We start from the raw sequence: 52576 nt of genomic DNA, 5'->3' as shown, positions 1-52576 counted from the left end.
GTTCTGCCATTAAGCCTATTGGTGAAAGCGTTACCGGCGCGACTATCTCGCTAGAGCACGACAACTGGGTGACAAACACACTTGCTGCAGCGACGGAAGAAGAAGCCGAAAGCACACTCAAAGTCATGGGCGGCGAAGATTGGGAACAGTGGATAGATGAGCTCATCAACGCTGAATCCATTGCCCCAGGTTGTAAAACCATCGCATTTTCTTATGTTGGTCCAGAAGTCACGCACCCTATTTATTTAGACGGCACTTTGGGACGCGCTAAAATAGACCTTCATCAAACCAGCCATGCGCTGAATCTTGAACTAGCAAACTTCGGCGGTAATGCCTACGCGACTGTGTGTAAGGCACTTGTCACCAAAGCCAGTGTATTCATTCCGGGATTAAGTCCTTACCTACTCGCTTTATATAAAGTGATGAAAGAGAAAGAGACGCACGAAGGCTGTATCCAACAAATGCAGCGTCTGTTTAGTAGCAAACTCTATGGTCAATCAAAAGTCCCTCTGGACGGCGAACGCCTAATTCGGATGGATGAATGGGAACTCGATCCAGAAACCCAAGCTCATGTAACTGAGCTACTTGAAGCTATGGATGAAAACAACTTCCAAGCAATTGGCGACTATCAAGGATTCAAAGAAGAGTTTTTACAGTTGAACGGTTTTGCTCAACCGTCGGTAGACTATAAAGAGAAACTTAACACTGATGATTTTATAAAGTTAAAGCCTTAATCGAAACTTATCTCATTACTGAGACCCAGATTCACATTTGAAAACCTCTGCAAAATTGCAGAGGTTTTTTTGTGCAACATTTCTTATACTTAGTAAATGTAAGATTCACAGTTTATTTGGTTCATCTTAATTAACACAGGATGTGTTGATGCATTTAGCATAATTGACTCGGAGTCATATGAAGAAGATAAAAACGATAGACTTAGATATTCCTGACGATATGGCCTCCAGTTGGCAGAATATTGTTGACCTCTTGGCTCAAATCACTGAAGTTCCCGCCGCACTTATCATGCGCGTTCACACCAACTACATTGAAGTTTTCTCTACCAGTCGCAGTGAGGATAACCCTTACAACAAAGGCGATTCTGAAACCTTAGGAAATGGGCTTTACTGCGAAACGGTGATGGAATCTCAGCAACAGCTTGTGGTGCCCAATGCGCTTGCAGATCCTGATTGGGAAAACAACCCCGACACAAAGCTTGGCTTAATCTCTTACTGTGGTATTCCGCTATTTTGGCCTAACGGCGAATTGTTCGGCACCATTTGTATCTTGGACTCGAAAGAAAATCACTACACACCTACCTATATCAAGCTATTAGAAAGCTTTCGTACCTCGATAGAATCTCAGCTTAAAACTTTGTTTCAGCACGCTAAGCTCACCCAAATGAATCGTGACTTAAAGAACCGGGTTTACACTCGCACTAAAGATCTCGCGAGCCTCAATTATTCTTTAAACCAAGAGATCGATAAGCGAAGAGCGGCTGAACAAAAAATAAACTTCCAAAAGAATCATGACATCGGCACCGGTTTTTTGAACCGAACCGCATTCGAGTCTCGCCTAAATAACAAACTGTCGTCACAGCAAAGGCTGACGGACAGTTCATTTGCGGTTATTCATATAGGGTTTACGAATGGAAGGCGCATACAGGCTCGATATGGCTATGACGCGTTAGACCAAGTGCTGGTTGAATACCGAAAACGTATCGACAGTATCTCGGATATCGAGGTACTAACTGCACGCCCTACTTCTATCGATCTCGTACTGGCGTTCAGCGTAAAAGATTTGCACCAACGCCTAGAAGAACTTTGCCAGACGCTCGTTAAAGTCGGCCATTCAGAGTTCGATATCGACAGTGACAAAGTACATTTGCATGCGTTTATCGGGATTGCGATTACTGATAACGAAGACGATGCGGAAAGCATTCTCCAGAAATCATCAGAAGCCATGCTCGCCTGTAAAGATTCCGGGCAAAAATTCGCTTACTACTCTCAATCTCATACTGAACAACAAAGTCGCATCAATAAGATCGAAGGTTATTTGCTTCAAGCTGTCCGTAATGATGACCTCATGCTCTACTTTCAACCTAAGGTATGTCCATTAACGCATCGTTGGGTTGGTGCTGAAGCCCTACTACGTTGGCGCCACCCCGTCTTAGGTGATATCTCCAACGAAACCTTGATACATATGGCCGAGCAAAACGGTTTGATTTTCGAAGTCGGAAGCTTTGTTCTGCGTAATGCGATTGAAAAAGCGAAAGAGTGGTCCGAATACGTTGAAGATTTCAAGATGGCTGTGAATGTATCTGCAATTCAACTCAAGAACGTGCACTTTGCGGAGCAAGTGGTTCACCTACTTGAAACCTATCACCTAGAACCTCATTTTTTGGAACTCGAGGTGACAGAAAGTGGTCTGATTGCCGATGAGGTTATCGCTAAGAATACCTTAGAATCGCTGCATGATATTGGCGTTACATTGTCACTGGATGACTTTGGTACAGGCTACGCGTCTTTCAGTTATCTCAAGAAATTTCCGTTCGACACGATTAAAATTGATAAGAGCTTCATCGATCAGATGCTTAACTCACACGAAGACTCGGAAATCGTTCGTTCTATTGTCCAAATCGCGAAGAAGCTCGACCTAAAAGTCACAATTGAAGGGATAGAATCGGAAGTTCAGGAGCAATTTATTATCAACGAGGGCTGCGATGTGGGCCAAGGTTACCTTTATGGGCGGCCAATGCCGAGCCAAGAATTCGAACACAGTTTAATCAATCAAAACTATTTGGGGACAACCCGTTACGCTTAAAGCGAAAAAGAGCAGTTTGTTTTGGATTTAGGCCTACTTTCTCTTTACTCTAAAGGTGGTGATTTTTATAATCGCCGCCTTTCTGTTTTAATCTTCCCTTTATATAGGCATTCCTCGTTATGGATCAGTTGACTGCAAAGCTTAAAAAGCTCGAAAAACAAAACTTCCGCGCATATCAACAAATTAAAGGTCAATACGACTTTGCTGATTTCGAATTACACATCGACCACGTTCAAGGTGACCCGTATGCATCTTCTTCACGTTTTCGCGCAACACGCGCCTGGTCGTTAACAGGGTTAGGTTGGCTGAAAGAAAAGTCTTACGAATACCAAGTAGCAGCGCGTGATTTCATTGCACGTAGCTTCTCTGAATTTGCTAAGCAAGAAACGACTGTGTCTATCGCACTAACAGGCCAAACTGTTTTGGATAACACATCTGTGGTTTTCACCGAGCACGGTATCGAAATTCGTTTTCGTATCAACTTACCGGCTGATGGGCGTAGTATTCTTGCAAAGAAAGCAATCAACATCATTACATTCTATTTGCCTAAGTTTATTCGTCGCGCAACGCTTGAACGCGAACTCAACATTGAAGCGATGATTAAGCATTGTGAAGCCGTTGAAGACCAAGACGCGTTGCGTGCTCAATTGGAAGAAAACAACCTAGCGGCATTCGTCGCAAATGGCAGCGTATTACCTCGTATTGCTGGTAACTGTGACCTACCAATGAAAGGTGCGGTGCCTTTCGCTGCTCCAGAATCGTTGAGTGTTACTTTAAACACACCGAACCAAGGTGATGTGACTGGCCTAGGTATTCCGAAAGGTATCACGCTAATCGTTGGTGGTGGTTTCCATGGTAAATCTACACTGTTGAACGCCGTTGAACGTTCTATCTACAACCATATTCCTGGTGACGGTCGTGAAGGTATCGTGACGGCGACTGATACGATGAAGATCCGCGCTGAAGATGGCCGCTGTGTTCACAACTTGAACCTATCAAATTACATCAACCATTTGCCGATGCAAAAAGACACGTCTGATTTCAGTACACAAGATGCGTCTGGCTCGACATCGCAAGCGGCTTGGTTACAAGAATCAATTGAAGCAGGCGTTCAAACACTACTTATTGATGAAGATACGTCAGCGACTAACTTCATGATTCGTGACGAACGTATGCAAGCGCTAGTATCTAAAGGGGCTGAGCCAATCACGCCACTTGTTGACCGTATTGGCCAACTACGTGAAGAGATGGGTATCTCTACCATTGTTGTAATGGGTGGTTCTGGCGATTACTTAGATGTGGCTGACACTGTGATTCAAATGCACGATTACCAAGCGGTAGACGTCACTGCAAAAGCACAAGAAGTGATAGCTCAACACCCTACTCAACGTACTAACGAATGTGAGACGGCATTAGAAACGTTTGTTCCTCGTTCGTTAAACCGCGCAGCACTGATGAATATTCTTACTGACGGTAAGTTCCGTGTTAACGCGAAAGGCAAAGAGTCTCTGCGTTTTGGTAAAGAATTCGCTGATCTTTCTGCATTAGAGCAGTTAGAGTCAACATCAGAAGTTAACGCGATTGGTTGGGCATGGTTCCAGTTTGCACAAACTCCAGGTTGGTCAAAAAACCCTGCTAAAGAGTTTAGCGCGATCTTAAGCGATGAGTGGCACGTTAATATGCCAAACTACGGTGACTTAGCGAAACCAAGAGTATTGGATGTAATGGCTGCACTAAACCGTATGCGTAAGTCTCAGTTCAAACCTTCGAACTAAGATAGATTCAAGCATCATAAATTGTATTGACGGCTCTCATTGTGAGGGCCGTTTCTTTATTCGCTAGCTCTAACTCTATATCTATATCTAGATCTAAAGCAAAGCCTTAAGACCCTCTCCTGCCTCACTTTTCTTGTTTGAAGATAAAACCCACCAATATTGTGCTTATCCTAAAAATCATGACACAGCTTTTACAAAACTATGGCGATATTCATATAAAGTTCCAACTCGACAGGTGTAACTAAATGTAACAAACCCTTGAGGCTTCAATGAATCATAAACGCGTTAAGATGCGTGACCATAAAAAAGAAGTAAATCTGTTCAAAAACCGTGTAACCGTTGCGTTTTGTGGGATCTTGCTGTTCACTCTTGTCTTAGTCGGCAACCTTTACCGACTTCAAGTCGAAAATTTTAAAAGCTATCAAACCCGTGCCGATGGCAACAGAATCAAAGTATTACCTATTCCCCCGACTCGCGGGCTTATTTACGACCGCAATGGTGTGTTGCTCGCCGAGAATGAACTTGTCTTTAATCTGACGATGATTCCAGAGCAAACTGATGATGTCGATGCAATGCTTGCTAAGTTGGACAAATACATCCCGCGAGAGGCTGAGCAGATTGCTCGTTTCAAAAAGCGTTATCACAACACTCGCCGTTTCAAATCGGTCACGATATTAGAGAACCTAAGCGAAGAGGAAATTGCTAAGTTCTCAGTGCACCAGTACCAATTCCCCGGCTTATCGATTGATACCAGCTTGAAACGATTTTATCCAAATGGAGAAGTACTTACCCATGTCTTAGGATATGTCGCACACATCAATGATAGCGATCTTAAGAGACTAGAAGAAAAAGGCATCGAAGCGAATTATCAAGCGACGACCATTATCGGTAAGCTTGGTGTCGAACGCTATTACGAAGACATATTGCACGGTACCAAAGGTTATCAAGAAGTCGAAGTAAACAGCCGTGGGAGAGTCGTCCGCACCATTGAGTATGTAGCTCCGGTAGCAGGAAAAGATATCGTATTAAATATCGACCTCGAACTACAAAAATACGTATTCGACCAGCTTGATCACCGAACAGGCAGCGCGGTCGTTCTTGACCCGAAAGACAACAGTGTACTTGCAATGGCATCAAGCCCCAGCTACGACCCGAACCTCTTTGTCGACGGTATTTCTAGCAAGAACTATCAACGTTTATTGAATGATCCTGCTCACCCATTGGTAAACCGCACCACTCTCGGCGTTTATCCTCCGGCATCAACCGTGAAACCATTTATGGCTGTAGCGGGACTGCAAGAACATGTCATCTCCGAGGATACGATTCGTAATGACCACGGCTCATGGCAAATTCCCGGTTCCAAACGCAACTCTAAATCATGGCGAGACTGGAAACGCTGGGGTCACGGCCCTGTCGACGTAACCCAAGCCATTGAAGAGTCAGTGGATTCGTTCTTCTATCAAACCGCTTTTGACTTGGGCATTGACCGTATTTCAAGCTGGATGAATCGCTTTGGTTTTGGTGAACCTACAGGTATCGATATCTATGAAGAGAGTACCGCCAACATGCCAACCCGAGAATGGAAGATGATGCGTTATCGTACGCCTTGGTATCAAGGTGACACAGTTCCAATTGGCATTGGCCAGGGTTATTGGACATCGACACCAATGCAACTTGCCAAAGCGACTTCAGTGTTGGTCAATCATGGAAAGGTGATGCCACCTCATATCCTGAGAGCAATCTTGGATCATGGTGAGGACTTTGACACACAACAACTCGTGAAACCTGAACCTATGCCGTCTATCACTGAAGTCCCTGACAAAATATGGGATGTACCTATCAATGCAATGAGACTGGTAAACCACGGTAGTCGAGGTAGCGGCAGGCGCGCATTTAAGGGAACTAACTACACGAGCGGCGGAAAATCAGGTACGGCACAAGTATTTGATCTTGCGAAAGATCAAGTCTACAACTCGAAGAAGTTGGCTAAGCATTTACTCGACCATGCGCTTTACACGGCTTTCGCACCTTATGAGCACCCTGAGTATGTCGCGACGGTGGTCATTGAACACGGTAACGGTGGCTCAAAAGTCGGCGCGCCATATATCCGTAAAGTACTCGATTATGCATTTGAGCATAAAAGTGGTGAAAGCAAAGACCAGTCGTAGCAACAATAAATGAAGTAGTAACGACGCTTAATCTAGTTGCAACACATAACGTATTTACAAAACATAATATAGTTACAGAACATAGCGTAATGACGACAAAGCCCCACTTGTGTCACTCACAATGTGGGGCTTTTCAATTTTATATATTAGGGCCTAAATTTCACTTTATCTAAAGGGTCATAAACCGCGCAATAAGAGTTACTTTCGATTACGAGCTTCGTAATACATTCCATGCTTCACAGAGCGTCTGGAATTTCGCCGTATTTCCCTCGTCCCGATCTGGATGCCAGCGCAAAGCCAATTGTCGCCAGCGCTTTCTAATCTCATGGTGAGTCGCGTCCAAAGGTAACTCAAACAAATTTAACGCTCGGCTTCTATCCATATCGAGTTCATCACCACCGACAAACTTTCTGTACCGAGTCCAGAACTCGTTCAGCAGCCTTTTGACTTCGCCCTCGTCCGCTTCATAGTTAATCCAATTAATGTAGTATTCTCGCAGTGGGTCTTGATGATCAATACTGTGACTGCTTCCGTGATACCGACCATTCATCAATTCAATGTCCATCGCTTGGACTTGTAGCCAACCATCAGGGTGTAAGGTTTCTTGAAGCTGATAAAGCGCATTCATTATGAGGAAGTTCTTTTTAAACAACTCTTTCTCAGGTGCTGGGTCTAGCACCGGCACAAACCCAAGGTCGTTAAGGTGAGCCGCCAATGTGTGTACTTTCCAGCCGCTTGGCTTTTGCTTAAGCACTTCCATAATCGGCCAAAGCAATGGATTCTCCATATGGCAATGAAAGTTTGATCTCACCTCTTGATGATTCGACATAGTAGACTCAGTTAGCTTTTCTGTATTAATGGATGACTAGGGTATTGGATACAATGAGCAACCTACATCATAACCATTGCCGTATCTCTTTTAATTGAAAGCGATTTTCTGCGATTTGTCGAGCTAATGGACCAACAACTTTCAAACGCTTGGCTCAAAGGCACCCTTTCATCATGAAACTGAAAGTCGTTAAGTGAGTGCAACCGCCATCAATGCAGAAGTGATCCTGAAATACAGGTACAAAAAAGGTCAGCAATTTTGCTGACCTTTGATATCTTTACCAATTTTAGTACGAAATATTTCGCTAATTAGATAACGCCAAGTTCTCTTAGACGCTCCATTAGGTACTCGTTTGCTGTGTACTTTTCTGACAGCACAACTTCCGGTTTCGGGTGAAGGAATAGAGGCAAAGAGATACGAGATTTCTCTTGGCGTTCACCTGATGGATTGATTACACGGTGGGTTGTCGATGGAAAGTAACCACCCGATGCCTCTTGAAGCATGTCACCAATGTTGATGATCATGTTGCCGAAGTCACATGGAACATCTAACCACTCGTCGTTTTGAGCTTTAACTTGAAGGCCCGGCTCGTTTGCTGCAGGAAGAACAGTCAGTAAGTTGATGTCTTCGTGTGCTGCTGCACGGATAGCGCCAGGCTCTTCGTCACCTTGCATTGGTGGGTAGTGAAGAACACGAAGCAGAGTCTGCTCACTGCCGTTGATCATTTCAGACAACGCGATAGAGAACTTCTCTTGTACTTCTTTAGGAGCATGAGCTTCAACCCATCCTAGTAGCTCTTGAGCAAAAGCATTCGCACGTTGGTAGTAATCTAGAATCTGTTCTTTCAGCTGCTCAGGGATTTGGCCCCAAGGGTATACGTGAAAGTACTCTTTGATGTCTTTTACAGTGTGGCCCTTAGCAACTTCAGACACTGAAGGTGGAAAATATCCATCTTGTGTTTCAACATTAAAGTGGAAGTTTTCTTTCTCTTCAGAGATGAAGAATTTGTACCAGTTTTCGTAAATAGACTCAACAAGCTCTTTCGGGATTGGGTGATTCTTAAGAACACCAAAACCAGTTTCACGTAGAGAGCGAACAAATTGTTCTGCTGCGTCGTCAGCAAGGTAATCGACAGTTTCCAGTTTCATGACTTTTCTTTCTTGTTATGTAGTGATGAAGCGATTTTAAGGATCGCTTTGTTGTAAATCAAACTTTTGTGAAACTCTCGCAACCGTTTGTCTAGATACTGGGCGATAACGCCAGTTTTCAACAAATATGGTGATTACAGCTCAATTGAACACTGTTCATTATTGTGTAACACTATTAAAAACTTCGACGAGAGATCTCGATATGACAATTACACCTCTTGCTCAAAATCGACCATTACTTTCATTAACGACGCTTTATCTGATTGTGTTTCTATTTTCAGCATTTGCTCCCTCTTCAAGAGCAGTATGGATTGCCGAAATTGTCCCGGCTCTAGTGATATTGGTGGGTATCTGGTGGCTATCAACCAAGCTCACCTTCACTAAGACTGCCTATATTTTGATGTTTATCTGGCTGATGTTACATACGATTGGCGCGAAATATACCTTTGCAGAAGTGCCGTTTGAATGGTTTAACAACATGATTGGCTCTGAACGTAATAATTTTGACCGTGTCGCGCATTTCTCTATTGGCCTTTACGCTTACCCACTCGCTGAGTATTTGATTCGCAAGAAACTGGCTCAACCGGTACTGGCATGTTTCTTTGCCTTACTTGCGATCATGAGTGTTGCAGCAGGTTATGAGATTATTGAGTGGTGGTACGCGGAAATTGCAGGTGGTGATGAAGGTATCGCGTTCCTTGGCTCACAAGGTGATATTTGGGATGCCCAGAAAGACATGCTGTGTGATACAACGGGTGCTATTGTCTCGCTATTACTTCTGAAACTTCAAGGGCGAGTTAGAGCTTAGTAGTTCGTGGATAGCTCTCTCAACTTCTTGCTTATAAGTTAATTAGTCGATTTAAATGCCACGACACAGAAACTGTGTCGTGGCATTTGTTCTTTTCTACTTCATAGTCACCTTGCCACCCACAAACTTGTAGGCTGGCGTACCTCGAACCAAGGTATCTCGCGCGAATTCAATCCCACATTCAGGGCATACACATGGCTCTTTAGTGAAATCTTCAACAATACGTTCCTTAAAACACTTCACGAGTGCACCTTTGCCACCTTTCCGATACTTAAAAAGTTGCGTTTTGCATTTCGCACAGAAAATCTGAACCGTTTTGGTCGGTTGTTTCTTGTTTGGTTTAGCCATAGAAGTTAATGATTGAACTCTTTATTTCTTAAGTTTAGGTGCGACAAGAACCAAGCTTATCCCGAGTAAAATAACGGTCGATGAGATAATAAATTGCATGGTGACCGGCTCGGAGAGTAACAAGACGCCACCGAGTGTCGCGATAACCGGCACAGAAAGCTGTGCAATGGATGCGACCACTGTATACAGCTTTTTCACCACGTAATACCACAAACTATAACCCACACCAGAAGCCACCGAGCCCGATATAACCGCGTAAATCAAACCTTGCTCAGTGATAGAGACTTGAGGCATTGCATTAGGTATTACAACTAGAAGGCTTAAACCTGCAAGGATAACTAGCGAGCTAAATCCAAAGTTAGCGGTCGTCGATTGCAGTGCGTTTAAAGATTTCTTTCCTGCCAATGTGTAAATACCCCACCCAACTCCGGCCAGAGACATCAAGATGATAGAAACTAAGTCTGGTGCCTGTGTCGATTCAGTTGGCATTAACAAGTAAACAAGCCCTGCCACCGATAACAAACATCCGCCCCACTCAAGTAATGACATTCTGTTTCCAGAGAACAAGTGCGCGGCAATCATCGTAAATTGTACTGCGACAAACAACACCAGCGCACCAAGACCTGCGCCAAGCTTTAAGTAAGCGAATGAGAAGCCAAACATATACACAAGCAGTGACAATATTGATGTGAATTGAAACTGTGACTTTAGCTTTGTATATACCGATGTGCTGTTGTTTGCTAGCTCCTGTTTATGCTTAGATTGGGAAGATAAAGTGAATAAAATCAGAAGTGTAAGCGCACCAGACAAGATGCGCACGCTCGAAAAGCTCAAAGGATCAATCGTTTGATCCATTAAAGCCCAGCGACACAAAACTGAATTAGCAGCAAAGGCCACCAGCGTAATAAATGTAACCATCACAGTTTGCATCGTTTTGTCCTAATTGAGTTGTTTGGTCCTAATAAGTGTTCTTGGGTTTCAATCAACGTTGGATTTCAATCAACGTCAGGCTTCACCCAAACTTGACTAAAGTCGAACCAACCTAATGCATTACATTTTGCGTTCTGCAACGTACCACATTGATCTTTGTTAACGCCCAACCAACAGTGGAACATCGGAATTAACTGATTGCTTTGCACCAGTTGCTTACCGAGTTGCCTTGCTGGGAATTGGTCGAATTCGCCTGAACGCCAACGGTCAATCATGTGACACCATTGGTCGAAGTCATCAGCTGGGCTAGATTCATCAAGAAAACTGTAATCCATTAACCAACCGGCCAATGCATCGTCTCTGTTGTTAGCGATACCCATAGGATTAATCCAAATATCAACATTATCGGCGTGTGGAGGATCGGTTTCGTAACCGATAAGCTCAACATCGACATTATATTGCTTCAACACGGTGACAATCGCTTTGGCAAGTGTTGGAAACATCGGGTGTTGGCATTGGTACGCCAATCTAATGGTTGGTTTCGCATTTGCTGGTGGACAGACTGGCGTGTTTAACTTTATGTCATACCAACCAGGTTTTATCCCATAGGCGTGTAGAACGCCCAAATCGATGACGGTCTCTTTTGGAATATGAACAAACAGATCAGCTGCATTCAATGCGTTAGACAAAAACTCCGCCCATGCGGGATCTTGTGCGATGCCCTTCTTTCTATTCAACAGTAAATACGTACAGCCGGGATCAAGCTCTACTTCATCACTATCACCACGGTCGGCCATTACCGGTTTCGAAAGACTTGGGTAAACCATAGAAGAATACGCCTCATCAACCACCCAAACCTCAACGCGATCAATCAGCGGCCTGAAACCGAAGTATCCGTTGAAAGCCGTTAGTACGAGTTGCTTCTCATCGTTCTTCTCAATGCGATACGGCCCCGTACCAATTGGTCGAATATCGTAGTCTTCGCCACGTAAAATCATCGGTAAAGTGACCTTAGCGACCGACTCCGTGAGCGCGAGTGGGAAATACTTATCTGGACGCGTTAAGAATACATCGACCACGCAATTTGCGGGTGAAGAGACATCTTTAATATGCGAGAACAAATTGAGTGGTTCGAGCGCAAGAAGCGTGTCGACAACATGATTCGTTAGTAGAGGCTCCCCGTTATGAAAACGGACACCCGGCCTTAAGAAGAATCGCCATTGATAGTCACTGATTTTTTGCCATGAATGAGCAAGATCGGGTTGTAACTGATCATTTTCATCCAATCGCGTTAACCCACTGAAGACTTGACAGGCAATGTGCTGCTCTGAACGTCGCATCGATTTTGTCGGGTTAAGCATTGAGAGCGGTCGGTAATAAGGCAAACGAATGACCTGCTCACCTTCTTGATATTGCACACCCAAATAGTTTTGAATAACCTGAGTAAGCTTGGCAGCATTGTGGTCAAGCACTGACAGCGCCTGACCAATTTTACCTTCCTGTAAGTACCGCCTCGCTAAGTTTTCACTGACATCGCAACGATTCTGCTTAAAGATAATTTGAGATAACTTACCTCGGCCTGCCGCCGGTAACCATTCTACCCAGCCTTGTTCTTCAAGTTTGTTGAGTACCATTCTTGCATTACGACGCGTACAACAGAGTACATCTGTTATGTCATCGAGCTGAACATCAGAATCTTTACCATCGAAGTATTCAAACAGGGTTTCAAATTGAACGCGAAGTCTTGGGCTGCTCATAAAGAGGAAAACTTATTCAAAGGGCATTGAATTCAGTTTCCCTATTTTAAGACGTAAAATCAATCTTACTGACGTGTTTTTATTGCGAATTATTGGGTATGACGTCCCAAGATGTTATTCAAACATAATGGCTAAGTACTTTTGCAGCATACGGTTACATCACATCGCAGCCGATTTCATTGGCGATGTCACGAAGCTGTTGTTCATTATCTAATTTAATTGACCACTTGCACTCAGAGCCATTCGCCGAAATGACATTTGCCCCTTTTCCAATTAATTGAATCGCATCAACTTGCGCTTGCAGCGTGACTCTATGTTCACCATCTAAACGAACAACCAGCTCATGTGCGGTTGCGATAACTTTTCCACTTTTAAACGTTATGACCATCGGTTTCTCTAGCTACTTCTTTGAAATACAAATTACTATTTTCTAAATAGAACAAAGTTAACTGCTGCCCACTCTATTATCGCTTATGTTTCTTCACGGCAATCGTTAATCGACTCGTACAAACTAAGCGTTGACGCTCGTCAGTGATATTGATTTGCCATACTTGGGTAGAGACACCAAGGTGAATAGGTTCAGCAGTACCAATAACATGTCCTTCACGCATTGATCTTACGTGATTCGCGTTGATATCTAATCCAACGCAATAGTAGCCTTCTGGTACGCAGAAATTAGCCGCCAATGAGCCAAGCGTTTCAGCTAGCACAACCGATGCTCCGCCATGAAGCATGCCTAGTGGTTGGTGCGTAAAATGACAAACCGGCATGGTTGCCACTAAGGAATTGTCGTTTACTTCTGTGTAAACAATGTTGAGGTGCTCAATTAAGGTATTTTTTGAGGTCGCGTTGAAGGTATCTAGGTCAACGGGCTTTTTCCAAATACTCATATGGGTTCCTTAATTATTGACTTTATTAGTGCGTGAATCGCTTTATTAGTAAGTGAATAGCTTTGTTATCGTTAATAGTGATCTTAACGATAACAATGTTTTTAAATACAATACTTATCTTACAGCTCTTAGTTATTACGCAAGTTGATGTTAACATGCATAAAAACCGAATACACAGAGGATATTGTATGACGTCATGGATGAAGTTTGCCTCGCTTCTCACACTTGCAGGCCTAACCGCATGTAGCGCTTCCCCGACAGGAAGAAACCAATTACTGCTTTTTTCTGATCAAGACATGTCTCAACTTGGGGCGCAATCTTTTGAACAAATGAAGAAAGAACAGCCAATAAGTAAAGACGCGAAAACAAACGCTTATGTACAGTGCGTTGCAAATAGCATTACTCAACATATTCCAAAACAAGGCTTTAGTGAATGGGAAGTTGTTGTTTTTGATAGCGACCAAGTGAATGCCTTTGCTTTGCCGGGTGGCAAAATTGGCGTATACACAGGGTTACTTAAGGTCGCGGTCAATCAAGACCAACTCGCAACGGTTATCGGACATGAAGTGGCGCACGTTCTCGCTGACCACAGTAATGAGCGTCTATCTCAGTCTCAAATCGCTAATACTGGCTTATCTATTACTAGTGTCGCGTTAGGCGCATCAGAATACAAACAGTACCAAGGAATGACAATGGCAGCCCTAGGTTTAGGTGTTCAATACGGGGTTATTCTACCGTATGGCCGAACTCAGGAATCAGAAGCCGATGTTGTTGGTTTAGAATATATGGCTCAGGCAGGGTTCGATCCTAAACAGAGCGTCGACTTGTGGCAAAACATGGCGAAAGCATCAGGTGGTAGCCAACCGCCAGAATTGCTGTCTACGCACCCTTCCCACAGTACGCGTATCAAAGATCTACAGGCGACGATAAAAACGTTACCTCAATCGGGTTCACCAAGACCAAATTGCAAAGCGTAATCTAACATTTGTTTAGACGCTAAACTTCGAATACAAAAATTCCCTATCCATATTGGTTAGGGCATTTTTTTGTTTTTGATTCTTGTTAAGTACCAAGAATTTGCAATGGTAGGCTTAATAGCTGATCACCAGTAGATGCAAAATACCAGATAACACCGATCAAACTGCTCACTAGACCCACATACCAAACAAACGACACGACTTGACCGTATTTGTCTAATGGCAACAAGTGACTGTGGTGACGCCCTTTCCATTCGAAGAGTATTTCCACACTGCCCATAATCAATAAGAAGCCAAACAGGGTCAAATTCAGCTGATAACTCAGTACCACGCCAGCAATAGCTGCCGCAACACACAGGACAATACCAAGCACACTGTTCATCGAGAAACTGATACTTTTTAGTACATGTCCGCCATCGAGAGGCAAAATCGGTAATAGATTAAACAGGTTTAATAACGCGTTAAATACCGCAAGCCCAGCGAAGAACATTTCGCCAGTCGCCCAGTACAACACCATAAATATCAACGACAATATCAAGCCAAACAATGGTCCCATGATCGAGATAACCACATCTTGCCAGCGCGTATTGATCTTTTCGTCGGATAACGCCAAGCCACCAAGGAACGGTATCAAATAGATGCCTTTGGTCTTCATTCCAAAGTATTTCATTGCTCTGATGTGGCCATATTCATGGAACATTAAACAAGCGATCAAGGCTAAAGCGAACTGAATTGAAAATAGCCATGAGTAAGCAGCTAAACTCGCAGAGGCAAGTACCACCTTGATTAACTTGGCACTCTTAAGGGCTTTCATTCCCAGCGAAACTAACCCGATTAAGCTAAAACGCTTCTCTGGTTTTGGTGCGACAACCGGGGTTTGTTGCTCGATATCTTTGGTGTTTCGATTGCCTTCGGTAACGGTTTGGCCATTCACGGTCGCTTTATAGGTCATCTCAAACGGTTGCCACTGAACGGTCGCCTCAACGTTACACTGCAACGTTTCTTCACCTGCGCGCAGAGTAAATGCATGAGTTCGAGCGTCATCTTGATCTGTGGTTGCGTCTAATTGGGACACCAAAGTATTGTCCCAATACAACTGTTGCCACCCTGCCATTGACCCCTCTAAACGAAGTGGTTTTCCAAGAAACTCTATCGCGAGTAATTCCAAACTTTAATTCCAATTTAATGACTATCAATATGAATCGATATTATGCCGATTTAGCGATTAACGGTAAACATAAACAAAGTTGTTACATATTGAGCAGTTGAACACTATTTATACCAGCACCTAACATAAATATTCTGGTCACACCTCCAACCACCCATAAATCATTGATTGTAATTATATTATTAGTGTTAGAGTGCCGTCCCTTAAAAATATTACTTCACAAAATGATAACTCATTCTTTGACTTTATATTAAACATGAATTTAACATGCCATTTACATTAGAGCTTAAGCACCAACAACGCTCAGTGTGTTTTCAACAATAAGAATGAGATTTGATGCCCTAGGAGGGTCAAGGATGAAAACAATACAACGCTCTCTCGTTTCACTTTCTGTGCTATTTGCATGTAATTCACTTGGGGCTGGTTTCCAAGTTGCTGAGCACTCTGCCTCAGGTCTTGGTCGTGCATTTTCAGGTGAAGGTGCTGTAGCTGATAACGCGAGTGTACTAGCGAGAAACCCCGCCGCAATGACCCTATTTGATACAGCCCAATTTTCAGGCGCGGTTTCTATCGTTGATCCAGAGGTTAACGTCACTCAAACCAAAATTAATGATAGCGATTTCAATCAGAAGTCTTCTGACGTAGCCCCTTTGCAAATAGTCCCAGCCGCTTACTACATCAGTCCAATCAATGAAAAGTGGGCTTGGGGGATTGGCATGTTCACTACATATGGCGTTGCTACTGATTATCCCGACGATATTTATGCAGGTGATTTAGCCGGTGACACATCTTTGGTGTCCGTAAACCTAAATCCAAACATTGCTTACAGAGTAAATGAAAGCTTTAGCCTCGGTGCTGGTATCAATCTGGTATATGCGGAAGCTGAATTAAATAGACACAAAGGCAGTCTACCTGTTGGCGGATCGCCAAGTGACAAACTGATATCAATGACAGGTGAAACGTTCGCTTTTGGCTGGAATGTCGGTGCGCTGTATGAACTGAATGAAAATAACCGTTTTGGTTTTGGCTATCGCTCATCTGTTGAACTTGATTTTGATGACGGAGAGTTCACTGATTACACCGGCTTAAAAATGGAAAGTGGCGCTCCAGGTAAGACTACCGGACGTTTAGAAATTGAACTACCCGATATCTTTGAACTATCGGCTTTTCATCAACTTAGCGATGCTTGGGCAATACACTATGGTTGGCAATTAACCAAATGGAGTAAGTTCAAAGAATTAAAAGCAACGAGTTCAGATTGTAAAAATAATGAGTGTTTCTTAAAAACCGAGCATTACGAAGACAACCAAAGATGGTCTGTAGGTGCTACTTACATGGTTAACCAAAGCTGGACTCTACGTGCAGGTTTGGCATATGACGAACAAGCTGGTGAAGCGACCTTAAGCATCCCCGATAGCGACCGTATGTGGTATTCAGCCGGTTTAACTTATGCAGTTTCTGAAAACATGACTGTCGATGCAGCATTTGCATTAGTACAAAGCGAAAGCGGCTCGTTTACCGAAACCGATGCAGCAGGACAAAAGCTTACATTTGATGCTGAAGGCGTTGCTTACCTTTCAGCGATCCAACTTAACTACACGTTCAACTAACCGTACGGGAATAATTACATGAATAACAAATTTTCTTTATCTCTCGTATGCTCAGCATTACTTCTTACTGGCTGTGGGGACAACAGTGAAAGCTCTGGTGATTCAACTGCAGCACCGTATTCCGACGCAATCAACCAATCATTAGCTAGAAGCTCAAAAATTAGCTTTACGCTTTTAGGTAATGAAGCGGATGTCCCTCTTCCTTCGTTTTTCTTGTTCGATACCAACGATCACACTTTAAACATCCCGTTAGATACAAATTCAACGGGATTGTTGAATGATCCAAAAGTAGCGATGGGGGAAGCTGATGGTTGGAGTACTATCATGCCGTTCACTATTAATGTGAATCTTCCAAGTGATAGAACGCTGAAAAACGATGTCGTGATGAACGGGACGACACCGTTTAGCGCGCACTTAAATGCTGGCGTAAAAGTAGCAAAAGTAGACGTTGATCTGAGTACCGGTATCATGTCTAACTTTACTGCGCTAACTGCTGGAGTTGACTACTTAGTGGCATCTAGCGATTTTAAGACCATACAAGTTTTACCTCTTAAAGGTTTAGACCCTAGCTCTGACTATATCTATGCATTAACCGACTCAATTGTTGATAGTGCAGATGAACCACTAGGAACATCAAGCTCCTACGCGTCTTTAAAAACGACAGATATAGACCAAGCAGGCTCGCTCGATTTACCACAAAAAATCATCCATCAAGTTGAAGCGTTATTTGCTGGCTATGGTGAAGTGTCAAGTTCAGATGAGATCATCTACTCATCTTGGTTTACTACTGCGTCGGCAGGTAACGTAATGCAAAATACCAAAAACGCGTTAGCACTAGGGTATGAGTCAACCCAATCTCAGATTTGGCAAGGCAGCGCCAACCCGAACAATATTGATGCAGATATACTCAATAGCCTTTACGAGATAGAAATTGATACTGCGAGCCAAATTCCAAATACCATGGCATTTGATACCGCACTAAGTGTTGATCCATACGCAAAAGCGGTACTGGGAACAGATGGCATTAATGCCCTCACCACCAATTATGCTGATCTAAAGTTAACGGGCAACGAAATCACGGTCTACCGTGCTAAAGTTAAATTACCGTATTTCCTATCTAATGACACAGCGAACAGTGGTTGGAAAACTCAGCCTTGGCGCAGTAGCATGCCGAGTGTCCTCAAGATCCTCAAAGTTCTAACGTCTGGTTCGGACGCAGACAAAGGTGAAATAGCAAGGCAACTATTTGTACTGGGTATCACTGAACCAGCGACTCAACTACTCGATCCAAACTACCAAAAGAACCTAGTTGGTACGGAGCTGACCTTAGCGGACGGCTCTCAACTGGATCCAGAACGAATCTTAACCAAATACAGTGCAGTTCCACAGATTCGCTCTGTTGAAAGCGTTGATGTCATTATGTTTATCCCTTCTGGTGTCCTTGTCGGTAACAGCCTGCCAGTACTTCAATACCAGCACGGTATTACCAGTTTAAAAGAGACCAGTTACGCTTTCGCGTTGCAGCATATTGCGGGCGCAATCCAAACCGGCCAGCAACCTTATGCCATTGTTGCGATTGATCAACCGCTGCATGGTCAGCGAGGTCTTGGACAAAATGGAGAAGTCGTGACTACGCCAAACACACCGACTGTGTACATGAACCTTGAGTACTTACCGGTTGCCCGTGACAATATTAGACAAAGTGCGATTGATGGCATTGGTTTGAGACTTGCGCTCAATAACGGTACTGGTGCACCATTTAGCTCTTTAGATACGAGCAACGTATCTTTGATGGGGCACTCTATTGGTGGCATTACCGGCATTAGTTCTTCAGCAGTAGCCAACACCAAGATTGATGCGAAATTCGGCATTACGGTTGATGACGAACTTGCTTATAAAGCGACAACGTTAGCGAATCCAGGCGGTGGTATCGGTCCATTCTTACTTGAATCTGGCTCATTTTCCGGAACAATAAAGCATACGGTAATAGGTGCTCAAGTCACCGCCTATCAAGACTATTATGCCGTCAATTGTTATAACAAAACGCCGGCAGTTGACGGTGGTGATTGCTTTGATGATTTCTATGCAACGCTCAGTGACTCGAACGCAAGTGATGAACAAAAACAAACAAAATCCGTTGTTGATGCAACGCTCACGTCATTCACTTATGCGGCGCAAACCGTGTTAGACAATGTTGACCCGATTAACATAGCGACACTTATGTCTGGCCCTGTACTTGGCATACAAGCAGAAGGTGATGAGACAATACCTAATACGACTCAACTGCCTACAGCTGGCACACAAGCTCTGTTTAGCAAACTTGAGTTAAAGAACAGTGTTAATCATTCTACAGGCCAATTATTGGCGTCTTACTTTGCTCGCACTTCATTTGCTGAGCATAGTACTGCGATTGCACCACAAAAATCTCACCTACCTACAGAAGACGACAGTGCCGCGCATGAAGAAATGGTGTCACAAATTGTGCAATTCAATCTCACCCAAGGTAATGCGACGGGTAGCTTAGTCGTTAACCCTGCACTGCTTGATGCAACGATTGATTAGCAACAAGTAACTAATGATTAAAAGGCAAATAGCCCAGGTCATTAAGCCAAGTTATAACTTATTCATGCCAGCCTAACCGCTGGCATTTTTGTATCTATCGACATCCCATCGTCCCTAGTTAACCGTTTGCATAGAACCTTAAAACACAAATGGTTGATCTCAGCTAAAATTAATCAAGACAGAATACCGTACGACCTCTTTCTTTATTGCAAATAAAGTGGATAATAGCCCCGTAATTTAATACCTAATAAATGTGAGTCCATTATGTCTTCTGAAGCTACGATGCTAGAACGCTGCCAATCTAAATGTGAACTATGTGGTTCTGATTCTTCTCTTACTGCATACGCAGTACCGCCACACAGCCACGTAACAGTGGATCACGGCATCATGGTATGTGACAAATGCCTTGGTGAGATTGACGATCCAAAAGATATCAACCACTGGCGTTGCCTAAGCGACAGCATGTGGAGCCAAGAAGCGCCAGTTCAAGTAATGGCATGGCGTCAACTTACTCGTCTGAACTCTGAAAGCTGGGCTCAAGACGCGCTAGACATGATGTACCTTGAAGAGGAAACATCAGTTTGGGCACAAATCGGCATGTCTGCTGATGACAAGCCTCTTGATGTGAACGGCGTTGAACTTAAAAAAGGTGACGACGTAACAGTAATCAAAGACCTGCCAATCAAAGGTACTAACCAAGTGATTAAGCAAGGTACTGTTATCCGTGGCATCAGCGTTGGTGACGACCCTAAGCTTGTTTCTGGTAAAACAAACGGCGGTCAATCAATGTACGTAATCGCTGAGTTCTGCCGTAAGAAGTAATTCTTCTCTTAGCTGAACAAAATCTAAAAGGCGCTAATGAATAATTAGCGCCTTTTTTAATATCTCCAATTTTCACGACTTAAAACTATCAATAAGTTGCTCGCGGTACTCTTTAATAACAGACACCAAAGAGCCTTTGATACCACTGACTTGCTTCGAGTGCGGGCACCACAACGCGAATCCAAATTTGAATCCTTCCACCATTTGCGCAGAGTGAATGGGCTCTATTGAATGTTTTGAAAATTCAGAGTCGGTAAAAAAAGCCTTAGGAAGAAGTGCCCATCCAAAACCCTCTTCAAGCATTTTGATCATTAACGAAAGCTGATCGATCTCTTCATAGTCAGAGCTCACAATAATCTTTTCAGACATCCCTTCATCAATCAGAGACTTCAATACGAACTGTTTTGAGTTCCTTAGTGCCACTAATACTTCATCTTTATTTATATGTGAGAGCGCTCCCCCTTTTTGTCCAAATGGGTAGAACTCGAAATGTCCAAGGAAAGTAGAATCAAAACTGTGCATCGCTCGGCTATTATGAGCATTCACAAGTCCAAAATGATATTCCCCACTTTGTATCCCTTGCTTAATTTCGTTCTTATTCCTAACCAGAAAGTTCACTCGCATCATTGGGAAGTCGTGCTTAAGTCGTTTACGTATATCGACCAACACACGTTGTGGAACGAAACTAGAATACGCTATTGTTATGTTCTCTAACCCACCATAAGAAAGGCTCAACGCCACTTTGTCAAAAGTACGAGCTTGCTCAATCGTCTGTTTTGCGTAGTGATAAAGGAGGTGCCCGTCCTCCGTTGGTTCTACAGAGCGGCCGACCCTTTCAAAAAGATGCACAGCAAGGTGGTCTTCCAAATTTGTAATAACCTGACCGACGGTCGTTCTGTGCTTGTTGAGTTTTACTGCTGCTTTGCTGAATGACCGTTGTTCATAAACGGTCACAAACGCGAGAAGTTGTTCAATACTAAAGTTCATTTTGATGTGCTTACTTTCTTAGTCATGTATACGAGATAGAAAAACATCTACTGCATCAGAATAATAATGATAAAAAGACAGAGCAAAAGTGACTACTGATTTGTACCTTTGCTGCCTATCCTTCCTAGTATATACCTAAACCTGTCTGTATTTGATGGATCTGATCCTCTATATACGATTATTAACATCACCGCATTTCCTTTATCGTTACCTTCTTAAAACGATAGAGACAGACCCATGAACACAATGCCACATGAACTCGTGTGGGGTGAGATCTACTTCCCTCCTTTGCTATTGGTTATCGCGTTAGCTTATGTATTGACGATATTGACTGGCTCAATCGCGACAAAACTTGGGCTACATAAATATGTCGCTTTTCCTGCAATTGCCGAATTAAGCCTAATCGTGATTTTCGTCGGCGTTATCGGTCAATTCATTACCATCTTCTGAGGAATTCACCTTGATTAAACGTTATCTCATCACGCTACTACTGGTCGTTGCCGCAAGCTCTGTGGTTTATAGCTATTACCAATCTTATTCGAGTAATCCCTGGACTCGAGATGGTCAGGTCAGCGCTTACATAGTTTCTATTACCCCTCGAGTCACCGGGCAAGTAACTAAAGTCCATATTGAAGACAACTCACAGGTGGCTAAAGGTGACTTGCTGTTTGAGATCGATCCAAGCATTTATCAAGCGGCCTACAATAAAGCGTTAGCGACACAGATACAGGCTCGCGCGCTCTTAGCAAAAGCTAAAAACGAAGAGCAACGCGCGTTGAACTTAGAAAAGAGAACGCCCGGCGCTATGCCAGTGCTGACATTGAATAACCTGAATAACGCGGTTGATACAAATGCAGCTAACGTTGCACTAGCAAAAGCCAACGTTGAAGAAGCGCATTTAAATCTTGAATACACCAAGGTGTACGCGCCAACAAACGGTTACATCACGAACTTAAACCTACGAGAAGGCTCTCAAGTCGTCGCTAATACACCGGTAGTTGCGCTGATCGATGAAGACAGTTTCTGGATCGAAGGCTATTTCAAAGAAACTGATCTTGTGAACGTTGCACCAAACGACAAAGCTATCGTCACGCTCATGATGCACAATGATGTTCAATTAAAAGGCCATATTAAAAGCATTGGCTTTGGCATTGCGACACAAGATGGCAGTACTGGTAATGACCTTCTTCCCAACGTGAACCCTAATTTTCAATGGATTCGCCTCGCTCAGCGTATACCAATTAAAGTAGTACTCGATAACGTGCCTGAAGACTTGCAACTTCGTGTCGGCATGACAGCTTCAATCAAAATAATCAAATAGTTGGATGGCATTTATGTTCAGTGCATCGACCAAAGAAGCAATTAAGGCTTCTCTCGCGATTGTTATCTCTATCTGCCTTGCGTTGTGGTTTCAGTGGGAAAAACCCTATTGGGCGGCAATTGCGGTTGCTGTCATGGCATTGAACGAGAGTTTTGCCCATTCAATAAACAAAGGCCATAACCGATTAATGGGAACCTTGTTAGGGACGGGTTATGCCTTTTTCTTGATTGCGATGTTTTCGCAAGACCGCTTTCTGTTTTTGATGTTTTTCACTTTATTTCTCGGTACATGCATCTTCATGTCGAGTGATGAAAAGTACGGTTATGTCTTTTCTATAGGCTTTGCTGTCTGTTCCATCATCTCTTGTATGGGGGGATTCGATAACCAAATTACATTCTATTTTGCGGTGCTACGAATACAAGAAACTTTGCTAGGCGTTATCACCTTCTCGATTGTTTATCGTCTAATCTGGCCGGTAAACACTGAACAAAACTTCGTACAACGATTTGAAACAAGCAGAGAAACGCTGATAACAGCAATGAGCGATACCAATAACCTTGATATAGAAGCCTTAGAGTCCAATACCGCTAATATTAAAAAGCTTTATCAACTGTTGGATTTACCGCTCACTGGCAGTTATCACCTAAAGCAAAATATCCAAGCGTGGCGTTTACGTGTCCGTGAAATTGCTCATATTCAAGATCGTCTGCTTGAACTCGCCTCGGATGAACTTACTCAACCTATTGATTGGCCAATTCTCACAGAAAAACTGGAAAAACTAGAGTTAATGGCGCCACACTTGTCATTGATTGATGATGTGCCGTTTGTGAAGAGTGAGAAGAAAAACGTTTCTTGGCACCATGAGCACCGTACCTTTGTTCAACACCTGGATGAAGATGGGAGAAAAGTCTTACAAGGAGTCTCGATGTTCGTAACGTCGCTACTGGTTTGGATATATCTACCTGTGCCGGGCGGTTTTATTTTTCCGATGATTGCAGGCGTATTTTCTTCCATGTTACCGACGATGCCACCAAGTGTTATCAAAGATGCGTTTTTCGGGGTGATAGGCACTGGTACCGTTATTTTACTTCAATACATCTTTATCATGCCGATGATGACTGAGTTGTGGCAATTAGCACTGTTCTATTTCATTAATAGCATGGTGATATGGAAAGTGTTCGCAACGCCTAAACTGATGGTGCACCGAATACTTGGCATTAACCTGCTGGTCGTACTGACATCTGGCGCGCTTAATCTAACACCGGTTTATCAGATTCAAACACCATTACTGATGTTAACCACACTGCTCGTCATTTTGATGATCGGCAAATTATTTACTGACCTCTTTAGAGTCAAGAGTGTCGTTTAATCTCGTTACGCGGATTTGCTAAACTTAGGGCTAAAAATAAAAAAGGCGCAATTAAGCGCCTTTGGAAATTCTATTTTTTACTGACTCAATATCAGTTGTTTCTCAACCAAACATCTTGGTTTTTAGGTGTTTTCTTCTTTTTCTTCTTGCCTGTGCCAGCCGGTGGCGCAACGGGTTTTAGTGCAGCAACAAGTTCAGCGGTTGCCTCTTCATCCACTTCAAAACCTTCAATTTGCTCACGCTCAAGACGGATTTTGTTCTTCTTCTCAATGATTGTGAAGTGATGGTAATCTTCGTGGTCGATCAAAGATAGCGCTAGACCAACCTCACCCGCACGACCACTTCGGCCAATACGATGCATGTAGTCTGATGGGCTACGCGGTAGGTCAAAGTTGATTACTACTGGTAGCTTTTCGATATCCAGACCGCGTGCTGCGATGTCTGTCGCGATAAGAACGTCAATCTCGCCAGATTTGAAATCTTCAAGAATACGAGTACGTGAACCCTGCCCTTTATCGCCGTGGAATACTTCTGCGATGATACCGCGCTTGTAAAGCTTGTCTGCAAGGTGCTCACAGCTGTTCTTCGCGTTTACGAAGATCAGTGCTTGGCGCCATTCGTGCTGTTGAATCAGGTGTGCGAGTAACGCTGTCTTGCGACCTTTTTCTACTTCGAATACACGCTGAACCAATGTGCTCGCATTAGCACTTTGAAGTTGAACTTCAATTGGATCATTCAGTAGTTCGTGAGTCAGCGTTTTAACTTGCTCGGGGAAAGTCGCAGAGAACAACAAGGTTTGTTTTTTGCTTGGCAGAAGTTTCAAGATCGCGTCTAGTTCTTCTGTAAAACCAAGGCTTAACATTCGGTCAGCTTCATCAAGCACTAACGTTTTTACTTTATCTAGCTTGATAGCGTTGCTTGAGATCAGATCCAGTAAACGACCCGGTGTTGCCACCAAGATATCAGTGCCGCCACGTAGCGCTTGCATCTGAGTGTTTACCGATACACCACCAAATACACAAACCGTTTTGATCGCACCATTGAAGTGTACTGCGTAAGACTTAACGCTGTCAGCCACTTGCTTAGCAAGTTCACGAGTAGGAACTAAGATAAGACCAGACACAAAGTTACCTTTGCCTGCTCTGCGGTCTAAAGGTGCATCTTCATAGATTTGTTGTAACAGCGGCAGTGCAAATGCTGCAGTTTTACCTGAACCCGTATTTGCACCTGCAATTAGGTCGCGTCCTGCTAACACACTTGGAATAACTTGCGCTTGGATAGGCGTTGGCTGTTGGTATTCAAGCTCTGTTAAACGAGCCATCAAAGGAGAGATTAAGCCAAGATCAGAGAAGTTGGTTGGTGTTGTGGTGTTAGTCATTAATTGCAGGAACTCAAAGCTAAAATAATAGCGCGCTATATTAACGTATTTCAGCAGTATTACGTAACTAAATCGCCCCTTTCTCCTGTGTTTCAGCGATTAAGCCCCTCTAAAACACATCCAGATATCAAGTTATCGCAAATTTAGTTAAGCCACCCTGCTACCGTTTGCTCTGGCGTGTACGAGTTGAGCTCAGTTAACCACACGGCTACAGCATCTGGCGTGGCGACTAAAGGAGAGAAATCGATATTGAATTGCCAATCAGACTCACCACGTTGATAGCCGTCGTAAACCACGACAAAATCGTGCTTAAGTTTCTTACCTCTGTTCTCGCCCGCTTTAACGCTGGTGACTTCGTTCATCGCCAACAAGGCAATATGAGCGACATAATCCCCTTTGCCTTCGTAACTCACGTTGAACGCATCGCCTTTATGGTTCACTGTTAATTTGGGATTAGTTTGTTGTTGGAGCGAAGGCAACGTTCTGTCTAGCCAATTAAAGTAACCACGCCACTCTTTTCCATCGACAACAAAGCCCGGTGTATAGACGCCACTTGTTACCCCATAAGCTTTGTACAAACGTTGCTTCTGACTGAATGCCTTGCTGGCGAACTTGTCTCCCCAGCCTAAGTAGTCCCAGTAGTCTACGTGATAAGCAAGCGGTATAACCTCGGTCCAAAGTTTTGGATGATCTGCAAAAGTACTAAGGTACGTGTCAGCAGGCGGACAACTAGAACAACCTTCAGAGGTAAACAGCTCAATAACCTGAGCAGGCTGGCCTTCGTTACTCCACGTTTGTGCAAACGACACAGAAGAATAGGCGCCGATTGGCAAGGCAAGTAAACAGAGTTTAATCAATGATGAATTGCGTGTGGCGTGTGACATACCATGATCCTTGTACAAAGCGAATTTACTGGCGCTCAAATACAGACCGTTATGCCTAAGTATTTCTTTCAGGTGATGAGTTTCTTTCAGATACAAAAACGCCAGCTTTAGAAGCTGGCGTTTTTTAAATTCTATATTTTTACATGTTAACGCAGAGATTAACGGTTGATACCGATATCGCGTTGCATGTGACCAGATAGGTCGCTTGCGTAGTAACTACGTGGAGAGTTGTCTACGAAAAGAATATCGAAAATGTGTGCAATCAATCCTTTGATGTTAACCGAGTAGGTCTTCTTATCCATAGAGTTAGGAACAGCGATAGTATTCATTTGCATTGCTTGAGCCATGATTGCCTCTCTATAAATTTGTTTATGTGGTTCGTTCTGATGACAAGAATAATAGGTGATCTTTTGCAGGTTAAAAAATGACTAAAATTAGAAATTCAGATTAGTTTTTCTAATAAAACAATCCATTAACAACACCTCGAAATACATATTCACGCTTGATGAGTAAAAATTCACAACAGTGCCTAAATCATGCATTTAGTACAAATAACCCTCAAACAACAGTGGCCAATGTCACAAAAGATTTACATAAATAAATTTCAAGCTTCATTGACCACCTAATCCTTATAGAGTTTTCGATAAGTTATTTTTGTTTTAATTTACTTGTTCAATGTCTGGCTTCTTCGCATAAATCGACGCTATAACCGCAATCGTCATAGTAGAAATCAGAACAGCTAGCGACCAATACGTTGGGATAGCCCACTCACTGTCAACCAATAGCATTTTCACACCAATGAACACCATGATGAATGCCAGTGCAGGCTTCAAGTAGATGAACTTATCCATCATGCCTTGCAGAACAAAGTACAAAGAACGAAGGCCAAGCAATGCAAATACGTTTGCAGCCAGTACTAAGAATGGCTCTCGCGTAACGGCGAAAATTGCAGGAATAGAATCCAGTGCAAACATCACATCCATAACCGCAATGGCACCAATCACCAACATCATTGGCGTGAGTACCCATTTAGTGCCTTGCTTGATCATCAACGCTGGGCCATGGAAGTCTTCTGTCACAGGCATCACTTTACGAAGTAACTTTTCGGGTAGCGTATTCACACTCTCCTCTTCGCCCTTGTCTAGCGCTAGTTTAATACCCGTACCAATTAGGAATGCAGCAAATACATAAAGCACCCAATGGTATTCAGCCAATAGCTGAGCACCTAATGCGATCATAATTGCACGAAGCACCAATGCACCAATTACGCCCCAAAGAAGCGCACGAGGTCTTAGATGCTCAGGAACTTGGTATTGAGCAAAGATCATCGCGAAAACAAACAAGTTGTCTACGCTCAATGATTTTTCTAGCAAGTAACCGGTAATGAATGACACGGTTGCTTTTTGGGCTGTGTATTCACTATTCGGCGCATAGATGTCCCAGAAAAGGTAAATGGAACCAGCAAATAAAAACGCGAGCACAAACCAGAAAACGCTCCAAATTGCCGCTTTCTTGATGGTTACACTACCACCACGAGTCTGATAGATATCAATAGAGACGAGAATGACTGTTAGCAGGAAAAAGCCCGCATAAGTCGTCATGATTGGCGATGAAAAAAAGGATTCACTATTTGTAGATAATAGAGATTGAGTTGAGTTCATTATTCCTCCGGGCGGAAGAACTGTACAAAGACCTTCCGCAAACAAAACTATCAAGTTCCACGATGGATCTTGATTGTGATTGCGTTGGTCTCGTTGAAGTGAAATATGGGATTTCACCTTTACATACCGGATAGACTCTTGGCCTAACGAGATGACGATATGTAAACTTGCGCTAACTACTCCCCAAACGCGTGGATAATATTCCTCTATCTTTGTTTCGTCTAGAAAAATTTTCGGAAATAAATAAAAAAGGAGCAAAACGCTCCTCATTTATTTCTATAGGCTTGTCAAAACGACATTCGTATTGATTCTGAGAATACTACTGAGAGGGTTAACCCCTAATACCGTTACTCAATAATACAAATAACGAATGAGTCTTGTACGCGCTTTGTCTTACAGTTAACTTAAAGGCACGCTACGTTATAAACCTGCAGCGGGTACCAAGTACACTAACGCGGACCAAACCGATACCCAACCAACCACTGCTACCGCATCTAACCAATCTTTCTTATCCATGCTTATCTCCACAAGAAGGCGACCTGCAGGAATAAAGCATAAACAATGCCAAATTTATAAATAGACGAAACTAATAACACCAATCACAAGTATTACCTGTGACTATCTAAAACACTCCAAACAATTCAACGGCTCGTTGTATTGCAGTGACTCTGGGTGGTCTTGTAGAAACTCGATGAAACAGTCTGCCATTGAGTCGGTCGTGACCATGCCATCACCTATCATATCCAAGACGGCGTTATAGCCCTCTTTTCCTTTCATGGTATAGGCTGACGACGCGCCTCGGTAAATACGGTTGCGAGAAACAGTCTGCCAACCCGATTCATCAGAGTGGATTTCTAGATGGTGAATCCTGTGCCCTAAAGGCGCTTCTTTGTGGTAACAAAACCTCAGGTTATGCGTATAAGGAAAGCTGCCTGAACCTGTCCCTACAACGCCATTATCCAATGCATTGTTGATTGCACCTTCAAGCATGCCTGCGATCGTTTCACCTTTTACTTCATACACACCAATGGGTACGGCAAACGGTAGTAGTTTTCCGGCAATATCGGCAACAGAGACATCGCCGCTATTCAGTGAATTTCTAACACCACCTGCGTTGTGAATGGCAAATTCAACCTGATGCCCTTTTTTGTTCATTAGGTAGTGAAATGATTGAGCAACCAAGGGCGCTAGTTGGCTCGGGCCTTTCTCGTCCGGGATGCGTATGTGGCGCAGTTTTGTATCGGCATGAGCAATCACTTGTTGCTGAAGCTTTCGAACTCGCGGCTGGTATTTATCCGTCAGAATGCTCTGCAGCTCAGGATCTTTCTTACACACTGCAATATTGGGGTGATTGTTTAAAAACTCACACGCCATATCATGAGCGTCGTCTTGCCCGACTTCACTTAGCTTTGCATCTATAAACAGTCGACGGCCTAACAGCAGTTCGTTCTTACCGTTGAAGTGAGTCACTTTGCCTTCTGCATCGAACTCGATTTCGCAGTGTCCTAGGCTCATGGCGTGGAAACCCGCTTGCACAACATAGGTATCGCCAATTTTTACACCGTATTCATCATCTTTAACTAAGCCGATATCAGAGAAATCACCTTGTAAGCGATGACTATGACCACCAACGATGACGCCAATACCTGTTACGTTGTCTGCTAACTCTAAATCAGCCTCGTAACCAAGATGACTAAGTAAAACAATCTTATTGATGCCTGCTTGATGAATTTGCTCAATGGTCGCTTTTGCTGTTTCCAAAGCATTTTCAAACGGTGTATCGATATCTGGGTTAGCAATGCCTGCCATCTTGTCGATGCTTAAGCCAAATATTGCAACCTTCTCGCCATCAAACTCTTTCGTTATAAAAGAAGCACTTCGCGTTTCAGTCAGATAAGGCTTAACAATTTCGTTGTCCGCTAAGGTATGAGTTTTATTGATATCCTCATTCGATAGATTCCAGTTACCGGCCAACAGTGGGAATTTGATTCTTTTAGCGAAAATCGCAACGGGCTCATTACCCATGTCTAGCTCGTGATTGCCGAGCGTCATGGCATCTATATTAAGGGCATTCAACAAATCGGCGTTGGCTTTTCCCTTGAATAAAGAAAAGTACAAAGTGCCCTGGAAGCAGTCACCAGCATGCAGGAACAGGGTTCCAACCTTCTGACGCTGGGCATCTTGTTCTATTTGTTTAAAGCGTGTTGAAATTCGAGCAAAGCCACCAGTACTGACATAAGGTTCAATGATGTGGTTGTTCATTTTAAGTGATAGCTGTAACGAGGTTGGTTCAAAGTATGAGTGGGTGTCGTTGATGTGTGCCAACACTATTTTTGTCGGCTTATTCTTTTTAGTCATATTTTCTTCTCTCTTTGTCCCTTCATACTAGGTCGAGAATCATGACAGAATCGTGAATTTTATGAAACTGCACTGCAAAAAAATTCTCGAGATAGATCAAAAATCCCATTTTGAACCGTATAAATAAACAACGGGTTTTGTGACAGGTAAGCATACCGGATTGGTATTTTTCGATTATGATTAAAGATATCTGTTAGCTTTCAAACAATTAGCAGAGCCTTCCGTTAGGAGTAAGCCTATGCAACTAGAAAGAATCGAGATTTCTGGCTTTCGAGGTATCAAGCGCATGTCACTCGCGTTTGACGAGCTAACCACGCTTATTGGTGAAAATACCTGGGGTAAGTCTTCATTATTGGATGCCCTTTCCGTCGTTCTGCCCTCAGACGGTGTGCCATATCACTTCGAAATGACTGATTTTCATGTCGATTACTCGGTTTCACATCCACAGTCTCAACATCTTCAAATTGTTCTCGCATTAAAAGCCAATGACAAGAGCGAACTCAACGCTGGTCGTTATCGCAAGCTTAAACCTATATGGGTTCAAGACGAATTTGGCGTCTATCGTATCTATTATCGAATCAGTGCCACATTAGAACAATATGAAACGACCACAAACTACGCATTCTTAGGTTTAGACGGTAATCCGCTCAAACTCCATCACTCAGAAAAGCTCGCTCAAGAATTAATGACCTTACATCCTGTGATCCGTTTACGAGACGCTAGGCACTTTGATCGCCCTTTCAACGGAAATTCACTCAACCACAATGCTCGCCTGCCGACTAATGTTCACGCTAATAACGGTCACGCCAACAATGCAAACGGAAATGGGAACAACAATCCAAATAACGGGCATGGGAACGGACATAATCACACAACCAATGGTCATGGCACGAATGGAAACGCCAGCAATGGCAATGGCAATGGCCGTCAGGCAAGAATAGAAAAACGCATCGACAACACCTGCCGCCGTCTTATGGCGATACCCGGACATGTTAATAAAGGTGAAATGCGCAGTAGCCTTGAGTCAATGCAAAGCTTAATAGAACACTACTTCTCATTTAAGAGTGTCTCACGTAAGAATCCGAGAAAACCGCGTGACGGGCTACTGTACTCAGCTGGAGCGAACGACAAGAGCATTCATCAATTGGTCGAGGAGACCAAGAATAAACAAACTCGGCTGTTATTCATGGGCTTACTTAACGCTTATCTACAGGCCAAAGGGCCGACAGACTTAAGACGATGTGCGCGCCCTCTTTTGATCCTTGAAGATCCAGAGGGTCGACTGCACCCAACGCACCTAGCAAGGGCTTGGAGCTTGATGCAGAAGTTACCCATGCAAAAAATCCTTACCACCAACAGTGGCGATCTACTTGCTGCTGTACCACTTCAATCGATTCGTCGTTTGGTGCGCCAGTCCGATAAAACCATCGCTAACCAACTCAACATGAACCACTTTAGCAAAGATGAGCTTCGTCGAATTGGTTTTCATATTCGTTTCCATCGTTCAGGTGCTCTGTATGCTCGCTGTTGGTTATTAGTAGAAGGTGAGACTGAAGTCTGGTTGTTTAACGAGTTAGCCAACCAATGTGGGTATAACCTTGCTGCTGAAGGCGTTCAGATTATTGAGTTCGCTCAATCAGGACTAAAGGCATTAATTAAAGTCGCGCAAGAATTTGGCATCGATTGGCATGTCGTCACCGATGGTGATGCAGCAGGCAAAAAATATGCGGCAACAGTGCTATCTAAACTTGGGAACGCTCAAGAGCGACATCGCCTCACAGAGCTTCCTGACAGAGACATAGAACACTACTTGTATATGAATGGGTTTGAGAATTTTTTCAGAGACATGGTTAAGATTCCTTACGATCACCCTATCCCAGCGAAAAAAGTCGTGGCTAAAGTTCTTAAGAAACACGCAAAACCAGATCTGGCTTTAGCGATCGTGTCTCATTGTGAGAATCAAGGACAAGACTGTATTCCCTTGTTATTAAGGTGGACGCTAAAACGTGTCATCACCATGGCAAACGGGAACACCTAAGCGCTTTAATTAATTGATAGATGCTATTGGTTCTTCTGCAGATGATTTTTTAAACTGATTGGCTTAACCAAAACCAAAAAAGGCACACCAAGTGGCGTGCCTGTATAAATCGATATACAAATTAATTGGGGGTTATCTTGCAAGAGTTTACAGTGACTAAACTGAGGTTAGGTTAACGAATTAAGGTTAGGTTAACGAATTAAGCCTTAGCTTGCTTAGTGTGTTGTTCAACCACTTCCGAAGATTGAGTCGATTTCTCGTGAAGCCATAGCCCCGTTGCTTTCATCAAGTATCCAAATACACCACCAAGCAGTAAAGATGGTACTACAAGTTGCCAATCGCCACCTGCAGCAAACGTCGCACAACAACCAATGAAGGTTCCTGGGATATAACCTAGCCACGCTTGTTTCGCTTGGATACACATAAAGAAAGCCACAATAGCGGTAATCATGTAGCCTAAAATCTCTAACCCTGCGAAGGTTGAGCTTTCGATAATCACCATTGCCCAGAATACGCCTGTCATGTTAGTCAATAAGCTACCGGCTAGTCCTTTAACGCCGCCTGTTGGCGAAGCAAAATAACTGGTGCAACCTAAGAAACCTGCCCATGACAATAAGCCGAAAGAGATAGCAATCCATCCCCATAGACCTGACAAAATACCTGTTGTTAATGAAATCGCGACTAATGTACTCATACTATTTCTAAAGCCTAATTACGTAATTCATCGCAACCGGATTTAGCCTCACTTAAAATCAAGTAAGCATATTATGGGAAGATCGCCCTTTTTTAGCCGATCTCGATCACATTAATAATGTATGCGAACATGCATTTATCACCAGATAGAGATCGGAATCGCTTATTCAACACAATTAGTTATCAGGGGCTATTGGCCTTTCGAGGTCGATTTTGCAGCCTTTGTGGGAAATTTATACAAGACAGAGGCTTTGACGTGTAGCTAGCCTACATGAAAAGCCGATAACGCAGTAGAAATGAACCACAAGGGCTGCCCGAAGGGTTCGGCTAAAATCGCTTTATGCTTTGTTGAAGAATATTTGCTTAGAATGACTAGGCTACATACTCTTCGCCGCGCCTAAAACGATTTTACCTCGAACAAAACTTGACCACGAAAGGTCAACAGCCCCTCGCCTTTTATCAAATCTACCTTACAGAACCGATGGTTTGCCTTTCATCATGCGCTTACCTTCTCGCTTAATACACTCAGCAAGTGGGTTCTCAGACATATCTGCACGCCAAATAAAGGACAAAGTTCTTTCCATTTCAAGCTCAGGGACATTTAACGTGACCAGTTGGCCAGACTCAACAAACTGTTCGACATCGAGATAAGGTAAACACGTTAAATATGGGCCGTTTGCAACCAAACTTCTTAAAACAGGAACGTGTTCATACTCTCGCCAAACATCGAGATCGCCAATTAAATGGTGAATAGAGCTATCAAAAACTTTGCGAGTACCCGAACCATGTTCGCGTAATACCCATTTTGCTTGTTCTAATTGCGCCAAGCTTACTCGTTCACGCTTCGCAAACGGGTGATGAGCCGATGCAACCACCGTTAAATGGTCCGTACACCACACTTCTTGGTGAACTCGGTTGTCATCACAACGACCTTCGATAACACCCAAGTCATATTGATAATCTAATACGCCATCAATAACCGCATCGGTACTTTGCACGCCGAGCGAGATTCGCATCTCAGGAAAGTCGTTATCAATAATACTGATGAGGTCAGGAACAAGGTGTTCCGCTGGTGTTTGGCTCGCACCGAGTTTGAGCTCTCCACTTAGTAAATGCTGCTCATAAAAACCCATCTCAATTTGCTGCGCATCTTGCAGTAAACGCTTCGCTTTAGGCCTTAGCCACATACCCCAATGAGTCAGGGCCATTTGCTTGCCCTGCCTTTCAAACAAAGGCCTGCCGAGCATTTTTTCCAACTGTGCAAGAGACATACTTGTCGCTGACTGAGTCAACGCCAACTTGTCTGCTGCCTGACTAACACTCCCGGAATCCGCCACTGCATCAAATACCGCGAGTTGCTTTAATGAATAACGCAAAATTCATCCTTAATTCTTTTAATAACTTATGTCCTGCTGCTCGTTTTTTGTTAAGCCGATGAGCAATTAATTTCATTCTACGCGTAACCAAATCTATATCAATAATTTTGATGTGGTTTCTAAAAATTATCAATTTTACCTCTACCCCTCAACCCCCTAATCTGGAATGGCAGGACACAAACGAGCCCTGCAAAACATTACTGATTAACCATTACGGATTAACCAAGTCATTAACACTAGGAATTACACATGACGGATTGTTCAAGGGGGGGATATGGCAACCAGCACTTCTGAAAATCAGCAACTGTTCTCGCCAACAGAAATGATGGCGGAAGCCGAGAAGTTTGCATTAAGCAAAGCAAATAAAACCAGCAGCATGACATTGAGTTTGGCAATCATGGCTGGCGCATTCATCGGGCTTGCTTTTTTATTCTACATCACGGTGACCACGGGTAGCGCTGATGCTGGATGGGGATTGAGTCGTTTAGCCGGCGGTCTTGCATTCAGTATGGGGTTAATCCTGATTGTGATTTGCGGTGGCGAGCTGTTTACCAGTTCAGTGTTATCAAGCATTTCATGGGCTAACAAGCAAATCACCTTCACTAAGATGCTGTCTATCTGGGGCAAGGTCTACGTCGGTAACTTCATCGGTGCCATGTTCCTATTGGCTTTGGTAAGCGCAGCAGGCTTATATCAACTGGATGGCGGGCAATGGGGCTTAAACGCTCTGAACATTGCTCAACACAAGCTACACCACAGCCCTGTTCAAGCTTTTGCTTTGGGTGTGCTTTGTAACTTATTGGTGTGTTTAGCGATTTGGTTAACGTTCAGCTCTGCGAACGCTATGACCAAAGCAATGATGACCGTATTACCTGTTGCAATGTTCGTTAGCTCAGGCTTTGAACACTGTGTGGCGAATATGTTCATGGTTCCACTAGGCATCACGATTCAAACATTCGCACCAGAGAGTTTTTGGATGCAAATCGGAGCTACGCCTGCTCAGTACGCAGACTTAAACATCATGAAATTTGTCACCGCAAACTTAATACCAGTGACAATCGGCAACATTGTAGGTGGTTCAGTATTGGTCGGCTTAGCCAATTGGAGCATTTACCGTCGCCCGCAGCTGAAAGCAGCAAAAATTACAGCAATTACACAAACAACAGAAATTACGTCAGTTAAGGAAATCACTATGAACACAGCAACGACTATCAAGCAAATCATGAACACTCAACCAATTACACTGAGCGTAGAAATGCCTACATCAGTCGCGATTGACTCCCTTCTAGACGCTCAACTTGTTAGCGCTCCTGTTTGCGATGTTGAAGGTCGTCTAGTGGGTATCTTCTCTGTTCACGACGTAATGGTTGACCTTTGGTGCCAAGATTACATCCCGACAAAAGGTCAGAAAGTCGTAGACCTAATGAGCCGTGACGTTGTGGCTATCGATGCAAACGACAAGTTAGTCGACGTTGCTGAGTTCCTATGCATCGACAAAGAACAACTGTACCCGACTACAAGCATGGGCTTCGCAACTCGCCTGACTTCTCTTTCTCTAGAAGAGCGTGCAAAAGCGATGAAAGTAAGCCAACCACATATGCTGCCAGTGTTAGAAAATGGCGTAATGGTCGGTGTATTAACTCGCATTGAAGTGATGCAAGCACTACGTCCAATCTACGGTGACCGACTAAACGTGGTTCCTCAAGCTGAACTAGAAACGGCTTAACTAATCGTAAGTTGAACTATTAGGGATTAGTAGTTCAATTAGATAACTCAGTCATGGCAACGTTGACTGGCAGAAGTAAATGGTGGCTTAAGACGCAGTAAAAGGTTTGACACAAAACAGACCTAAACGCGTGGCCATTTACCTCAATAAAAAAGGCGCAAAGTGAACACTTTGCGCCTTTCTCTATTTCTAGCGGTTTTGCTACTTTCCCTATTGCCAACTAGCTAACTGCTGACCTTGTTAGTATCGACCAAACTTTTGATGTTTCTAAAAAATGTTGATACCTGTCAGAGAGGTAGAAAACTAGAAAGCTAGATTATTTCTTTACGCCTTCAACGTGTAGATCCATATCTACATAGCTTGAAGCGCCCATTACTGGAATGTTGAAGTCAGCAAGCTCTAGACGAGTTGTACCAACGAAACCAGCACGCTCACCGCCCCATGGGTCTTGACCAGCACCAATGAATTCAGCTTCGATAACGATAGGCTTAGTTACGCCATGAAGTTTAAGGTCACCCATTACTTCAAGTTTGCCGTCACCTTTATCAACCACTTTCGTGCTGTTGAATGTAGCATCAGAAAACTTGCTTGCATCGATGAAATCACCGCTACGGATGTGCTTATCACGTTCTGCGTGGTTTGAGTCAAGACTTGTAGTATCAACCGTTACGTTTATTTTAGACGCTTCAACGTTGCTTTCATCAAATGAGAAATCACCTGAGAACGTGTTAAAACGACCTTGGATAAAGCTGTAACCTAGGTGGCTAACTTTAAAGTTAACTGAAGCATGCGCACCTTTTGTATCAATCACGTAATCAGCGGCGTTCGCAGCGAAAGGCATTGCCATAGCAAGTGCTAATCCTGTAGCGATAATTGACTTTTTCATTTTGAAGCTCCTATCATTTTTCGTAGCGTATCGTCTTTGTCGATAACGTGGTGTTTTATCGCCGCTAAGGCGTGCACTGATGCCATAATGATCAGTACCCATGCAGCATAGTAGTGAATTGTTCCTGCGAGATCCGATTGGTTTTCAAATAGCTCACCCATACTTGGAACAGTGAACCAATTAAATACGTCGATCCCACGGCCATCTGATGTTGAAATCAAATAACCTGAAATAAATAAAACCGCTAGGTTAATGTACATGAAGCCGTGCGCTATCTTAGCGGCTGCAACTTCATAGCTTTTGCCTTCCACCTTAGGTGACGCCGTAACGAGTTTCCAAAGCAAACGGAGAACAGTAACTGTAGCCAAAAGAATGCCTACCGAACGGTGGTAGTCTGGCGCTGTTTTGTACCACTCGCTGTAGTATGAAAGATCAACCATCCATAGGCCTACACCAAATAAGCCAAATATTGCGAGTGCTGAAATCCAATGCATTGCTCTTGCTAAGGGATTGTAATTTTTAACGTTGTTGTCCATACATCTGTTCCGAATGTTAACGAGTCGTGTGATTTTGAAAAGCGTACCCTACACTAAGTTTGTGTAACATATTATTTACCAAGCTTTACATTAGTTACATCATTTCAAATTAAACAAGTTATTCAAAATTTTTGAACAAGTTGCTTTATTGACAAATTTCTTTGTCGAACAATAGCTTGCTGGGTCTATATTTCAACGATTTGTTCAATTTCATAGAGCTCATCTGAGATATCTAACATTTTTCGTTCCATGACTTTCTGAGCATCTTCTATTCCCTTGTTGTAATACACCGCACCAAACTTTTTGCTAATGAAGTCGACCAAAAATTCCGTGTCGAACTGACCAAGATCTACATCGAGTTCATCTTGCAGGTACTTTTGTAATGTATGAGTGAGCTCAGACTTTTGTTTCGAATCTAATTGAATGGTCATGAATGTGTCCAAATAAAGAGTAAGTAGAACAATTGTGATTAGCTGACTAAGATTAGGTTAACTATCGATAACTTCACTAAGTAACCATGAGCCTGCTAACTCACTATTATTTCTCATAATTTAGATTACAGACCCGTAGAGCGCCAGTGCTATCCATAAAAACGCTCTGCAATGGCTAATTTTGATAGAGGGATCATGAACTGGCACTTTGACGATAGGTAATGGCACTGCAATTACCGTACTATTGCCCATCAATAAGATAGTAACTGTGTATAAGGGACTTCATTGTTATTAGATCTCGTGATTAAAAGCGTCAACCAGTTTCAAGACGATTGCCTAAAGCTTTGTGAACGCCACTACCCTACGGTACACAATCAAGGGATCAGTGAGCACCATATAGGAAAAGCTTTTGCTCGACGAATGGAGCACACCTTCGTTAGCTTTAATCATGCAAGCAACATCAGCCCGCTCGAAATGCTTTCTTCTGGTGAAACCCCTCGACACTTCCGAATCTCCTCTGAAATAGGAACAGTTTGGATGATCAGCCACCACATGGTGAGCGCGGGGAAAACTTGTCGTAGAAAGTTGATGTTGGACATTCATAACTGGCAATCAGAGTATGGATTTGCAATCCAACCCAATGACGTTTTGATCATTGTCTCCGACCATTGGATAACCCGAAGTAAAAACAGCGGTGAACTATTGCATTGGTGGATGGGAGAACTCCCAGACGAGATAACTGAATACAGCCAGCAAGGCATCACCCTAAGAGAGAGCGAGTCTCAATTTGCCGCTGATTTGAATATTAACTTTAAAATTAGCCCCTGTTTTATTAAATTTGGCCACCCGTTAAAACGGTCAGGAAATCATCAATTAGTACGTAAATATCTGCAACTTTATGCGGTACTTCAATGGCAGTGATAATACGGGTCAACTTTTTCATTCAATATTGAAAGTAAATTGTTAGACCTTCATCCCAGTATTTTATAAAAGATAACTCATTCCCTGTTCATTAATTATTCGAACTTCCTGTTTTAATTATTAATAGCCGATCGACTCACAGTCTCGATTTTGAGAGATAGATATCATTTCTGTGTAACTCGCTTAGTCAATCTATTTTATAACTTTGACACTCCCCCATAATTTAAGCCATTAACCCTACTTTTCTCTGGTGTATCAGCGTTCTAGCCTTATATTGGTTGGGATTAATATGTGAGACGTTACTCAGCCATTAGATTCACTTAAGCTATCAAACACAGTCAATGATAAGTAAATTTAATGGTTAATGTCATTTATCATGCTGATTTTTCGTTAGTTATATTAATTTAAATATTGACGTTACAAATGAATTTTTATTAATTGACAATTTAGTAACACCTGTCAATATTGTGACAGCCGTGACGTATATTCTCGTCATTAAATAAACACCTTTATTAGCGACTATGATTTTATCAGACAGAAGTGAATTTATTAGCTGTATATCTGTGGATGCCGATATGCAGTTTATTGCGAAATATCAAGACCTAACACTTAGAAGTGTCTACCAACCTATATTTGATTCTTCTATGACTCAGATAGGTGTAGAGGCTTTAGTTCGAATTTCGAACAGCAAAGGTGCCATTGTTCGCCCTGATCACTTCTTTCATTCCGACGAAACCTCATGCACAGACAAAATTAATGTCGAGAGGCTGAGCCGAGCCATTCATATACGCAACTTCGCACAGTCGACTATCCGTCATTTACACCTATTCTTGAATGTTCTTCCTAATGTTGGCGAGCTATTTGCTGCAGAGAAAGTGAGCGACAGCTTGCTAGCTAAACGCCTGCATGAGCTTAACTTATCGTGCGAACAAATTGTGATGGAGTTGGTCGAGCTTAATGTAGAGAGTGAAGAACGTTTGAAAGACGCGGCCCATTCATTAGCAGAAAATGGTTTTCAAATCGCTGTTGATGATTTCGGAACACAAGCGTCAACAGAACAGCGGGTTCGCCATATTAATCCTCATATCATCAAGATAGATCGCTCTGTGATGTTGGATTTTGAACAAGGCGACACAAGTGAAATGGAGTTGGCCCTAAAGCTTGCTACTCAAATCGGTGCGAAGACAGTAATCGAAGGGATAGAAACCCAGCAACAGCTCGCAGCAATGCAAAGTTTAGGCTTCGATATGTATCAAGGCTATCACTTGGCGATGCCAAAGCCGATTGAATTAGATCTCCGCCTCGCAATCTAGAACTACCCTCTATTCTCTATTCTCTATTCTCTATTCTCTATTCTACAGGAAGCCGCTTTACCATTGGTTAGCGGCTTTTTAATACCTACCTCTTTCTTAACGCAACGCTCGCTGACGCTATAGTCTCTTAGCACGATCTTGTATCGCCAAGTCACACCCATAAAAAAGCCCAGTCAAAATTGACTGGGCTGGCTTAAAAGAATCTGTTCTATATCATTCCCTAATAACCCGCAGTGGACGGTTTGATTCTATATAGAATAGCGAACATCACTGGTACTACTATTAGCGTTAGTACGGTAGCAAAGCCTAAGCCTGCCATGATGGTAATCGCCATTGAGCCGAAAAATGCATCGAATACCAAGGGAATCATCCCCAAGATAGTCGTCAATGCTGCCATAGATACTGGTCGTACACGACTGATCGCGCTGTCTACAACCGCTAGGTATGGGTCTTTACCTGTTGAGAGTTCCGTGTTGATCTGGTCAAGCAGGACGATACCGTTTTTCAAAATCATGCCGCTTAGGCTCAGTAGGCCAAGGAACGCCGTGAAGCTGAATGGCATATTAGTCCCTAGCAGACCAATCGAAACACCAATGATAGAAAGTGGTACCGTAAACCAAATCACAAGTGGCTTACGAAGCGAGTTAAACAAAAGCATGGTGATGATAAACATCAACAAGTAACCCATTGGGAGTGAACCAAATAGAGATTCTTGTGCATCTTTCGAACTTTCGTACTCGCCACCCCAGCTAATGTTGTAACCTTCTGGCAGGTCTAATGCTTCTACCTTTGGTTTCACACGAGCAAATAAGCTAGCCGGCGTTTCATCACCCAATACATCGTGATCAGCCAGTACGGTTAGCGTACGTTTTCTATCACGACGTTGAATCAGTGGTTCAGACCATTGAAGCTCTACACCATCAATCACTTGTTCAACCGGGATGTAGGTTTGCAGCGATGGGCTCCAAATCTTCACATTGTTTAGTGATTCAAAATCAAAACGCTCTGCTTCAGGCAAACGTGCAACAATAGGCAACATATGAGTACCATCACGCAGTAAACCGATGTTGTAGCCACCAAACGCCATTTGTAACGTCTCGGACAGATCCGTCTTTGAAATACCAAGACGACGAGCCTTTGATTCGTTAAACAGTGGCACTAACTCTTTAGTACGTTCACGCCAGTCGTGACGAACATTTCGAGAGCCTGGGTCCGCTAACAAGATATCTTCTACTTCAACCGCAATACTGCGCAAGATTTGTGGGTCGGCACCACTAATACGAGCCTCGATTTTTGAAGCTGGTGACGGGCCAAACTCAATCAGTTTAAATTGGAACATCGGTTGTTCAAATTTATTGGCCAAGTCCTTGTCTAGCCCTTCTAGGACTTTAAACATGGTGTCTCGGTCAGTCGTTCGTACCTGCAGCTGACTGTACGCTTCGTAACTTTTCTCTGGTTGGTATGTCAGCGCAAAACGTTGCATACCCTGCCCAACCGTTGTTGTCACAAACTCCACGTCATCTTGTTGACGAATGTAGCTTTCGACTTTTTCTGTCTGCTTGATCGTTTCACGAACATCAGTGCCTTCCGGCATCCACATGTCGACATAGAACATTGGCGTATTTGATGGCGGGAAGAACTGCTGCTTCACCTTACCAAAACCAACCACAGAAACTGCTAATAGCGCAACCATACTGACTACGGTAAGCCATCTAAATCGAAGAGCTACTTTCAGGCACGCACCAAATACAACGAACAAGATGCCTTTGTAAGGGTCTACGTTTTCATCAACCTTGTCTTCTTCTTTAAGCAGCATCTCGGCAAGGAATGGCGTTAGTGTTAGTGCTGTTACCCAACTCAAAAACAGTGAGAAACACAGTACCCAGAACAGCGAACCCATGAACTCGCCCGTTGCATCTTTCGACAAACCAATCGGTGCAAACGCTGTGATAGCGATAATGGTCGCACCTAACAGTGGCCATTGTGTTTGTGTCACGATGTCTTTCGCTGCTTGAAGCTTGGTTTTACCTTTTTTCAGGCCAACCAGAATACCTTCAACGACAACAATTGCGTTATCCACCAGCATACCAAGCGCGATGATCAATGCGCCAAGTGAAATACGGTGCAGTTCGACATCGTTGTAGTCCATCAGAATGAACGTACCGAATACAGTCAGCAGCAGAACCAAACCAATGATCAAACCACTGCGTAAGCCCATCGCGAACAGAAGTACGATGATAACAATTGCGACCGCTTCCACTAGGCTGATCAAGAAATCAGCAACGGACTTGTCCACTTCTTGCGCTTGGTTGTAGAAGTAATTCAACTCAACACCGGCTGGCTTAATGCTTTCTAAGCGATCAAGTTCCGCATCAAGCGCGTTACCAATTTCAACGACGTTTACGCCTGAAGAGAACGCAATACCTAAGTTAATTGCTGGTTTGCCATTGTAAGTTAATACATTGCCCGGTTTTTCTTGGATACCGCGAGTTACCTCAGCGACATCTTTCAAACGAATCAAGTTACCTGTATCGCGGCCATGAATGATTAAGTTTTCTAGTTCTTCAACCGTACTTAAAGTGCCATTCGGTTTGATGGTTAGGTTTTGGCCATTGAGCATTACCTCACCAGCTGATACCACACTGTTTTGTTGTGATAGCAGTGACGTAACCATCGACATATCTAGATTCAGCGCCGCTAAACGCTCAAGTGACATCTCAACGAACAATTGCTCTTGTTGGTCGCCTGCGATACTTACCTTGCCTACGCCTTCAACCAGTTCGATTTCGCGTGTGAGATAATCAGCATACTGTTTGAGCTCGACATAATCGTATCCATCACCCGTCAACATGATCATCACGCCAAACACATCACCAAAATCATCGATGATCTGAACAGAGTTAACACCACTAGGCAGCGTTGGCTGCAGGTCGTTGATCTTACGACGCATTTCATCCCAGATTTGTGGTAGCTCGTCTGGACCGTAGTCCATCTTCATGCTCACCATAATTTGAGACATACCATTCGACGACGTTGAGGTAATCTTGTCGATATAAGGCAGCTGTCTTATCTCTTTTTCAAGCGGGTAAGTCAGCTCTTCTTCAACTTCCATTGACGTAGCGCCAGGGTAAGTTGAAATAATCATGGCATCTTTAATAGTAAAAGCTGGGTCTTCCAAACGGGATAGATTACCAAAAGACGTCACGCCACCAATGGCCAATATGACGAGAAATAACCAGCTGATTACTTTGTTTTTTATTGAATATTCTGCGATGTTCATTCTGCTTTTCCTGACAATTTGATTCCGTCACGGAGTTTTCTTAGATTCGAGTTTACGAGTCGATCACCTTGCTCAACACCGTGAGCGATTAATGCGCCTTGGCCACTGATCTTGTCGACTTCTACTTCGCTTTTGAATGCTTGTCCGTCTTCCATTTTCCACACATAAAACTGATTCGCTTCAGAACCCGCTTCTAAAGTTGTCATTGGTAATTGGTAGCCTTGAACATCGCTCAAGCCGGCTTTCGCCATATCCACGTTCACCGTAACGCTGGTGCCCGGCAGGATTTCGTTTTTAGGTTGTTGCATCTGCATCCAAAATTCGTAAGTACGCGATTGCGGGTGCAATTCACTGGTGTGCTCCAAATACGTCAGTGGATATTGCCCTGTGTGACCGCCAAAGGTCGCCTCAGGACGATAGCTATTTGAACGCATGTCTGGACTGATCGATGCCAAGATCGAATCTGATACTTGAATTCGTACATACACCTTATCGTTCTGGTACACGCTTAATAGTGTTTCACCCGGTGTCGTGTTTTCGAAACGTTGCTTGTCCACGGTAGAAACGGTCCCGGAGAATGGCGCTAAAAGCTCTGTGTAACTTAGCTTGCGTTCTGCAGCTGCCAAATTCGCTGATGCCAGCTTGTAGTTAGCCGTTAGTTGGTCTAACTCTGACTGCGACAACATCTTGCTACCAAACATCTCCGTACCACGGGCCAACTGCTTGCTCGCCAGTTTGAATTGAGAGTTAGCATCAGTAAGATCTTGGAGGTACGTTGCGTTGTCTAAGGTCGCAAGTAACTGGCCTTTTTCGACGTTGTCACCGGCTTCTACCAAGACTTGTTGGATTTCGCCTGCGAGCTTAAATGCCAAGGGGGTCAATTCAGCGGGCATTACCTGACCATTAAAACTTCTGAATTGATCAGTCAGCGGCGCGCCAACTTCAAAGGTAGAAACTAGCAGAGGGGGTTGTTCACGGTGTACGGCTTCACTGTTACAGGCTTGAAGCAACATAGCCGACGCGACAACAATTGATAATTTGGAAAGGTTCATTAAATACCGCCCTCACGTAACCAAGCTTTTACTTGCTGTCCATCGGATAACACATCCACACCCGCTTCAACGATAAGGTCGCCAGACGACAATCCATCAATAACCTTGCCTTGCTCATCAAGAAGGACTTGTACTTTAGAAATCAATTGAGAGTCAGGGTTATAGCGCCATAGCTCACCATGGTCAGCTTCTTTGGTTAACCAAGCTGAATCAACAATGCCAATACCGTAGTCAGATTTATGCTTCTGAACTTCAACTTGCGCTGTCATCCCAGAAAGTAAATTGATGCCTTCCGGCTTTTCGATAGATACAACCGCTTGGTAGCTGTTGGTGTCTTCATCTGGTTGTGTAGAGATTTCTTTAAAGCGAGTCGGGATACGAATACCACGGTGGCTATCCATCACAACCCACATGTTTGAGCTCGTTAGGTCTTGAATAGAACGGTCTTCAAGCTTTGATACTGGAATTGAAAACGTCACGTCCATTTCACTGTGATTCAAAATATTCAGTACAGGCTGCTTTTCTGCGATCAATTGATATTGTTTTCCAAACACCATCGATACCACGCCATCGAATGGAGCAACTAAGGTGGTGTAGCCAAGGTTTGTTTTTGCTTGGTCCAACTCAACGTCAGCGGCAGTAAAGGTGTTCACGGCTTGGTCGTAGTAATCGGTACTGACTAACTTTTTCGCGTACAACTCAGAAGCTTGTTTGTATTGGCTATTCGCAAGATCAAATTTGGCTTGTGCTGCATCAACCGCAATACGGTAATCCGTCGCATCTAATACGGCGAGCACCTGACCTTTCTTCACTTCTTGTCCCATACGAACATCAAAGGTTTCAATGTCGCCTCCTACTTGGAAGGAAAGCGCAGCACGGTCGGTTGCATCCACTTTTGCGATAAAGCTATCAAGCTCAATATCCGTCTGCAAAGGAATCTCAAACAGCTTTACAGGCTTAACAACTTGAACCGTTTCTTCTGACTGAACCTTATTACATCCGGTCAAAGAGCCTGCGAGCAATAGTGCTGCAATCACAGCTCCCATGCGCTTGCTCGATATAGCATTGATAGACAAATTGGACTGCATGATGTCTCTCCATTTAATTATTATGATTTATTACACAGGTGGGCAGTATATTCAAAATTCCGTAATCCACAAGCTTTACTTTCCACCTGTGCAGTATTTTTTATTTGAGTAAAAACAGTGTAGAATGTGGTAATCAGGTAAATGTGTGAAATGAAGATGACTGAAAAGAAACAAGGCAGAAGAAGCGCAAAAGACGCTGAAGAGACGAGATTTTTGATCATGGGTGTTGCTGCGGATATGTTCTGTGAGCATGGTTATGATAGCGTTTCGCTTCGTAACATCAGTGAGAAAGCAGGTGTATCGCATAGCCTTATTCGCCACCACTTTGGCAGCAAAGAAAAAATCTGGCATGCGATAAGCGATTGTTTACACTCCTATTTTCAGTCTTATATTGCTAAGATAGTGGAAGAGTTACCAAAAGGCGTCGCACCAAACATTACTATCTATTTATTTAGTATGCGCCTTTTTAGCAACATGATTCACTCACGAAAACCGATGCAACTTATCACTGACTCTGTTCGCCAAAAAGACAACTTGGTCGATTACTTTATCGACAATGTTGGCGATGTCGAAAAAGAAATCAACATGTTAGCTGAACAATATAACGATGCGAATCCAGAGAACTTGATCAACATTTATGAGATTAAGTGGCAAATGATCATGTATGCGCACGGAGCGGTATGCCTAACTCCCTTCATGGAGAGCACTTGGAATGAAGGCGATATGGTCACCTCGCCCGAAGATGCCCTACTTAAGCATTGGCAACTATTCAACTCACAAATGGTCAGCAAGTTTAGAATCGAAGACCAATGGGTGCTAAACCCAACTAGCCTAGAAGAGCTAATTTATGAAGTGCCCTGTGTATGGAAGTGTAATCAAGAACATCATTAATCCAGTGTTTTTATCTTCCTTGGTCGTAAATAGATTTACTTGAAACAAAAATGCGCCGTTACAGAACCAACTGTAACGGCGCATTTTTATATCTATAGATCTTTAAACTGGAGCTTTGTCCAGCTTGTTAGCGACGTGCTTTACCGCGGTTTTGGTGAATCTTAAGCTTCGCTTTGATCTTACGTTTTTCTGATGAACGACTTTTACTGCGACCACCGCGATCGGGGGCTACATCTTTTTCTAGACTTGGTTCAAAGCCCTCTAGCCACTCTTGAGGCAAGCGAGTATCAAGTAAGCGTTCAATGTCACCCAATAGGTACGCTTCATCCTGACTCATCAAAGAAATCGCTAAGCCGGTATTACCTGCACGGCCAGTACGTCCGATGCGGTGAACGTAATCTTCAGCTTTAAATGGCATGTCATAGTTCACAACTTGTTCTAGCTGCTGGATATCAATACCACGAGCTGCCACGTCTGTTGCAATCAACGCTCTCACCTTGCCTGATTTGAAATCGTCCAGTGCTTTTTGGCGCGCACCTTGGCTCTTATCACCATTGATGGATGCCGCTTTGATGCCGTCTAACTTAAGCTCTTTAACTAGAGCATCAGTGCCCTGCTTAGTTTTCGTGAACACCAACACTTGTTGCCAGTTTTTTGAGCCAATCAAATAGGCCAATAGTTCACTTTTACGCGATTTATCAACCGGATAAACCATCTGGGTAACGGTGTCAGCGGTGCTGTTTTTTGGCGTAACTTGAATTTCGCTTGGTGACTGCATCATTCGATGTGCAAGTGCTTTAATTTTATTGTCGAACGTCGCAGAGAAGAACAGCGTCTGACGTACGTCGTTCATGCGAGAAAGAATGCGTTTGATGTCAGGCATGAAGCCCATATCTAGCATGCGGTCTGCTTCGTCTAATACCAGCACTTCCGTTTGGCTCAACATAATGTTCTTGGTGAACATATGGTCAATAAGACGACCAGGCGTCGCTACAAGAATGTCGGCGCCTCCGCGTAGGTTATCGGTTTGAACCTTCATGCTAACGCCGCCGTAAGCCACCACGACTTTAATATCGGTGCCTTTCGCATAACTCGTTACGTTATCAAACACCTGTTGTGCCAATTCACGCGTTGGCACTAACACGAGTGCACGAACGAGCTTAGGGTTCGGAATAACATTGTCTTTAGTCTCGATTAATCTTTGAATAATCGGCAAACCAAATGCCGCGGTTTTACCGGTACCCGTTTGCGCACCAGCCAGTACATCTTTGCCTTCCAGTACCAATGGAATAGCTTGTTCTTGAACACTAGTCGGAGCCGTAAAGTTTAGCTCTGATAGCGTTGTAAGAAGTTGCTCAGACAATCCTAGTTGGTTAAAAGATCGGGTAGATTCAGACATAGTATGATGCTCAAAGATTAAATAGGCGCGGATTGTAGCAAACCTGCATTACGCTGTTTACCTTTCCTTTTGATTTTTCTTCATTTGAAGTGCATTAAACTGCTTCGCTTCTTCTAAAACGTTGGGATACAGCTCATTAAAGTGACACTGCAACGTATCATAGTGACGTTCGAGGTCGTCGTAACAATTTTTGAGCATGCCTAACTTGGGCCTTCTCAACGCCATACGTTGCAATACCACCTCTATGGAAGACATGTCTTGATAGCTTTCCAGCCAACGTTGTTCAGCCATCTTCTGATGAATCGTAATGAAGTTCTCAGGCCAGTGTGGCTCTTGATGTTCAAAGATCTGTTGATGACTATCGAAACAAAAATGCTCCAACGTCTGCTGCGAGAACTGAGTCCAATGATTGGCTAAGCAGTGATCCCAGAATACATCCAGTGCAATAGGTGCAAAGCGACGCGTTTGGTCTAAAAAAAGCGATTTTGCCGATCGGGATACATCGTGGTGGTCTGTGTAACTATCCACGAATCGATGAAGTCTTATTCCGTCTGAAAGCGAGGTTGAATAGTGTTTATTAGGGTCGCCTTTAACGAAGTCACCTAACAGATTACCAGCTAAGTTACTTTTACAGTGTTGAGCGATGTGGAGGTGTGCGAGAAAGTTCATTGAACCTCATTAAAGTATCGAGAACTAAGTAACATGGTAAACGTACTCGTTTATCTTCGCGAACTTTAATGAGGATAGTTTTGTTATGACGTGTGAGCGAATGAGATTTGCTCAGTTTAAGAATTGTCTAATTTGAGAACGTTGAACTACAGAAACCTTTAGTTCAGGTAAAACCTAGTTCGAAGACTTAAAAAGTTCTTCTGCTAATTGTTTAACCGCCTGCTCGTAGTCAGATAAATCAATGCCAATTTCCATGGCATCTAACAACTCAAGACTTTCGTCATTAAAAGATTGGTCACTCATAGTGCCCCCTCTATTCCTTGATGCGGACATGATGTCCGATTAACTAGTGCACCATCTTGGACTTATATTATGTCACTTTGATGAACGCACTCTACTCTACCCATTCCATATTTATAGCTTGAAGCTACTCGCGATCATTAGCGCTTGTTTACGCTAAAGGGGTATACGCGAACGACATATGTACTGTCACCTTACACCAAGTACAACAAATAACTCTACAAATTTTGAAGCAGATCATGGTCAAACGTTTGCTTCGGGCATTTGAGTGCTTCCAATCTATCAGTTGTAAAATATAGTTTACAGTGGATGTTTTTAATTACATTAGACATTGCATTTGGAATTAAACTCAATCAGAATACTTAAAAATCGAGATATTCTTTGGGTTTATGCGCTTAAGCTAGAAGAATTACAATGAAAACACACCCTAACGTAAAGAATTATATACAATGAATAAATCAAAGGTCTTTGGTAGTACTTTGATCATTGCAGGCACCACTATTGGTGCTGGCATGCTCGCTCTTCCACTTGCTTCTGCAGGTATTGGCTTTTCAACCTCACTTTTTCTAATGCTGGGCTTATGGGCCCTAATGGCCTTTACTGCATTGTTAATGGTAGAACTACATCAATTCGCTGATTCTGACGCAACCCTACACACGCTAGCTGACAAAATTTTAGGGACAAAAGGTAAGTGGATCGCTAGCTTTGCAGTTATGTTCCTTTTCTACGCTCTGTGTTCAGCTTATATCGCAGGCGGTGGTGCGCAGTTTAATCAACGTATCTCGGATATTTCAGGCATTGAGCTTAATGGCCAAATCACAACCCTTCTATTCACACTGTTAGTTGCTGGCGTTGTGACGATTGGTACGCACAGTGTTGATAAAGTTAACCGCATTTTATTTGGACTTAAACTGATTGCGATGGTACTGGTACTCAGCTTCCTAGCACCGAACATCACCTCTCAATACCTAATGAGCATGCCTTTACAGCAAGGGCTGATTGTTGCAGCGATCCCAGTTGTGTTTACCTCTTTTGGCTTCCACGGCAGCATCCCTTCAATTGTTCGATACCTAGATGGTGACGTTCGATCTCTACGTAAGGTCATGATTATTGGCTCTGCACTGCCTTTGGTCATCTATGTTTTCTGGCAGAGTGTGACTCTAGGTGTGATCAGCCAAGAGCAGCTTTTGTCGGATACAAGTTTGGGCGCACTGTTAGTCTCATTGTCACAAACCGTTCATCAATCAAACCTTAGCGTTATCGTTGGCGTATTCGCAGACCTTGCACTGCTGACTTCTTTTATTGGTGTGAGCTTGGGGTTATTTGAATTCATGGGGGATTCACTGAGCAAGAAACTAGGCAGTGCAAAACGCGTTAAAACGGCCGCTATCACTTTCTTACCGCCATTAGGTTTTGCCTTGTTCTACCCACAGGGTTTCATTACAGCTCTGGGCTACGCAGCCATAGCACTTTCAGTGCTCGCAATTTTGCTGCCGACAGTGATGGTATACAAGATTCGTTACACGGATTTCTCTGTAGAACCTCAAGGCACAGAAGCGACTTACCAAGTGTTAGGTGGAAGTAAAGCGCTGTTTTTAGTTGGCAGCGTAGGCGTTTTTATCATTGCGATTCAAATCCTTATTTCAGTAGGGCTATTGCCTTCTCTGGGCTAATAAACCCATAGAGAACAAAAATACTTGATAGACGTCTCATAAACGATATGTTGTTATCATTAATTTTCACAATTAGTCGATTGGCATCACATTTTTATTGAGGTCGGTTATTTAGAGTCCACGGTAAAGGATTTACCGTGGAGTTTTTATGAAAGAAGTACAATTTCGAACGATAGATAAACTGTTTATTAAAATGTCTATCAACGACAAGTTTTGGGTCACTTTCTTGATCTTTTTTGCCGCTGTGGCAAGCCTCGCTGGCCTCAACTACGTCAACAATATGGAACAAATTGACGCGAGTGCAAAACAGCAGGTTGAATATCAATTACAAGGCATCTTATCAGCGTCAGATTCCCCAGCTTCCGTTCGTTCAGTTAGCCAACAAACACGTCCTCAGGAAACAACCATATTGAAGAATGGTGCAGTTACAGCAACAGCCATTGCACAAGATGGTAACTACTACTCTCTTACCGTTTCAAATCTCGATACGCAGAATCAAAAGCAGCAAGCACTGTACTCTTTATTACTCAGTTTTTTGTGGTGTGTGCCTTTTGGTCTTTTCTGTTACTGGGTGGCGACTTTTCTAGGCGGTGCATTGTGGGTGCTTTACTCAACTACTCAAAAAATTGGTGATGGCGACTTAACATCACGCCTTGGTTTCCACCCAGGACGTGATGAGTTCGGTACGATTGGTTGTGCACTTGACCGTTCAATGGACACGCTTAGTGAGCTAGTCAACAACGTAAACCACAGTGCAGCGACACTAAGCGAAACATCGGCTTCTTTCGAAGCAGAGATGAAGCGCAGTGAAACACAAATTATGAGCCAGAATGCGTCTCTAGACTCTGTTGCTACTGCCATGGATCAGATGACGGCTTCAGCCAATGAAGTCTCTAACATTTCTGCACGCTCAACAGAACAAACTGAACAAGACGCGCAGCAAATCAACGACAGCCATACGAAAGTTCAACAAGCCATCTCAGAAATCACCACCCTTTCTTCTTTGATTGAGCAAACCTCATCTTCTGTTACTAGCTTGAATGTGAACACTAGCCAAATTAATGAAGTGATCACGACGATCAACGCTATTTCAGAGCAAACTAACTTACTTGCTCTGAATGCCGCAATTGAAGCTGCTCGTGCGGGTGAACAAGGCCGTGGTTTCGCTGTTGTTGCTGATGAAGTACGAACGCTTGCAAGTCGCACTCAGTCGGCTACGGTTGAAATCCAAGCGATGATTGAACGCTTACAGCAAGAAAGCCAAAATATCGCTAAGATCACCGAGCAAACGGTCGATCAAGCGCAAACTAGCAGCCAACTGATTTCAAACATTGGGGACGATGTAAACTCGATTGCTGACTCAGCTCAAGCGCTAATGGATATGAGTATTCAGATTGCAACCTCAGCGGACGAGCAAAGCAACGTAGCGAACACCATCGCAGCTGAGCTTAACGATATTCGCAGTCAATCCGATGTGATTAAAGAAGTGGCTCAAAACTCTTCAAATGGCGTGTCGACACTGACAGACGCTTCAGTTTCTTTGTCTAAAACTTTGGCAAGATACCGCACTTAGATACGAGTGATCACTTAGGCTGACCAAGTTAAAGTCAGCGAAACTAAAAAGGACTCATCATGAGTAATGCCGATCAGTTAAAGCCAAAGTGATCGGTTGAACGATCCTCCAGAGCTGTCAAAATCCAAGTGTATTTAATGCACTTGGATTTTTTTATGGAT

General features: G+C 43.3%; 43 protein-coding genes and 1 pseudogene. 19 read left to right on the top strand and 25 right to left on the bottom strand.

Annotated elements, in window-relative coordinates:
* From AACR09_RS09905 to mrdA, 4 genes and pseudogenes are all read left to right on the top strand, one after another.
* Window positions 1–734 (top strand): annotated as a pseudogene (locus tag AACR09_RS09905) (bifunctional NADH-specific enoyl-ACP reductase/trans-2-enoyl-CoA reductase); the annotation flags it as partial.
* A 178-nt stretch (window positions 735–912) separates the two neighbouring features.
* The gene (locus AACR09_RS09900) at window positions 913–2820 is read left to right on the top strand and encodes a bifunctional diguanylate cyclase/phosphodiesterase (RefSeq protein WP_193834868.1); all 1908 of its coding nucleotides are present in this window, start codon (window positions 913–915) and stop codon (window positions 2818–2820) included.
* Window positions 2821–2939: 119 nt separating this feature from the next.
* Complete coding sequence (locus AACR09_RS09895; protein ID WP_193834866.1) at window positions 2940–4595, top strand: ABC-ATPase domain-containing protein; 1656 nt, start codon at window positions 2940–2942, stop codon at window positions 4593–4595.
* Between the two features lie 269 nt (window positions 4596–4864).
* Window positions 4865–6763, top strand: a complete 1899-nt coding sequence (gene mrdA, locus AACR09_RS09890) for a penicillin-binding protein 2 (protein WP_017089217.1) — start codon at window positions 4865–4867, stop codon at window positions 6761–6763.
* A gap of 208 nt (window positions 6764–6971) precedes the next feature.
* On the opposite strand, the gene AACR09_RS09885 is transcribed toward mrdA, so the two are convergent.
* Together AACR09_RS09885 and AACR09_RS09880 are read right to left on the bottom strand one after the other, a co-directional pair.
* Window positions 6972–7592, bottom strand: a complete 621-nt coding sequence (locus AACR09_RS09885) for a DNA-J related domain-containing protein (protein ID WP_193834864.1) — start codon at window positions 7590–7592, stop codon at window positions 6972–6974.
* Window positions 7593–7900: 308 nt separating this feature from the next.
* The gene (locus AACR09_RS09880; protein WP_193834857.1) at window positions 7901–8740 is read right to left on the bottom strand and encodes an isopenicillin N synthase family dioxygenase; all 840 of its coding nucleotides are present in this window, start codon (window positions 8738–8740) and stop codon (window positions 7901–7903) included.
* 202 nt (window positions 8741–8942) lie between these two features.
* Here AACR09_RS09880 and AACR09_RS09875 point away from each other — a divergent pair, with 202 nt between their 5' ends.
* Window positions 8943–9548: a DUF2238 domain-containing protein gene (locus tag AACR09_RS09875; protein ID WP_193834855.1), complete on the top strand. Its 606-nt coding sequence runs from the start codon at window positions 8943–8945 to the stop codon at window positions 9546–9548.
* 96 nt (window positions 9549–9644) lie between these two features.
* Here the strand turns inward: AACR09_RS09875 and AACR09_RS09870 are convergent, their stop codons facing one another.
* The 5 genes from AACR09_RS09870 to AACR09_RS09850 form a co-directional block, all read right to left on the bottom strand.
* A complete protein-coding gene (locus AACR09_RS09870; RefSeq protein ID WP_017082269.1) occupies window positions 9645–9896 on the bottom strand; it encodes a hypothetical protein in 252 nt (83 codons plus the stop codon).
* Window positions 9897–9917: 21 nt separating this feature from the next.
* A complete protein-coding gene (locus AACR09_RS09865) occupies window positions 9918–10826 on the bottom strand; it encodes a DMT family transporter (protein WP_193834853.1) in 909 nt (302 codons plus the stop codon).
* Window positions 10827–10891: 65 nt separating this feature from the next.
* Window positions 10892–12583 carry an SgrR family transcriptional regulator gene (locus AACR09_RS09860; protein WP_193834851.1) on the bottom strand — a complete coding sequence of 564 codons (1692 nt, stop codon included), beginning with the start codon at window positions 12581–12583 and terminating at the stop codon, window positions 10892–10894.
* 154 nt (window positions 12584–12737) lie between these two features.
* Window positions 12738–12971, bottom strand: a complete 234-nt coding sequence (locus tag AACR09_RS09855; RefSeq protein WP_004730938.1) for a DUF3389 domain-containing protein — start codon at window positions 12969–12971, stop codon at window positions 12738–12740.
* A gap of 76 nt (window positions 12972–13047) precedes the next feature.
* Window positions 13048–13473: a hotdog fold thioesterase gene (locus AACR09_RS09850; RefSeq protein ID WP_004730936.1), complete on the bottom strand. Its 426-nt coding sequence runs from the start codon at window positions 13471–13473 to the stop codon at window positions 13048–13050.
* A gap of 188 nt (window positions 13474–13661) precedes the next feature.
* Here AACR09_RS09850 and AACR09_RS09845 point away from each other — a divergent pair, with 188 nt between their 5' ends.
* On the top strand, window positions 13662–14450 hold the full coding sequence (locus AACR09_RS09845; RefSeq protein ID WP_004730934.1) for a M48 family metallopeptidase: 789 nt from the start codon (window positions 13662–13664) through the stop codon (window positions 14448–14450).
* An 85-nt stretch (window positions 14451–14535) separates the two neighbouring features.
* Here AACR09_RS09845 and AACR09_RS09840 read toward each other — a convergent pair whose 3' ends face one another.
* Window positions 14536–15618, bottom strand: coding sequence for a site-2 protease family protein (locus AACR09_RS09840; RefSeq protein ID WP_017081105.1), 1083 nt, complete (start codon window positions 15616–15618; stop codon window positions 14536–14538).
* A gap of 356 nt (window positions 15619–15974) precedes the next feature.
* On the opposite strand from AACR09_RS09840, the gene AACR09_RS09835 reads away from it, so the two are divergent.
* The 3 genes from AACR09_RS09835 to AACR09_RS09825 all read left to right on the top strand — a co-directional run bounded on the left by AACR09_RS09835 (window position 15975) and on the right by AACR09_RS09825 (window position 20612).
* A complete protein-coding gene (locus tag AACR09_RS09835; protein ID WP_193834849.1) occupies window positions 15975–17228 on the top strand; it encodes an outer membrane protein transport protein in 1254 nt (417 codons plus the stop codon).
* Window positions 17229–17246: 18 nt separating this feature from the next.
* The gene (locus AACR09_RS09830; protein ID WP_193834847.1) at window positions 17247–19790 is read left to right on the top strand and encodes a VolA/Pla-1 family phospholipase; all 2544 of its coding nucleotides are present in this window, start codon (window positions 17247–17249) and stop codon (window positions 19788–19790) included.
* A 264-nt stretch (window positions 19791–20054) separates the two neighbouring features.
* Window positions 20055–20612, top strand: coding sequence for a PhnA domain-containing protein (locus tag AACR09_RS09825; protein ID WP_004730927.1), 558 nt, complete (start codon window positions 20055–20057; stop codon window positions 20610–20612).
* 72 nt (window positions 20613–20684) lie between these two features.
* Here AACR09_RS09825 and AACR09_RS09820 read toward each other — a convergent pair whose 3' ends face one another.
* Complete coding sequence (locus tag AACR09_RS09820) at window positions 20685–21599, bottom strand: LysR family transcriptional regulator (RefSeq protein WP_048612509.1); 915 nt, start codon at window positions 21597–21599, stop codon at window positions 20685–20687.
* A 237-nt stretch (window positions 21600–21836) separates the two neighbouring features.
* Between AACR09_RS09820 and AACR09_RS09815 the strand changes: the two genes are divergently transcribed.
* Genes AACR09_RS09815 through AACR09_RS09805 form a run of 3 tightly spaced genes read left to right on the top strand, consistent with a single transcriptional unit; the run spans window position 21837 to window position 24289 of the window.
* Window positions 21837–22049 carry a DUF1656 domain-containing protein gene (locus AACR09_RS09815; RefSeq protein WP_004730923.1) on the top strand — a complete coding sequence of 71 codons (213 nt, stop codon included), beginning with the start codon at window positions 21837–21839 and terminating at the stop codon, window positions 22047–22049.
* A 10-nt stretch (window positions 22050–22059) separates the two neighbouring features.
* Entirely contained in the window at window positions 22060–22920 is an 861-nt protein-coding gene (locus tag AACR09_RS09810) for an HlyD family secretion protein (protein ID WP_193834845.1), read from the top strand.
* A 13-nt stretch (window positions 22921–22933) separates the two neighbouring features.
* Window positions 22934–24289 (top strand): FUSC family protein, encoded by a 1356-nt coding sequence (locus AACR09_RS09805; RefSeq protein WP_193834843.1) that lies wholly within the window; start codon window positions 22934–22936, stop codon window positions 24287–24289.
* A 91-nt stretch (window positions 24290–24380) separates the two neighbouring features.
* Here the strand turns inward: AACR09_RS09805 and AACR09_RS09800 are convergent, their stop codons facing one another.
* From AACR09_RS09800 to AACR09_RS09780, 5 genes are all read right to left on the bottom strand, one after another.
* Window positions 24381–25667 carry a DEAD/DEAH box helicase gene (locus tag AACR09_RS09800; RefSeq protein WP_193834841.1) on the bottom strand — a complete coding sequence of 429 codons (1287 nt, stop codon included), beginning with the start codon at window positions 25665–25667 and terminating at the stop codon, window positions 24381–24383.
* Window positions 25668–25810: 143 nt separating this feature from the next.
* Window positions 25811–26551 (bottom strand): DUF1223 domain-containing protein, encoded by a 741-nt coding sequence (locus AACR09_RS09795; RefSeq protein WP_193834839.1) that lies wholly within the window; start codon window positions 26549–26551, stop codon window positions 25811–25813.
* A 158-nt stretch (window positions 26552–26709) separates the two neighbouring features.
* A complete protein-coding gene (locus AACR09_RS09790; RefSeq protein WP_017079198.1) occupies window positions 26710–26898 on the bottom strand; it encodes a hypothetical protein in 189 nt (62 codons plus the stop codon).
* 312 nt (window positions 26899–27210) lie between these two features.
* A complete protein-coding gene (locus AACR09_RS09785; protein WP_029222116.1) occupies window positions 27211–28212 on the bottom strand; it encodes a TerC/Alx family metal homeostasis membrane protein in 1002 nt (333 codons plus the stop codon).
* 618 nt (window positions 28213–28830) lie between these two features.
* Complete coding sequence (locus AACR09_RS09780; RefSeq protein WP_193834837.1) at window positions 28831–30570, bottom strand: bifunctional metallophosphatase/5'-nucleotidase; 1740 nt, start codon at window positions 30568–30570, stop codon at window positions 28831–28833.
* Window positions 30571–30808: 238 nt separating this feature from the next.
* On the opposite strand from AACR09_RS09780, the gene AACR09_RS09775 reads away from it, so the two are divergent.
* On the top strand, window positions 30809–32608 hold the full coding sequence (locus AACR09_RS09775) for an ATP-dependent endonuclease (RefSeq protein ID WP_193834835.1): 1800 nt from the start codon (window positions 30809–30811) through the stop codon (window positions 32606–32608).
* 199 nt (window positions 32609–32807) lie between these two features.
* On the opposite strand, the gene AACR09_RS09770 is transcribed toward AACR09_RS09775, so the two are convergent.
* Together AACR09_RS09770 and AACR09_RS09765 are read right to left on the bottom strand one after the other, a co-directional pair.
* Window positions 32808–33302: a DUF1097 domain-containing protein gene (locus AACR09_RS09770; RefSeq protein ID WP_017079195.1), complete on the bottom strand. Its 495-nt coding sequence runs from the start codon at window positions 33300–33302 to the stop codon at window positions 32808–32810.
* Between the two features lie 469 nt (window positions 33303–33771).
* The gene (locus AACR09_RS09765; protein ID WP_017064628.1) at window positions 33772–34677 is read right to left on the bottom strand and encodes a LysR substrate-binding domain-containing protein; all 906 of its coding nucleotides are present in this window, start codon (window positions 34675–34677) and stop codon (window positions 33772–33774) included.
* Between the two features lie 274 nt (window positions 34678–34951).
* Here AACR09_RS09765 and focA point away from each other — a divergent pair, with 274 nt between their 5' ends.
* Entirely contained in the window at window positions 34952–36403 is a 1452-nt protein-coding gene (focA, locus tag AACR09_RS09760) for a formate transporter FocA (protein WP_004730889.1), read from the top strand.
* A gap of 316 nt (window positions 36404–36719) precedes the next feature.
* Here the strand turns inward: focA and AACR09_RS09755 are convergent, their stop codons facing one another.
* The 3 genes from AACR09_RS09755 to AACR09_RS09745 form a co-directional block, all read right to left on the bottom strand.
* Window positions 36720–37289, bottom strand: a complete 570-nt coding sequence (locus tag AACR09_RS09755) for a YceI family protein (protein WP_004730890.1) — start codon at window positions 37287–37289, stop codon at window positions 36720–36722.
* Window positions 37286–37825, bottom strand: coding sequence for a cytochrome b (locus AACR09_RS09750; protein WP_004730891.1), 540 nt, complete (start codon window positions 37823–37825; stop codon window positions 37286–37288). The genes AACR09_RS09755 and AACR09_RS09750 overlap by 4 nt, the downstream gene beginning before the upstream one ends.
* Before the next feature lie 185 nt (window positions 37826–38010).
* Window positions 38011–38256 (bottom strand): DUF2164 domain-containing protein, encoded by a 246-nt coding sequence (locus AACR09_RS09745; RefSeq protein WP_004730892.1) that lies wholly within the window; start codon window positions 38254–38256, stop codon window positions 38011–38013.
* Between the two features lie 285 nt (window positions 38257–38541).
* On the opposite strand from AACR09_RS09745, the gene AACR09_RS09740 reads away from it, so the two are divergent.
* Both AACR09_RS09740 and AACR09_RS09735 read left to right on the top strand, forming a co-directional pair.
* Window positions 38542–39177 (top strand): hypothetical protein, encoded by a 636-nt coding sequence (locus AACR09_RS09740; RefSeq protein WP_017081124.1) that lies wholly within the window; start codon window positions 38542–38544, stop codon window positions 39175–39177.
* Window positions 39178–39752: 575 nt separating this feature from the next.
* Window positions 39753–40490, top strand: coding sequence for an EAL domain-containing protein (locus AACR09_RS09735; RefSeq protein WP_193834833.1), 738 nt, complete (start codon window positions 39753–39755; stop codon window positions 40488–40490).
* 220 nt (window positions 40491–40710) lie between these two features.
* Here AACR09_RS09735 and AACR09_RS09730 read toward each other — a convergent pair whose 3' ends face one another.
* The 3 genes from AACR09_RS09730 to AACR09_RS09720 are packed head-to-tail and all read right to left on the bottom strand — an operon-like array spanning window position 40711 to window position 45910.
* Window positions 40711–43770: an efflux RND transporter permease subunit gene (locus tag AACR09_RS09730; RefSeq protein WP_193834831.1), complete on the bottom strand. Its 3060-nt coding sequence runs from the start codon at window positions 43768–43770 to the stop codon at window positions 40711–40713.
* Window positions 43767–44822 (bottom strand): efflux RND transporter periplasmic adaptor subunit, encoded by a 1056-nt coding sequence (locus AACR09_RS09725; protein ID WP_065206083.1) that lies wholly within the window; start codon window positions 44820–44822, stop codon window positions 43767–43769. The genes AACR09_RS09730 and AACR09_RS09725 overlap by 4 nt, the downstream gene beginning before the upstream one ends.
* Window positions 44822–45910 carry an efflux RND transporter periplasmic adaptor subunit gene (locus AACR09_RS09720; protein WP_076645376.1) on the bottom strand — a complete coding sequence of 363 codons (1089 nt, stop codon included), beginning with the start codon at window positions 45908–45910 and terminating at the stop codon, window positions 44822–44824. The genes AACR09_RS09725 and AACR09_RS09720 overlap by 1 nt, the downstream gene beginning before the upstream one ends.
* A 150-nt stretch (window positions 45911–46060) precedes the next feature.
* On the opposite strand from AACR09_RS09720, the gene AACR09_RS09715 reads away from it, so the two are divergent.
* Entirely contained in the window at window positions 46061–46801 is a 741-nt protein-coding gene (locus AACR09_RS09715; protein WP_108194802.1) for a TetR/AcrR family transcriptional regulator, read from the top strand.
* Window positions 46802–46928: 127 nt separating this feature from the next.
* On the opposite strand, the gene AACR09_RS09710 is transcribed toward AACR09_RS09715, so the two are convergent.
* The 3 genes from AACR09_RS09710 to AACR09_RS09700 form a co-directional block, all read right to left on the bottom strand.
* Window positions 46929–48200, bottom strand: coding sequence for a DEAD/DEAH box helicase (locus AACR09_RS09710; RefSeq protein ID WP_017079186.1), 1272 nt, complete (start codon window positions 48198–48200; stop codon window positions 46929–46931).
* A 57-nt stretch (window positions 48201–48257) separates the two neighbouring features.
* Entirely contained in the window at window positions 48258–48869 is a 612-nt protein-coding gene (locus tag AACR09_RS09705) for an acyl carrier protein phosphodiesterase (RefSeq protein ID WP_193834829.1), read from the bottom strand.
* 174 nt (window positions 48870–49043) lie between these two features.
* The gene (locus AACR09_RS09700) at window positions 49044–49172 is read right to left on the bottom strand and encodes a hypothetical protein (RefSeq protein WP_004730901.1); all 129 of its coding nucleotides are present in this window, start codon (window positions 49170–49172) and stop codon (window positions 49044–49046) included.
* Window positions 49173–49618: 446 nt separating this feature from the next.
* On the opposite strand from AACR09_RS09700, the gene AACR09_RS09695 reads away from it, so the two are divergent.
* Together AACR09_RS09695 and AACR09_RS09690 are read left to right on the top strand one after the other, a co-directional pair.
* Window positions 49619–50842 (top strand): aromatic amino acid transport family protein, encoded by a 1224-nt coding sequence (locus AACR09_RS09695; protein WP_193834827.1) that lies wholly within the window; start codon window positions 49619–49621, stop codon window positions 50840–50842.
* Window positions 50843–50990: 148 nt separating this feature from the next.
* Complete coding sequence (locus AACR09_RS09690; RefSeq protein ID WP_193834824.1) at window positions 50991–52415, top strand: methyl-accepting chemotaxis protein; 1425 nt, start codon at window positions 50991–50993, stop codon at window positions 52413–52415.
* The last annotated feature ends 161 nt before the right edge of the window (window positions 52416–52576 follow it).

This window comes from Vibrio sp. OPT20, assembly GCF_963889365.1.
Classification (GTDB): domain Bacteria; phylum Pseudomonadota; class Gammaproteobacteria; order Enterobacterales; family Vibrionaceae; genus Vibrio; species Vibrio splendidus.
Note: the sequence above shows the minus strand (reverse complement) of the source record. Positions and strands in the feature narration are given on the sequence as shown.

Excerpts from the sequence above, each read along its gene's own strand:
- AACR09_RS09900 (WP_193834868.1), top strand. The coding sequence starts at position 913 with ATGAAGAAGATAAAAACGATAGACTTAGATATTCCTGACGATATGGCC.
- AACR09_RS09895 (WP_193834866.1), top strand. The coding sequence starts at position 2,940 with ATGGATCAGTTGACTGCAAAGCTTAAAAAGCTCGAAAAACAAAACTTC.
- mrdA (WP_017089217.1), top strand. The coding sequence starts at position 4,865 with ATGAATCATAAACGCGTTAAGATGCGTGACCATAAAAAAGAAGTAAAT.
- AACR09_RS09885 (WP_193834864.1), bottom strand. The coding sequence starts at position 7,592 with ATGTCGAATCATCAAGAGGTGAGATCAAACTTTCATTGCCATATGGAG.
- AACR09_RS09880 (WP_193834857.1), bottom strand. The coding sequence starts at position 8,740 with ATGAAACTGGAAACTGTCGATTACCTTGCTGACGACGCAGCAGAACAA.
- AACR09_RS09875 (WP_193834855.1), top strand. The coding sequence starts at position 8,943 with ATGACAATTACACCTCTTGCTCAAAATCGACCATTACTTTCATTAACG.
- AACR09_RS09870 (WP_017082269.1), bottom strand. The coding sequence starts at position 9,896 with ATGGCTAAACCAAACAAGAAACAACCGACCAAAACGGTTCAGATTTTC.
- AACR09_RS09865 (WP_193834853.1), bottom strand. The coding sequence starts at position 10,826 with ATGCAAACTGTGATGGTTACATTTATTACGCTGGTGGCCTTTGCTGCT.
- AACR09_RS09860 (WP_193834851.1), bottom strand. The coding sequence starts at position 12,583 with ATGAGCAGCCCAAGACTTCGCGTTCAATTTGAAACCCTGTTTGAATAC.
- AACR09_RS09855 (WP_004730938.1), bottom strand. The coding sequence starts at position 12,971 with ATGGTCATAACGTTTAAAAGTGGAAAAGTTATCGCAACCGCACATGAG.
- AACR09_RS09850 (WP_004730936.1), bottom strand. The coding sequence starts at position 13,473 with ATGAGTATTTGGAAAAAGCCCGTTGACCTAGATACCTTCAACGCGACC.
- AACR09_RS09845 (WP_004730934.1), top strand. The coding sequence starts at position 13,662 with ATGACGTCATGGATGAAGTTTGCCTCGCTTCTCACACTTGCAGGCCTA.
- AACR09_RS09835 (WP_193834849.1), top strand. The coding sequence starts at position 15,975 with ATGAAAACAATACAACGCTCTCTCGTTTCACTTTCTGTGCTATTTGCA.
- AACR09_RS09830 (WP_193834847.1), top strand. The coding sequence starts at position 17,247 with ATGAATAACAAATTTTCTTTATCTCTCGTATGCTCAGCATTACTTCTT.
- AACR09_RS09825 (WP_004730927.1), top strand. The coding sequence starts at position 20,055 with ATGTCTTCTGAAGCTACGATGCTAGAACGCTGCCAATCTAAATGTGAA.
- AACR09_RS09820 (WP_048612509.1), bottom strand. The coding sequence starts at position 21,599 with ATGAACTTTAGTATTGAACAACTTCTCGCGTTTGTGACCGTTTATGAA.
- AACR09_RS09815 (WP_004730923.1), top strand. The coding sequence starts at position 21,837 with ATGAACACAATGCCACATGAACTCGTGTGGGGTGAGATCTACTTCCCT.
- AACR09_RS09805 (WP_193834843.1), top strand. The coding sequence starts at position 22,934 with ATGTTCAGTGCATCGACCAAAGAAGCAATTAAGGCTTCTCTCGCGATT.
- AACR09_RS09800 (WP_193834841.1), bottom strand. The coding sequence starts at position 25,667 with ATGACTAACACCACAACACCAACCAACTTCTCTGATCTTGGCTTAATC.
- AACR09_RS09795 (WP_193834839.1), bottom strand. The coding sequence starts at position 26,551 with ATGTCACACGCCACACGCAATTCATCATTGATTAAACTCTGTTTACTT.
- AACR09_RS09790 (WP_017079198.1), bottom strand. The coding sequence starts at position 26,898 with ATGGCTCAAGCAATGCAAATGAATACTATCGCTGTTCCTAACTCTATG.
- AACR09_RS09785 (WP_029222116.1), bottom strand. The coding sequence starts at position 28,212 with ATGAACTCAACTCAATCTCTATTATCTACAAATAGTGAATCCTTTTTT.
- AACR09_RS09780 (WP_193834837.1), bottom strand. The coding sequence starts at position 30,570 with ATGACTAAAAAGAATAAGCCGACAAAAATAGTGTTGGCACACATCAAC.
- AACR09_RS09775 (WP_193834835.1), top strand. The coding sequence starts at position 30,809 with ATGCAACTAGAAAGAATCGAGATTTCTGGCTTTCGAGGTATCAAGCGC.
- AACR09_RS09770 (WP_017079195.1), bottom strand. The coding sequence starts at position 33,302 with ATGAGTACATTAGTCGCGATTTCATTAACAACAGGTATTTTGTCAGGT.
- focA (WP_004730889.1), top strand. The coding sequence starts at position 34,952 with ATGGCAACCAGCACTTCTGAAAATCAGCAACTGTTCTCGCCAACAGAA.
- AACR09_RS09755 (WP_004730890.1), bottom strand. The coding sequence starts at position 37,289 with ATGAAAAAGTCAATTATCGCTACAGGATTAGCACTTGCTATGGCAATG.
- AACR09_RS09750 (WP_004730891.1), bottom strand. The coding sequence starts at position 37,825 with ATGGACAACAACGTTAAAAATTACAATCCCTTAGCAAGAGCAATGCAT.
- AACR09_RS09745 (WP_004730892.1), bottom strand. The coding sequence starts at position 38,256 with ATGACCATTCAATTAGATTCGAAACAAAAGTCTGAGCTCACTCATACA.
- AACR09_RS09735 (WP_193834833.1), top strand. The coding sequence starts at position 39,753 with ATGCAGTTTATTGCGAAATATCAAGACCTAACACTTAGAAGTGTCTAC.
- AACR09_RS09730 (WP_193834831.1), bottom strand. The coding sequence starts at position 43,770 with ATGAACATCGCAGAATATTCAATAAAAAACAAAGTAATCAGCTGGTTA.
- AACR09_RS09725 (WP_065206083.1), bottom strand. The coding sequence starts at position 44,822 with ATGAACCTTTCCAAATTATCAATTGTTGTCGCGTCGGCTATGTTGCTT.
- AACR09_RS09720 (WP_076645376.1), bottom strand. The coding sequence starts at position 45,910 with ATGCAGTCCAATTTGTCTATCAATGCTATATCGAGCAAGCGCATGGGA.
- AACR09_RS09715 (WP_108194802.1), top strand. The coding sequence starts at position 46,061 with ATGAAGATGACTGAAAAGAAACAAGGCAGAAGAAGCGCAAAAGACGCT.
- AACR09_RS09710 (WP_017079186.1), bottom strand. The coding sequence starts at position 48,200 with ATGTCTGAATCTACCCGATCTTTTAACCAACTAGGATTGTCTGAGCAA.
- AACR09_RS09705 (WP_193834829.1), bottom strand. The coding sequence starts at position 48,869 with ATGAACTTTCTCGCACACCTCCACATCGCTCAACACTGTAAAAGTAAC.
- AACR09_RS09700 (WP_004730901.1), bottom strand. The coding sequence starts at position 49,172 with ATGAGTGACCAATCTTTTAATGACGAAAGTCTTGAGTTGTTAGATGCC.
- AACR09_RS09695 (WP_193834827.1), top strand. The coding sequence starts at position 49,619 with ATGAATAAATCAAAGGTCTTTGGTAGTACTTTGATCATTGCAGGCACC.
- AACR09_RS09690 (WP_193834824.1), top strand. The coding sequence starts at position 50,991 with ATGAAAGAAGTACAATTTCGAACGATAGATAAACTGTTTATTAAAATG.